The organism is Kitasatospora sp. NPDC029367 (assembly GCF_055569135.1).
Map to the genome: position 1 here is coordinate 1 of NZ_JBVHYH010000073.1, position 49799 is coordinate 49799.

Consider the following 49799-nt stretch of genomic DNA (forward strand, 5'->3'; position numbering starts at 1 on the left):
CCCCCCCCCCCCCCCCCCCCCCCCCCCCCCCCCCCCCCCCCCCCCCCCCCCTCCCGCCCCCCCCCCCCCCCCCCCCCCCCCCCCCCCCCCCCCCCGCGTCGCTCAGCTCCCGCCGAGGATCCGCAGCCCGGGCAGCAGGCCGGGGATCAGCGGAGGCACGTCCACGCCCTGCTGGGCGCCGCTCGGCGTGCTGGGCGCACCGGACGGCGGCTGGGGCGCCTTCGGCGGGGCCGCGTCGGCGCTCGGCGAGGGCCGGTTGCCGGTGAGCCCGCTGGTGAGGTCGCCGACCAGACCGTTGACGGCGTCCGGGGCGCTGCTGGGCAGGGTGCTCGGCAGTCCGCCGCCCTTGGCCCCGCCGCCGGCCGTGCTGCCGTTGCCGGTGGTGTCCGGGGCGCGGTCGGTGCCGGGGCGGCTGCCCGTGCCGCCCTGGGGCTGCGCGGAGCCGGGTGCGGCGCCGGAGCCGTCGGGACCGGTGCCGGCCGGGGAGCCGGTCGAGGAGGAGTCGTCGCCCGCTCCGGTGCCGCCCGGTCCACCGCTCTTGGCGGGGGGCTGGGCCAGGCGCAGGGGCGCGACGTCCTCGGTTATGTCGTCGAAGAGCTGGTTCACCAGGTGGGCCTGCTCGGTGAGTTGGACCGGCAGCCGGCCCTGCAGCTCGCTCCAGCGGCCGTCCTCGTCGTGGGCGAAGCCGGCCAGCGCGCGCATCGGGCCCAGCGAGCCGTTGCTGCGGTAGACCGAACGCAGCAGTTCGCGGCCCTTGAGGGCGTCGGCGTGCATGTCGTCCAGCGCGCGGCGGACCCGGTCGACCGTGCCGGGGCTGAGCCCGGTGGTCGATCCGGCCTGCCCGACCAGGGCGTTGGCCTCGCCGAGCCGGGTGGCGGCGTTGCCGAGCAGCAGTTCGCCGCGCTCCGAGTCGGAGTCCGCGAGGTCGAGCCGGAGCCCTTCGAGACCGCGCTTCATGCCGTACAGCGTGTCCCCGGGGAGGGCGTTGGTGCTTGCGGCGGCCGCGCCGGCCAGGCTGCCGACGGCGAGCCCGGCGACCAGTCCGCCGATCGCGAAGCGGCGGCTCCACCGGCCGCGCGGCGCCGTCCGGATCGCCCGGTGGCGGCGCTGGCGGGGCACCGCGGCGCCCGGCCCGCCCGCGAAGGCCTGCTCGAACGCGGCCATCAGCTGAGCGCGTTGGACCGTCCGGACCTCCCGGTCCAGGGCTGGTCCGGGCAGTGCCCCCAGCGCGTCGGCCAGACCCACCAGTTCGGCCATCGCCACCGAACCGGACTCGGCGGCAGTGGTGTTGGCCGATTCGGCGGTGGCCGCGCGGCGTTGCTCCGCCTGGTGGGCCTCCAGCGCCTCGGCGAAGGCCTTCGCCCGTCGGTGCTCCAGCACGTTTGCCGTCACGGGCCACACCTCCCTTCGTCGTTGTCGACACCCCGGCCTGCCGGACGGTTGCCCCGGCGGGCCAAAGCCACTCCATCGGGTGATAGGTCACAATTCGGCTTGACCGTATGCCTGGTGGGGGCTTGCACGCTGGCCAACGAGCGGTACGGGCGGTCGGTTACGCACGGCTGATCATCGGACCGACCGTTCACCCGGACGTGTCGGCCGGGTGGCAGTGGTGACGGGCCCTCGGACCGGTGCCGGGCTGGGCCCCGCCGGGGCCCTATCGCTCCCTCGGTCACCGCCGCCTCACCGCGCGTCGGGCGGCAGGAGCCGGGCGAGGGTGCGCACGGCGCGGTACTGGAGGGTCTTGATCGCGCCCTCGTTCTTGCCCATGATCCGCGCCGTCTCGGCCACCGACAGCCCCTGGAGGAAGCGCAGCGTCACGCACTCCTGCTGCTGGGGGTTGAGCCGGCGCACCGCGTCCAGCAGGGCGGCGTTGGAGAGCGACTCCAGCACCGACTCCTCCGGGCTGCGCTCGCACTCGTTGGAGTCGAGCATCTCGCCGGTGGTGACCTCCAGCCGGAAGCGGCTGGACTTGAAGTGGTCGGCGACCAGGTTGCGGGCGATGGTGACCAACCAGGCGCCGAAGTCGCGGCCCTGCCAGGTGAAGGTGCCGATCCGGCGCAGCGCGCGCAGGAAGGTCTCGCTGGTGAGGTCCTCGGCGGTGGCCCGGCTGCCGACCCGGTAGTAGATGTAGCGGTAGACGGTGTCCGCGTAGTGGTCGTAGAGCCGGCCGAAGGCCTCGCTCTCGCCGGCCTGGGCCCGCTCGACCAGCTCCATGATCGGGTTGTGCTCGGTCTCGTAGCCGGGGCTCGGCGCGGTGCGGGTACGGCTGCGGCCGACGCCGGTGCTGCCGGTGCGGCCGCGCGAGCCGGTGCCGGTGGAGCCGGCGGCGGTGGTGCGCAGCGCGATGCCGGGGCCGTGCTGGTGGCCGAACGGCGCGCCGGCGGGCACGAGTTGGGGCGAGGCGGCGAGCTGGCTGCGGAGCAGGGTGCGCAGCAGGTCCAGGCCGGTGGAGATCTGCCGCTCGGCCGGGCGGCCGCGGAGGCCGGTGCGGGGGCGCAGGGGCGCGGACGACGGGCGGGAGGGTGCAGGCGCGTCGTTCCGGACGGGTGGGTACACGGGACTCCCAGAGGCAGAACTGTGGACGGATCACCTCCGCCTGCGCGGAGAGCACTCCCCATGGCATCCGTTCGAGCGGGACGCATGGGTGACGTGCATCCAGGAGAGAATAACGCTTTGTGCAATGACAGCTACACCGTGTGGTCGAAGTGGTCGTTTGGGATCCATTTGTTGCGCATATTCGGCTGACACTGACCGGAGGTGTCGGCGTTCATCCGGCTCAACGTGACCGTTCGGGCGCCCAGGGTGACCAATTCGGCGGTACTGCGGGCGGTTTCCCAGCCTTGGGGCTCCGCAACCCCTGACTTTCCCGGCCTGGCGAACGATCAGAACCGGTCGCCGGGTGACAAGTTCGCACGGGGTGGCCCGGACGGCCGTGTCGGAGCCGGGAGTTCGCCCGTACGAGGGGCCAGGTCAGGCCGCTGATTGACGCCCTCTCACCCGCACGGGGGAGGGGCAGAAACGGTTCCGTGGGCGGCCGTCCGAGGCCGAACGGCGGGACGTTCAGCCGTAGTTCGGCCCGGGGCGGGAGAGGGGATGGGCGGAGTTCAGCCGCGCCGACGACGGCGCCGCAGCGCCACCCCGGCCGCCGCCGCGCCGGCCAGCACCCCGAGCGCGGCCGCCGCCGGCAGGCCCACCCGGGCCGCCTTGCGCCCGGTCCGGAAGTCGCGCACCCGCCACCCCTGCGCCCGGGCGTGCCGCCGCAGCGCGCCGTCCGGGTTCACCACGTAGGGGTGGCCGACCAGCGAGAGCATCGGGATGTCGTTGGCCGAGTCGCTGTAGGCCGCGCAGCGGTCCAGGTCCAGCCGCTCGCGCCGGGCCAGCGCGTTCACCGCGGCGGCCTTGGCCGGGCCGTGCAGCAGGTCGCCGACCAGCCGGCCGGTGTAGTGGCCGTCCCGGGCCTCCGCGACGGTCCCCAGCGCGCCGGTCATGCCGAGCCGCCGGGCGATGATCCGGGCCACCTCCAGCGGGGCGGCGGTCACCAGCCAGACCCGCTGGCCGGCGTCCAGGTGCATCTGGACCAGGGCGCGGGTGCCCGGCCAGATCTTGTCGGCGACGACCTGCTCGAAGACCTCCTCGCAGATCACCTCCAGGTCGGCGGTGCGCTTGCCGGCCACGAGGCCCAGGGCGGTGTTGCGGGCGTCCGAGATGTGGTCCGGGTCCTCGGTGCCGTGCAGCCGGAAGAGCGCCTGCTGCCAGGCGAAGCGGGCGATGTCGCGGCGGGTGAGGAAGCCGTGGCGGTAGAGGCCGACGCCGAGGTAGAAGATCGCGGCGCCGCGCAGGATGGTGTTGTCGCAGTCGAAGAAGGCGGCGGCGCGCGGGTCGTCCCGGTCCGGGGTGTGGTTCCCGGCCGGGGCCTTGGGGGTCTTCCCCGGCCGGCCGGGTGCCTGGCTCCCCGCGGTGGCGTGGGCCGCCCCGGGTTCCTGCGCCCCAGGTTCCTGCGCCACCGGGGCGTCGGCCGCCGGGGCGTCCGTCGCGGGGGCGAGCAGCGGTTCGGCGAGCAGCGGTTCGGCGCGCAGCGCGGCCTCGGCCGCCGCTGCCGCGGCCTCGCCCGCCAGGGCGCTCCGCTCGGTGGTGGAGCGTCTCGCCTTGGTGAGCCTTCGGAGCACGGCCATGCCACCGAGCATAGCCAGCCGGGCGGGGAGCGGCCGTGACGGAGCCGTGCCCGTGCGGTGAACAGCTGCCGGGCGGCCACCGCCCCGGAGGCGGGCGGGCGGGTGGACGACAATGAGCAGGTGAGCCCACTGCTGCGACGCAAGAGCCCCGAGCCGGCGGCCCGTACCGTGACCCTGGTCGGCAAGCCCGGCTGCCACCTGTGCGACGAGGCCCGGGAGGTGATCGTCCGGGTGGCGGCGGAGCTGGGTGCGGCCTTCGAGGAGCAGGACATCACCCGGGACGAGGAGCTGTACCGCCGCTACTGGGAGCAGATCCCGGTCACCCTGGTCGACGGCCGCCAGCACGACTTCTGGCGGGTCGACGAGAAGCGCCTGCGCAAGGCCCTGGGCGGCTGAGGAAGGGTCCGTGCGTGCACCACCTCCCCCGCCGACCGGCGGGGGAGCTTCGCCGAATCGTTGCCGAAGACACTCCGTTCCGGCGTGGGGCCGGGCGCCTCGGTCGGCTTACGATCGAACGCGTTTGCGCCCGTGGGGGGCTGAGCACACGAGGAGTGCCGCCATGCTTCCCCGTCCGACCCCCGCGCTGCCCGCAGCCCCGGGCTTCGCCGTGGTGGACGTGGAGGCGACCGGCCGCAGTCCGTGGCGGCACCGGGTGGTCGAGGTCGCGGTGGTGCTGCTGGACGAGCGGCTCCGCCCCGAGGGCGAGTTCGCCACCCTGCTGGACCCGCTGGGCCCGGTCGGCCCGACCCATGTACACCGGATACGCCAGGCCGACGTCGAGGGTGCGCCCCGCTTCCGGGAGATCGCCCCCCGGCTGCTGGAGCTGCTGGCCGGCCGGGTGCTGGTCGGTCACCACGTCAGCTGCGACCACGCCTTCCTGGAGCGCGAGTTCGCCCGGATCGGGGTGCCGCTGCCGCCCGTCCCCCTGCTGTGCACGATGCGGCTGGCCGGCGCCCACCTGCCGGAGGCCCGCGGTCAGGGCCTGGCGGCCTGCGCGGAGGCGGCCGGGCTGGGCTGGTTCCCGGCGCACACCGCGTTGGGCGACGCCCGGGTGACGGCGGAACTGCTGCGGCACTGCGCGGGCGTCCCGTCCTGCCCGCCGGACGACTGGACCGGGCCGCTGCGCGAGGCCGCCCGGGTGCCCTGGCCGCGGCTGGGCCGGGCCCGTTCCCGGCCGTCCGGCGGTACCGTGCCACTACTGCGCCGGGAGGCGCCGTACGGCCCCTGGCTGCCCGGCGCCCAGGCCCCGGAAGTGGTCCTGACGCAGGCCGGTGCTATGAGCTCATCGGCGTGATGCGTGTCACTGTGCCGGGACAAATCGGACACCATCTTTGTGCACACGTTCACAAACGCTTAGCCTGGCTGCCAAAGCCCAGCTTCACCCACAGGAGCACCGTGGCAATCGGCCGATCACCACAGAGCAGTTCGCAGACGCCCGACCAGGGCGCCGCGCGCCGACCCGCGCGTGCCCGGGGCATCCCGGAGGCGACCGTCGCCCGCCTCCCCCTCTACCTGCGGGCCCTCACCGCGCTCTCCGAGCGCTCGGTGCCGACCGTCTCCTCGGAGGAACTGGCCGCCGCGGCCGGCGTGAACTCGGCCAAGCTGCGCAAGGACTTCTCCTACCTCGGCTCCTACGGCACCCGGGGCGTCGGCTACGACGTCGAGTACCTCGTCTACCAGATCTCCCGCGAGCTGGGCCTGACCCAGGACTGGCCGGTCGTCATCGTCGGCATCGGGAACCTCGGCCACGCCCTCGCCAACTACGGCGGGTTCGCCTCCCGCGGCTTCCGGGTCGCCGCCCTGTTGGACGCCGACCCGAACGTGGTCGGTTCCACCGCGGCCGGACTGCCGGTGCGCCACATGGACGAGCTGGAGTCGATCGTCGAGAGCCAGCACGTCTCGATCGGTGTGATCACCACCCCGCCCGGCGCCGCCCAGCAGGTCTGCGACCGACTGGTCGAGGCGGGCGTCACCAGCATCCTGAACTTCGCCCCGACCGTGCTGACCGTCCCGGACGGCGTGGACGTGCGCAAGGTGGACCTCTCCATCGAGCTGCAGATCCTCGCCTTCCACGAGCAGCGCAAGGCCGGCGAGGAGCCCGACCGGACCGAGTCGGTGCTGGACCGTGCCCCCGGCCCGGTCCGCGCGGCCGCGGCCAAGCTGCGCCGGGCGGCCGGCGGCAGCGGCAAGGGCCGCACCGGCACCGAGCCGGCGGCCAAGGAGCCGGCCGAGCCGTCGGCCAAGGGCAAGCCCGCCAAGGGCGGCGAGGGCGAGCTGTCCGCGGTGATGCCGGCGTGAACACCGAGAGCTGTGGGGGGCGGGCATGAGTCTTCTCGTCGTCGGACTGAGCCACCGGACGGCACCGGTCGGCGTGCTGGAGCGCGCCGCGCTGACCGGCGAGGTCCCGACCCGGCTGCTGCACGACGCGGCCGCGTCCTCGACCGTCGCCGAGGCCGCCCTGCTCAACACCTGCAACCGGATCGAGCTGTACGCGGACGTGGACAAGTTCCACGGCGGCGTCGCCGAGCTGTCGCTGCTGCTGGCCCACCACAGCGGGGTGGACCTGGAGGAGCTGACCTCCCACCTGTACGTCCACTACGAGGACCGCGCCGTCCACCACCTGTTCTCGGTGGCCTGCGGCCTGGACTCGATGGTGGTCGGCGAGGGCCAGATCCTCGGCCAGCTGCGCGACGCGCTGGCCAAGGCCCAGGAGGAGCACACCGCCGGGCGCGGCCTGAACGAGCTGTTCCAGCAGGCCCTGCGGGTCGGCAAGCGGGCGCACAGCGAGACCGGGATCGACAAGGCCGGGCAGTCGCTGGTCACCTTCGGCCTGGAGCAGGTCGCCGCGGGCGCGGGCGAGATCGCCGGCAAGCGCGCGCTGGTGGTCGGGGCCGGCTCGATGAGCTCGCTGGCCGCCGCCACCCTGGTCCGCTCCGGGGTCACCGACCTGCTGATCGCCAACCGCACGCCGGCCCGCGCCGAGCGCCTGGTGGAGATCCTCGGCCCGGACGTGGCCCGCACCGTGGACCTCGACAAGGTGCCGCAGGCGCTGGCCGACGTCGACTTGGTGATCTCCTGCACCGGCGCGGCCGGCGTGGTGGTCCGGGCCGAGGACGTCGCCGCCGCGGTCGCCGTGCGCACCGCTCCCGAGCCGCTGGCGCTGCTCGACCTCGCCATGCCGCGCGACGTCGACCACGCCGTGCACGAGCTGGACGGCGCCCTGCTGGTCGACCTGGAGAGCCTCTCCCACGCGCACGCCGCCAGCCCCGGCGCCGGCGACGTCGACGAGGTCACCCGGATCGTCTCCGACGAGGTGACGGCCTTCGGCGCCGCCCAGCGGGCCGCCCGGATCGCGCCGACCGTGGTCGCACTGCGGGCGATGGCCTCCGACGTGGTCGCCGCCGAGCTGGGCCGGCTGGACTCCCGGCTGCCCGACCTGGACGAGCGCTCCCGCGCCGAGATCACCCAGACCGTCCGCCGCGTCGTCGACAAGCTGCTGCACGCCCCGACCGTCCGGGTGAAGCAGCTGGCCGCCGAGCCCGGCGGCGCGTCCTACGCGGACGCCCTGCGCGAGCTGTTCGACCTCGACCCGGCGGCCGTGCACGCCGTTTCGGGTACGCCCGTCGGCGGCCGTTCCCAGCCTTCGGCCGGGGGCACCAGATGAACCGTCAGCCATCCCACGAGTACCACCGGGACGATCACCTCATGAATGGTCAACCGCTCACCGAGCAGGCTCCGGACGCCGCCCTGCGGCTCGGCACCCGGCGCAGCCCGCTCGCCATGGCCCAGTCGGGCATGGTCGCCCGCGAGGTGACCAGGCTCACCGGCCGCCCCGTCGAGCTGGTCGAGATCACCACCTACGGCGACACCTCGCGGGAGGCGCTCGCCCAGATCGGCGGCACCGGCGTGTTCGTCTCCGCACTGCGGGACGCCCTGCTGGAGGGCCGGATCGACTTCGCCGTGCACTCGCTCAAGGACCTGCCCACCGCCGCGCCCGAGGGCCTGGCGCTGGCCGCCGTCCCCGCCCGCGAGGACGTCCGGGACGCCCTGGTCGCGGCCGAGGGCCTGGCCCTGGACGAGCTGGTGGAGAAGCTGGCCGGAGCCGGCCGCCCGGCCCGGATCGGCACCGGCTCGCCGCGCCGGATGGCCCAGCTGAACGCCTGGGCCCGGGCCCGCGGCGCCCAGCTGGAGACCGTCCCGATCCGCGGCAACGTGGACACCCGGATCGGTTACGTGACCGCCGGCGAGCTGGACGCCGTGGTGCTGGCCACGGCCGGCCTCAACCGGCTCGGCCGCAGCGCCGAGATCTCCCAGCACCTCGACCCCGAGCTGATGATCCCGGCCCCCGGCCAGGGCGCGCTCGCGATCGAGTGCGCCGCCGCCGACACGGAGCTGACCGCCGCGCTCGCCGCGCTGGACCACGCCCCCACCAGGGTCGCCGTGGCCGCCGAGCGCGCCCTGCTGGCCACCCTGGAGGCCGGCTGCTCGGCTCCGGTGGCCGCACTGGCCACCTGGGGCCGGGAGTACGAACTGCGGCTGGACGGCGTGGTCGGCGATCCCGACGGCACCGCCCTGCTGAAGATGTCCGCCAACGGTCCGATCGTCCTCGACGAGACCGCCGAGCAGCAGGCGCGGGCCCTCGGCCACGCCCTGGCCGCCCGGCTGCTCGACGCGGGCGCGGCCACCCTGATGGGGGAGCGAGCCCGATGAGCCCCACCGCCGCCACCGACGCCCTCTTCCCGGCCGGCCGGCCCACCGGACGGTGCACCTTCCTGGGAGCCGGTCCCGGGGACCCGGGGCTGCTGACCCTGCGCGCGGTCGAGGTGCTGTCCTCGGCCGACGTCCTGGTCGCCGACCCGCTGACCGCGGCCGCCGTGCGCACCCACTGTCCGGCCGGCGTGCAGGTGCACGCCCCGGCCGCCGAGGGCGCCGACTTCGACCTGGCCAAGCTGGTCGCGGAGGCCGTCCGGGCCGGCAAGCACGTGGTCCGCACCGTCGACGGCGACCCGGGCCTGGACGGCTGCGCCGCCGAGGAGATGCTCAGCTGCGCGGGCGACGGGATCCCCTTCGAGGTGATCCCGGGCGTCGCCCAGTCGGTCGGCGTCCCGGCCTACGCGGGCGTCCCGCTGCGCGGCGCGGCCGGCACCGACGTCCGGTTCGTGGACGGCGGCCAGCTGCTGTCCGGCGCCCCGGTCGACCTGGGCGCGCCGGAGACCACCCTGGTGGTCCGCACCACCCTGGGCCAGCTGCCGGCCACCGCGAGCGCGCTGGTCTCCAACGGTCGCAAGCCGGACTCGGCGCTGAGCGCCACGCTGTCCGGCACCACCACCCGCCAGCGGACCTTCACCTCCACGCTGGCCACCATCGCGGCCGACCTCAAGGTCGCCCGGGTGCTGCCCTCGCCGGTCTCCGCCCCGGTGGACCCGGCGACCTCGGTGATAGCCGTGGTGGGCGAGCAGGTCGCCCACCGGGCCTCGCACTCCTGGTTCGAGACCAAGCCGCTGTTCGGCTGGAACGTCCTGGTGCCGCGCACCAAGGAGCAGGCCCACGGCCTGTCCGAGCAGCTGCGCTCGTACGGCGCGGTGCCGCAGGAGGTGCCGACCATCGCGGTCGAGCCGCCGCGCACCCCGCAGCAGATGGAGCGGGCCATCAAGGGCCTGGTCACCGGACGCTACGAGTGGATCGCCTTCACCTCGGTGAACGCCGTCCGCGCCGTCCGGGAGAAGTTCGAGGAGTACGGCCTGGACGCCCGGGCGTTCGCCGGGATCAAGGTCGCGGCGGTCGGCGAGACCACCGCCCAGGCCCTGGTGGACTTCGGCGTGAAGCCGGACCTGGTGCCCTCCGGGGAGCAGTCCGCGGCCGGGCTGCTGGAGGACTGGCCGCCGTACGACCCGGTCTTCGACCCGATCGACCGGGTGCTGCTGCCGCGCGCCGACATCGCCACCGAGACCCTGGTCGCCGGCCTGGTCGAGCTCGGCTGGGAGGTCGACGACGTGACGGCGTACCGGACGGTGCGCGCCTCGCCGCCGCCGGCCGAGACCCGCGAGGCGATCAAGGGCGGCGGTTTCGACGCGGTGCTGTTCACCTCGTCCTCGACCGTGCGGAACCTGGTCGGCATCGCCGGCAAGCCGCACAACGTCACGGTCATCGCCTGCATCGGCCCGGCCACCGCCAAGACCGCCGAGGAGCACGGCCTGCGGGTCGACGTGATGGCCCCGGCGCCGTCGGCGGCCGCGCTGGCCCAGGCGCTGGCAGACTTCGGGGCCAAGCGCCGGGACACCGCGACGGCCGCGGGCGAGCCGGTCTACCGGCCCAGCGAGCGCCGTCCGGGATCCCGCCGCAAGGCCCGCTGAGCCCTCAACCATGCTGCTGGGGGCGGTGGTTGGTCGCCCCCGGCACTGCACAACCGTTCGGAGAGAGAAGCCGTGTCCGCTGAATTCCCGTACGTTCGCCCCCGTCGACTGCGGCAGAGCCCGGCGATGCGCCGGCTGGTCGCCGAGACCCGGCTGCACCCGGCGGAGCTGATCCTGCCGCTGTTCGTCCGCGAGGGCGTCAGCGAGCCCGTCCCGGTCACCTCGATGCCGGGCGTGGTCCAGCACACCCGCGACACCCTGCGCAAGGCCGTCGTCGAGGCGGCCGAGGCCGGGCTGGGCGGCGTCATGCTGTTCGGCGTCCCGCTCGTGCAGGACGCGACCGGCAGCGAGGGCACCAACCCGGACGGCATCCTCCAGCAGGCGATCCGGGACGTGGTCGCCGAGGTCGGCGACTCCCTGGTGGTCATGTCGGACCTCTGCCTGGACGAGTACACCGACCACGGCCACTGCGGCGTGCTGGCCGCCGACGGCAGCGTGGACAACGACGCCACCCTGGAGCGCTACGCCGAGATGGCCCGGGTGCAGGCCGACGCTGGCGTCCACCTGGTCGGCCCGTCCGGCATGATGGACGGTCAGATCGCCGTGGTCCGGCGGGCGTTGGACGAGGCCGGGCACCACGACACCGGCATCCTCGCCTATACCGCCAAGTACGCCTCGGCCTTCTACGGCCCGTTCCGCGAGGCGGTCGGCTCCTCGCTCAAGGGTGACCGCAAGGCCTACCAGCAGGACCCGGCCAACGCCCGCGAGGCGCTGCGCGAGCTGGAGTTGGACCTCGCCGAGGGCGCGGACATGGTGATGGTCAAGCCGGCCATGGCCTACCTGGACATCCTGCGCCAGGTCGCCGACGCCTCCCCGGTGCCGGTCTCCGCGTACCAGGTGTCCGGCGAGTACGCGATGGTCGAGGCGGCCGCCGCGAACGGCTGGATCGACCGGGAGCGGATGATCATGGAGACGCTGACCTCGCTGCGCCGGGCCGGTGCCGAGCAGATCCTCACCTACTGGGCGGTCGAGGCCGCCGCGATGCTCAAGCAGGGCTGAGCCCGTACGGCGGAAGGCCGGGCCGTTCCCCCGCGGGGAGCGGCCCGGCCTTCCTCGTCACTACTTCCAGCCGTTGATGTGCGCGAAGCCCTCGCCGCCGCCGACCAGGTCGGTCGCGGTGGCGGCACCGCCGACGAAGCCGCCGGCGACGACGTTGCTGGTGTGGCCGACGCCGAAGCCCCCACCGGCCACGAACGGGTGGTCACCGGAGGCGACGATGCCGCCGCCGCCCACCAGGCCGACGTGGGCGAACGCCGGGGTGGCGGCACCGGCGAGCGCGAGCGCGGCGGTGGCGGTCAGGGCGGCCTTGGCCAGCGTGCTCTTCATGGATCTGCCCTCTCTGTGGGGGCGCCCCCGCGGGCGCCCGTCCTCTGACTGGTGCTGCGACTCTTGTCGATGAAGCCCGGAGGGCCCGGGGAGCTCTTCCTCCCCGGGCCCTCCGCCGTGCCGTGCCCCTTGATCAGCCGATCAGGTGCGAGACACCCGCGTCGCCCGAGGACTGGGTGTTCTGGCCGACGTTGCAGATCTGCTTCGGGGTGCTGTTCAGGACGGGCACCTCGACCGGAACCGCGACGCCGATGACGGCGACGGCGATGTTGTGGACCTCCGGCAGGCAGACGTTCGCGTTGTCCAGGGTGTGGAAGTTCGGGCTGCCGTTGCCGTGGGTGCCGGTCTGGTTGGTGCCGCCGTTGCCCTGGACGGAGGTGGCGGCGCCGTCCGAGTCGACGATGGCGGAAGCCGAGCCGGCGGACATCGCGATGGCGGCGGCGGCCAGGCCGGCGGCGGCGAGGGACTTCTTGATCATTTCCGGTTTTCCTCTCAAGGGTGAATCGGGGAGCGATTCGAGGGTGGTTCAGGGGGGGTGGTGCGGAGGTGGGCTGGGGGAGCGTCAGCCGACCAGGTGGGACACGCCCGCGTCGCCGTGGCTCTGGGTGCCCTGGCCCTGGGTGCAGTACTGCTTGCCACCGCTGTTGGCGATCGGGACCTCGACCGGGACGGCCACACCGAGAACACCGACGGCGATGTTGTGGACCTCGGGGAGGCAGATGTTCGCGTTGTCCAGGAAGTGGAAGTTCGGGCTGTTGTTCCCGACCGTCCCGGTGAAGTTGGTGCCGCCGTTGCCCTCGATGGAGGCGGCCGCGCCGTCCGCGTCACCGATGGCCGAAGCGGGAGCGGCGGCACCGGCGAGCGCGGCGACGGCCAGGCCGGCGGCGGCGAAGGACTTCTGGATCATGGGGCGATCCCTCTCTGAAATGCTTTCGGTTTCCGTGCGTAGCAACGCGTCGAACGCTCAGACCCGGTCTGCAGTCACTGACGTCCAGATCAAAGAATGACGGCACGGAAGGTTACGGGGATTTTTGAAAAGAGTCCGGGAGGCGCGTCCGGGGGTGGTTTCCGGTCGGATTATTAGGCCGAATCGGCTAACGCCCGCAATCCGAACTCCTGGTCACTCGTTGCGCAGATTGCTTTCCGGCTGCGGCCCCGCAGCCCTCCTCGAAGGAACGGTGAAAAGCATGAAGTTCTCCAAGCGGGCCGGCGCCATGCTGCTGGCGGTCGGTGCGGGCGTGCTCGCCTCCCAGGGAGCGGCCTCCGCCGCCCCGGTAAGCCCCGACCAGGTCGGAGCCCTGGAGGACAAGCTGGCCACCCAGCAGGTCCCGGCGGACGTGCCGCTCACCCCGCTGGGCAGCCACGTCACGGCCGGCATTCCCACCTCGCTGGTCATGCCGCCGGTGGCCGGCCGGACCACCGACAACGGGCTGCTCCCGGACCACCTGGTGCCCCAGCTGGCCACCGGCAAGGTGGGCCCGAGCGCCAAGGCCCAGCTGCCGCTGCCGCTGGTCGACCAGGGCGCCGACCTCGGCCAGGTGCTGCTGGAGGCCCCGGCCGCGCCGCTCCAGGCCAGGACCCCCGGCCTGGACGTGGGCAAGCCGCTCTCCCTGGTGCACGACGGCACCGGCCAGCTGGCCGACGGCCGGATCCGGGTGGACGAGGTGGACCCGCGGCTGGTGCCCGGCGCCGTGCAGACCGTCCCCGGGGCCACCGCGAGCCTGGGCGGCGACGAGCGCCGGCTCTCCGTCACCGACGAGGTGAACGACCTGGCCAACACCACCACGGCCACCGCCACCGGCGTCCTGCGGCAGACCGACGCGACCGGCACGGCGACCTCGACCGCCACCGGCCTCGTCCAGCAGAGCGGCCTGGCCGACCTCACCCAGCTCTGAGCCCGGTCCCGAGCCCGGCTCCGAGCCCAGCGCTGAGCAGGGCTCCGAGCTCCCGCCCGACGCGCCGGAGCCCGGCACCCCTCCTGGTGGCCAGGGGTGCCGGGCTCCGGCGCGTCCGCGGTCAGCCCGGCAGGACGCCGGAGAGCCCGCCGACCAGTGGGAGGTCCTGGACCCCGCCGCCCGCGCTCAGCGGTCCGGTCAGCGTGCCGGTGCCCACCGGGGCCAGGCCCTGGTCCGGCTGGACGGTCGCACCGTTGTTGAGCACGTCGGCCGAGGAGTTGGCCCACGGGTCCAGGCGCAGGCTCTTGATCGGCGCGACGCCGTAGCCGAGGCCGGCCGTCGTCCCGTTCAGTGCCTGCCCGACGTCGGTCTTCGCCAGCGTGGCCGGGCCGGCGGCGGGCTGCTGCCCCGCGGCGGGAGCGGCCTGCGCAGAACCGGCGCCGAGCAGCACCGCGGCGCCCACGGCGGCGGCCAGCCCGGCCCCGCCCTTCTTCGAAACCATGCGGTTCACCCTTCGGTGGAGTGGGGCCCGGCCCGGCGAAACCCGAGGGACGGGCCCTGAGCTTCCGGACGTCCCGTCCGGAGAAAGCGAACTGCCCCCCGGCCGGCTGGTCGGGGGGCAGTACGGCCGAAACGCGTGCCGATCGGGGATCAGCAGTCGTCCGCGGGCTTCGGGTGCATGTCCACGTTGGCGCAGCTGTTGCCGAAGGCCGGGTTCAGCAGGCCGACAACGTTGATGGTGTTGCCGCACAGGTTGATCGGCACGTGCACCGGGACCTGGATCTGGTTGCCGGAGACGACACCGGGGGAACCGGCGGCCACGCCCTCGGCGCCCGAGCTGGCGGCGGCGGAGCCAGCCGCGCCGAGCACCAGGCCGGCAGCGGCGGCGGAGAGGACGGCGACCTTCTTGACGTTCTGCATGGGGGTTGATCTCCTCGATCACACACGGGTGGAGCGTGCCGTGCCCCGGCGCTGCGGGGCGCGGCACGGGCTCGGGTGAATCAGCTGTCGCCGGGTCGGCGACCGCGGGTTCAGCCGACGTTGGCGCAGGAGTTGCCGAACGCCGGGTTCAGCAGGCCGATCACGTTGATGCTGTTGCCGCAGACGTTGACCGGGATGTGCACCGGGATCTGGATCTGGTTGCCGGAGAGCACGCCGGGGGAGCCGGCGGCCACGCCCTCGGCGCCCGAGCTGGCGAACGCGCCGCCCGCGGCACCGAGCACCAGGCCGGTGGCGGCCAGCGACAGGGCGGCGGCCTTCTTGAGGTTACGCATGTCTGTTCCTCCGATTTCTGCCCCGACGGAAGGGAAATGTCGGGAAACGGGCGAGCACGAATACTCACCCGAAGGGTTCAGGGATTGCCGTGAATGTCACTCCGGCGGCGCACACCGGCGTGTTGCGCCCGTGGCTCGGGCGTCGACGCAGCCGCCGCGTTCTTCCGGCACCTCGCGAACATTTCCCGCACGGCCGGGAACGGTCCGGACAGAGGTGCGACCAGGAATTCCCGGTCAGGCGTTCAGGCGGTGTCGCCGAACGCCGGGCTCTGGGGGGCCCGCCACGTCGACCGGCCCGCCGTGGGCCGCGGTGCCGACGTGGCCGTGGGCGAGCTGTGCATGGGCGGTACTCGATTCGTTGAGCAGGGCCTGATGGATCGTCTTCGTGAGGGAGAACGAGGCAACGCGCGCGGGGAAACGGTCCGGTCCGGTGATCACCCGAATGCCGCTCGGCGGCCGGATTGGGCCGGACGGGTGACAGTGCGGGCACCCTCGCAACCGGTCCGGACGGGTCTCGTTCTAGATGTCGCACTCCCCGTGCATCTCTGTATGAACAGTCAGGAGGCTCACATGAGCATCAAGAAGACCGCCGCCGTCGGCGCGGCCGTGGTGGGCATCGTGGCCGCCGGCGCCGGCACCGCCATGGCCAGCTCCGGCGCCGAGGGTGTTGCCGCCGGTTCCCCCGGTGTCATCTCGGGCAACCAGATCCAGGTTCCGGTTCACATCCCGGTCAACCTGTGCGGCAACAGCGTCGACGTGATCGGCCTGCTGAACCCGGCGTTCGGCAACCACTGCGCCAACCTGGGCTGAACCCACCCCCGGTTCGGCCGGTGAGAGCCGCCGTTCCGCGCTTCCCTCCTGGGGCGCGGAACGGCGGCTCTTTTCGCGCGTCCGCTCGTGTTCTGCCGCGTCCGCGCGGGCCCGCCCGTGGGGCCGCCGTTCCGGGGCCGGGTTCCCGGTGCTGTCACGAGCCTTGTTGCACTACTTGTCAGTACCTAGAATGTGAGACCTGCTCACCTTTTCGGCACCTCTCTTGCCCCGCACCGCCCGGCACCCCAGGCCCGGCGGCCCCCACCCCCGCAAGGAGTCGCGTGTGATCAGGTTCCGCACGTCCGCTGCGCGGCGAGCGCGAACGGGCTCGTCCCGGTCCGCCGCGCTGCTCGCCACCGGCGTCCTCGTCGCCGCCCTCGGCCTGGCCGGCGCCCCCGCCGCGCTCGCCGACAGCGCCCCGGCCCCCGCCCCGGCTCCCACCCGCCCGGCCGCCATCGTCGCCCTCGGCGACAGCGCCATCTCCGGGGAGGGCGCCGGCACCGACACCGGCGACGGCTACTTCCCGGAGACCGACACCCCCACCAACTACTGCCACCGGCACCCCAAGTCGGAGATCTTCGTCACCGACATCCCCGGGGTCACCCCGATCGACCTGGCCTGCTCCGGCGCCCAGACCGGCGACCTGGTCAGCGACCCCGAACTGGCCAAGATCACCGGTGGCGGCAGCGGCGACTACGGCGAGCCCAAACAGGACGTCAAACTCGCCGACACAGCGGCCAAGTACGACGTCAAGATGGTCGTCGTCACCATCGGCGCCAACGACGACTTCGACTTCAGCGGCATCATGATGCACTGCCTCGCGCAGTACTTCCCGATCCCCAAGGACCAGGGCTGCCGGGACACCATCGGCAGCGACGAGATCCGCCGCCGGGCCAAGGCGGTCCAGCCCAAGGTGGTCGCGGCGCTGCAGAACATCCGGCAGACCATGCGCCGGGCCGGCTACGCCGACTCCTCGTACCAGCTGGTCTACCAGTCGTACTTCAACCCGATCACCCCGGACATCCGGCGCAACGACTACCTCGGCAAGATCGCCGACGGCTGCCCGGCCTTCCCCGAGGACCTCGCCTGGGGCCACGACTGGGTGGTCCCCACGTTCAGCGACGCGCTCCGCGGCGCGGCCGAACAGGTGCCCGGCGTACGGTACTTGGACCAGCGGAGGGTCGCCTTCGGGCACGAGGTGTGCGCGGAGTGGACGAGTTCGCCGTACGAGTACAGCAACGGGGACGTCATCAACCTCTCCGAGTGGACCCGCAACGGCTGTGACTCGCAGATCGGCATCCCCGGGCTGTGCATGAACATGGTCCGCCAGTCGTACCACCTGAGGGTGGCCGGCTACCGCGGTGAGGGCGTCTGCCTCGGCCAGTTCTTCGCCCGGCCCGACCAGGCGGAGGCGTACTGCACGCTCAACCAGCAGAACACCACCTCGATCCAGCCGCTCACCCCCGGCAAGCCCTTCGGCGACACCCCCGAGGACGGCTCCTGGTACCAGCTCACCAACGCGGCCACCGGCAACGCCCTCGACCTCAGCGGCGGCGGCAGCTACGGCGACTCCACCAACGGCCGGGCCGCCATCAGCTACCCGGCGACCGGCGGGCTGAACCAGTCCTTCGTCCTGGAGGCGAAGGCCGGCGGCAGCTACGAGCTGGACTTCAGCGGCAACCGCGGCATGTGCCTGGACGCCAACGCGGCCTCCACCGCGCCAGGCACCCGGATCCAGCAGTGGGGCTGCAACGGCGGCGCCAACCAGCACTGGGTGTTCACGCCGGCCGGCAACGGCAACTACAAGATCGCCGACTCGGCGGACCCGACCAAGGTCCTGGCGGCCGGCACCACCCTCGACGCCAAGGGCAACCCCTACGTCGAACTCGCCACCGACACCGGCGCCCCCGCCCAGCTCTGGCAGCTCACCAAGCTCGGCATCGTCTACCTCCACAGCTGAGCCCAGGCCCTCGCCCACCCTGACCTCAGGCCGTCGCCGCCCCCAACCGGGCGGCGACGGCCGGGCGCCACGGGTTTTCCGGGCCGGGCGGGGGCGGGGCGGGGCGTGGGGGCGTGCCGTAGGCTCTCCGGAACGTCGTTGCGCCGGAGCCGCGCGCACCATGAGCGGGGCGGGGAGTACCCAGAGCAGATGAGCACGGCATCGAGCACCGAGTCGTCCAGCACCGAACCGTCCAGCGCCGAGCCGGTGGCCGGGCCGGGGGAGCCGGTCGAGGAGCGGACGGGCCGCGCGCCCGGGCGGTTCATGGCGCTGGTGGACCGCTTCGCGCCCGCGCTGGGCGCGTACGCGGTGGTCAAGGCGATCGGCCTGACCGTCTTCCTGATGCTGCTGGAGCACACCGGCGACTACCTGAAGAAGCAGCCCGGCCGGGGTGGCGGCGCCCACGCCTGGGACGTGCTGGGCACCTGGGACGGCATCTGGTACCAGCGGATCGCCGAGAACGGCTACGACCCGCAGCTGATCGAGCTGCACGGGTTCCCGCTGGCCACCTACTACGAGAACTCCGCCGCCTTCTTCCCGCTCTACCCGTGGCTGATGCGGCTGGTCGGCGCGGTCACCGGCCTCGGTCCGTACGGCTCCGGGATAGCGGTCTCGGTGCTCGCCTCGCTGGTCGCCGCGGCCGGGATCTTCGCGATCGCGGAGCGGCTCGGGGGCTTCCGGGCGGGTGTGATCGCCGCGGTGATCTGGGGCCTGTTCCCGGGCTCGGGCGTGGAGTGGGCGGTCTACTCGGACTCGCTGTTCGTCGCGCTGTCGGCCTGGGCCTGCTACTGCGTGATGACCCGCCGCTGGATCGCGGCCGGGCTGCTGGCCCTGGTCGCGGGCCTGAACCGGCCGACCGCGGCCGCGCTGATCGCCGCGGTGTCGATCGCCGCGCTGGTCGCCCTGGTGCGCCGCACCGACGGGGTGGCCCGCCCGCTGACCGCGATGCTGATCACCCCGTGGGGCCTGTTCGGCTTCGTCGCCTGGGTGGGCTGGCGGATGGGCGACTGGGGTGGCTACTTCAAGCTCCAGCGCGGCGCCTGGAACCGCTACTTCGACTTCGGCGCCTCCACGGTGCGCACGGTGATGGACGTGATCACCGGCCACTGGGACTTCTGGCAGTCCAATCCGGTGCCGGACCTGATCGCGATCGCCCTGCTGATCGCCCTGCCCGGCCTGCTGGTGCTGCTGGCGCGGGCCCGGCCGCCGCTGGTGCTGTGGGTCTTCACCGCGCTGACCGTCTTCACCGCGCTGAGCAGCAACCAGATCTTCGGCAACATCTCCCGCTACCTGCTGCCGGCCTTCCCGCTGTTCATCGGCCTGGCGGTGGCGCTGCGCAAGGTGCGGACCTCCTCGCTGATCGGGCTGTTCGCGATGCCGGCCATCGCGGCGGGCTGGTACGCGGGCTATGCGCTGTTCGAGTTGGGTATCCCGTAAGCCCAGCGTTGGTTGGCTACGGGATCATCCGGCAGCAGACGGGCCGTTGCTAATCTCGGACGTATGACGACGACCCCGCCCGTGCGCCGGATCCGCGACATCTCGGGCCTGCTGGACCACGCGAGCCACGTGCTGGCCACCCGGATGGCGGCCGCCTTCACCGAGCTCGGGATCACCCCGCGCGCGTACTGCGTGCTGTTCCACGCGCAGCAGGCCGAGCGCACCCAGATCCAGCTGGCCGAGCTCGCGGACCTGGACAAGACCACCATGGTGGTCACCGTCGACGAGCTGGAGAAGGCGGGCCTGGCCGAGCGCCGCCCGTCCGCCACCGACCGGCGGGCCCGGATCATCTCGGTGACCGAGGCGGGCGAGCGCGCCGTCGAGCGGGGCACCGCGATCGCCGACCGGGTCCACCGGGAGCTGCTGGAGGCGCTGCCGCAGCCCGAGCAGGAGGTCTTCGTCGCGGCCCTGGCCCGGCTGGTGGACGGGCACCTGGCGGAGCCGGTCGAGAGCGAACGCACCGTCCGCCGGGCCCGCCGCTCCCGCGGCTGACCCGCCCCGGGAGCCGGTCCCGGGCCGGACCGGATTGACGAACCGTCAACCACCGTCGCCCCGAACGGCGTTCAGCGACCGGCGTTCAGCGGCCAGTGGTCAGCGACCGGCGGTCAGCGGCGCACTCAGGGCCAGACCAGGCAGTACAGCTGGTGCCCGGCGTCGTGCAGGCGGTTGGCGAAGTCCTGCCACTCGTGCAGCATGCTGTAGATCACGAAGGCGTCCCGCGGCCCGCGGCGGTCCGGGACGGTGGACCAGATGAAGGCGGCCGCGCCGAGTTCGGTCTCGTCCGCCTTGCGCAGCGGTTCGACCACGTTGTGGGGGAGTTGGACGACGGCGTAGTCGGGGTGCAGGACGACGAGCTCCAGCGGCGGCACCTGGTGCAGCGGCACGCCCTGGATGCCGGTGAGGACCATCGCGCTCATGGTCTCCGGCTTGATCTTGGTGGAGAGGTGGCCGGTGGGGGAGCCGCTGGTCTCCATCAGGTCGCCGAGCCGCCCCAGCGCACCGAGTTCGCCGGCGTCCAGGCCCAGTCCGCCCGGGCCGAGGGCGGTGGGGACTCTGGCGGCGGTGGCGCGGTCCGGTGCGCCGAAGTACTTGTACGTCACCCCCACGCGTCCCTCACCCCGCCTCTCGCCACCGCGACGACCACGACCCGTACCCGCTCCCGTACCCCCGCGTGCGGTCTCGGCGGGCCTGCGGGGGCCACCCGCTGCCTCGTCGAACCCGTCCTGCGCCTCGGACACTCGGACCATCCTCACCGGAATTCGCCGGAATCGACAGACCCCCGCACGACCGGCGTCCCGCCGGCCGTGCTCCTTACCGTCATTCGCCGCCGTGCCTACTCGCGGGCCGTACCCACCAGCGGCACACAGCAGTCCTCTCCACACCCCTGTACACAACCGGAGCGCTCGCGCACTCTGTGCACACAGTCTGACTGGTCCGTGTGACGGAACAACCAGCGGCCCCGCCCGTACACCACCGCCACGGGCGACCGTCAGGGACAACCGTACAGACAACGGTGCCCGGATCATCGTTCCAGATGATCGGGCCGGACATGCAGAGCTCAAGGACACGATTTGAGACCATGTCTCCCGTGAGCTACCCCTACGAAGCCCCCCAGTCCCAGTCGCTGTTCGATCGCGCCTCCGTGGTCACGCCCGGCGGCGTCAACTCCCCGGTGCGCGCCTTCCGCGCGGTCGGCGGCACGCCGCGCTTCATGGTGTCCGGCACCGGCCCCTACCTCACCGACGCCGACGGCCGCGAGTACGTCGACCTGGTGTGCTCGTGGGGTCCGATGATCCTCGGCCACGCGAACCCGGCCGTGGTCGACGCCGTCCAGCGGGCGGTCTCCCGCGGCACCTCCTTCGGCACGCCCGGTGAGGGCGAGGTCGAGCTGGCCGAGGAGATCGTCTCCCGGGTCGCCCCGGTCGAGCAGGTCCGCCTGGTCTCCTCCGGCACCGAGGCCACCATGTCCGCGATCCGGCTCGCCCGCGGCTTCACCGGCCGGGCGAAGGTGGTCAAGTTCGCCGGCTGCTACCACGGTCACGTGGACGCGCTGCTGGCCGCCGCCGGTTCCGGCGTGGCCACCTTCGGCCTGCCGGACACCCCGGGCGTCACCGGCGCCCAGGCCGGCGACACCATCGTGCTGCCCTACAACGACCTGGCCGCCGTCGAGCAGGCCTTCGCCGCCCACCCGGGCGAGATCGCCTGTGTGATCACCGAGGCCTCGCCCGGAAACATGGGCGTCGTCCCGCCGCTGCCCGGCTTCAACGCCGGCCTGGCCCGGCTCTGCCGGGACAACGGCGCGCTGTTCGTCTCCGACGAGGTGATGACCGGCTTCCGCGTCTCCAAGGCGGGCTGGTACGGCCTGGAGGCGGCGCACGAGGGCTGGGCGCCGGACCTGCTGACCTTCGGCAAGGTCATGGGCGGCGGCTTCCCGGCCGCGGCCTTCGGCGGCCGGGCCGACGTGATGGCCCACCTGGCCCCGGCCGGCCCGGTCTACCAGGCGGGCACCCTGTCCGGGAACCCGGTCGCCACCGCGGCCGGCCTGGCCCAGCTGCGCGGCTGCACCGACGAGGTGTACGCGACGGTGGACAAGGTCTCCGCCGAGATCTCCGGCCTGGTCTCCGAGGCGCTCACCAAGGAGGGTGTGGCGCACCGGCTGCAGACCGCCGGGAACATGTTCTCGGTGTTCTTCACCGAGGCCGCCGTCACCAACTACGACGAGGCGAAGACCCAGGAGGCGTTCCGCTTCACCGCCTTCTTCCACGCGATGCTGGCCGAGGGCGTCTACCTGCCGCCGTCCGCCTTCGAGTCCTGGTTCGTCTCGTCGACCCACGACGCCCGGGCGATCGAGCGGATCGCCGCCGCGCTGCCGGCCGCGGCCCGCGCCGCTGCCGCCGCCACGGCCTGAGCCCCCTCCCGACCACAGGAGCAGTTGAGAAGTGAGCGCCAAAGAGATCACCGTCGTCCACGTGATGCGCCACGGTGAGGTGCACAACCCGGAGGGCGTGCTGTACGGCCGCCTGCCGGGCTACCACCTGTCCGAGCTGGGCCGTCAGATGGCCGACCGGGTCGCCGAGGACCTCGCCGGGCGGGACGTCACCCACGTGGTGGCCTCCCCGCTGGAGCGGGCCCAGGAGACCGCCGAGCCGATCGCCAAGGCGCACGGTCTGGAGGTCGCGGCGGACCCGCGGCTGATCGAGGCGGAGAACGTCTTCGAGGGCAAGACCTTCGGCGTCGGCGACGGCTCGCTGCGCAACCCGGGCTACTGGAAGTACCTGACCAACCCGTTCAAGCCCTCCTGGGGCGAGCCGTACCTCGACCAGGTGGTGCGGATGATGGGTGCGCTCGGCGCCGCCCGGGACGCGGCCCGCGGGCACGAGGCGGTCTGCGTCAGCCACCAGCTGCCGATCTGGATCCTCCGCTCCTTCGTGGAGCGCCGCCGGCTCTGGCACGACCCGCGCAACCGGCAGTGCTCGCTGGCCTCGCTGACCAGCTTCACCTTCGAGGGCGACAGCATCGTCTCGGTCGGGTACCGCGAGCCGGCCCGTGACCTGCTGCCCGCGCACCTGGTCGGCAAGGGCCGCAAGGGCGACAAGCCGGTGGGCAAGAGCTTCGGCGCCTGAGGCCCGTAAGCGGTGCGTAAGTATGACTTCGGGTCACCCGGCGAGCGTCGGGTGGCCCGAAGTCTTCGCAGGTCAGAGGGTGTGCGACGCGCAAGGTAGGACCCCGGCGAACCCGCCCGGAACTCCATGCGAAACTTTTCACATGTCTGCCATGACGCGCCCCCGTCCCCGTGTCGCCGCAGCCGCCGCCACAGTCGCCGCCGCTGCGCTCGTCCTCACCGGCTGTTCCTCCTCGGGCTCGTCGAGCAGCAGCGAGGGGCAGGTCGGGTTCGTGACCGTCAAGGGGACCAACCTGTCGAAGGCGGACACCGGCAAGCGCGGGGACGCGCCCGACGTCTCCGGGGAGACCCTGGAGGGCAACCAGGTCAAGCTCTCCGACTACCGCGGCAAGGTCGTGGTGCTGAACGTCTGGGGCTCCTGGTGCGGGCCGTGCCGGGCCGAGGCGAAGAACCTCCAGGCCGTCGCGGACGAGTACAAGGACAAGGGCGTCCAGTTCCTGGGCATCAACACCCGGGACACCGACAGGACCAACGCCGTCCGCTTCGAGCAGGAGCAGGGCGTCTCCTTCCCGAGCATCTTCGACCCGGCCGGCACCCAGCTGCTCAAGTTCCCCAAGGGCAGCCTCAACCCGCAGTCCATCCCGACCACCCTGGTCGTCGACCGCGACGGCAAGCTGGCCGCCCGCGCCGTCGGCGGGACGACCCAGGAGGCGCTGGAGTCGATCGTCCAGCCGGTGGTCGCGGAGCAGCAGCAGTGAGTGCGCCGCCGAACGCCGCCGCACTCCCGCTGGCCGACACCTTCACCACGGTCCAGAGCGGGGCGCTGCTCGCCGCCGCGCCGGTCGCGCTCGCGGCCGGGCTGGTCTCGTTCTTCTCGCCCTGCGTGCTGCCGCTGGTGCCCGGCTACCTGTCGTACGTGACGGGCTTCTCCGCCGCCGACCTCGCGGACGCCCGCGGCGCCAGGCGCGGCCGGATGCTGCTCGGGGCGACCCTGTTCATCCTCGGCTTCACCGTGGTCTTCGTCTCCGGCGGGGCGCTGTTCGGCCAGTTCGGCAACACCCTGCTGGAGCACAAGCGGGCCATCTCGATCGTGCTCGGCTCGCTGACCGTGGTGATGGGCCTGGCCTTCATGGGCCTGGTCCCCGGCCTGAGCATGCGCGAGGTGCGCTCGCACCGCCGCCCGGCCGTCGGCCTGCTCGGCGCGCCGCTGCTGGGCATGGTGTTCGGCGTCGGCTGGACGCCCTGCATCGGCCCGACCCTGGCGGCCGTCCAGACGCTGTCGCTGAACCAGGCGGACGCGGCGCGCGGGGCCCTGCTGATGACCTTCTACTGCCTGGGCCTCGGCGTACCGTTCATCGTGGCCGCGCTGGCCTTCCGCCGGGCGCTGGGCGCCTTCGGGTGGGTCAAGCGGCACTACCCGCTCGTGATGCGGATCGGTGGCGGCATGCTCGTCGCGGTCGGTCTGCTGCTCGTCACCGGGATCTGGGATTCCTGGATGAGCGAACTGCAGTCCTGGACCGCCGACTCCCAGATCGGAATCTGACCGTGAGCAAGACCACGACCGATACCGAGCTGCCCCCGGCGCCGGACGACGACGCCGCAGCCGAACGGCTGAGCAGCGCGCCGGTCGAGTCCGAGGGGCCGACCGGCATAGGGGTGCTCGGCTGGGCGCGCTGGATGTGGCGCCAGCTGACCTCGATGCGGGTCGCCCTGATCCTGCTGTTCCTGCTGTCGCTGGCCGCCATCCCGGGCTCGCTGATCCCGCAGAACGGCCAGAACCAGTTCAAGGTGCAGACCTGGAAGGCGCAGCACACCACGGTCGCGCCGATCTACGAGAAGCTCCAGCTGTTCGACGTCTACAGCTCGGTCTGGTTCTCCGCGATCTACATCCTGCTGTTCGTCTCGCTGGCCGGCTGCATCATCCCGCGCACCTGGCAGTTCGTCGGCGTGCTGCGCTCCCAGCCCCCGGCCGCCCCGCGCAACCTGACCAGGATGCCGGTGCACGCGGTCTGGCGCACCGGGGCGGCGCCGGAGCAGGTGAACGCGGCCGCCCACCGGCTGCTGCGCAAGCGCGGCTTCCGGGCGAACCTGTCCGGCGACTCGGTGGCCGCCGAGAAGGGCTACCTGCGCGAGGTCGGCAACCTGCTGTTCCACCTGTCGCTGTTCGCGCTGCTCGGCGGCTTCGCCTGGGCCAGCCTGGCCTCCGGCACCGGCGGCAAGCTGATGGTCGAGGGCCAGGGCTACTCCAACACGATCACCCAGCTCGACGACTTCACCGGCACCCGGTTCTACGGCAACCAGGACCTCGACCCCTTCTACCTCAAGCTCGACGACTTCACCTCGAAGTTCCAGAACACCGGTGACCAGATGGGCGCCGCCCGTCAGTTCACCGCGAACGTGGAGTACTACGAGGGCAGTGACGAGTCGAAGACGAAGAAGGGCACGATCGAGGTCAACCACCCGCTGGAGATCGGCGGCAGCAAGGTCTACCTGATCGGCCACGGCTACGCCCCGGTGATCACCGTGAAGAACGGCAAGGGCGACGTGGTCTACCACGACGTCGTGCCGTTCCTGCCGCAGGACGCCAACCTGACCTCGACCGGCGTGGTGAAGGTCTCCGACTACGGCGCCGGCCCGGACGGCAACCGGACCCAGCTGGGCTTCTCCGGCTTCTTCCTGCCGACCGCCCCGCTGAGCTTCGCGGGCACCGGCCCGATCTCGTTGTTCCCCGGCGACGCCGCCCCCGAGCTGGTGCTGAACGCCTTCTCCGGCGACCTCGGCACCGACTCCGGCCTGCCGCAGAACATCTACCAGCTGAACACCTCCAAGCTCACCCAGCTGCAGCAGGACGGCCAGCCGGCCAAGGCGCTGCTCAAGCCCGGACAGGGCTGGACCCTGCCGGACGGCTACGGCACCGTCACCTTCGAGGGCTACAAGCAGTGGGCGAGCTTCAACGTCTCGCACCGCCCCGGCAACGAGATCGCGCTCACCGGCGCGGTGCTGGCGATCCTCGGCCTGATCGGCTCGCTGTTCATCCAGCGCCGCCGGATCTGGGTGCGGGCGGTGGCCCTGCCGGGCGGCGGCACCCAGGTGGAGCTGGCCGGCCTGGCCCGCAGCGAGTCGGCGAAGATCGCCGAGGAGCTGGCCGAACTCGCGGTGGACCTCCAGGACGACGCCCCGGCGTCGGAGGAGGACGACCCCGTGGCACCGGACGACCCCGCGGCGGTACCGGAAGACCCCGCAGCAGAAGACCCCACAGCCCCTGCCGACCAGAACTCCAAGGAGTAGACGGTGCACCTCGCCTCGGGAGTCGACCCACAGCTGGCCGACCTCTCCAACAAGCTGATCTATTCGGCGATGGCGGTCTACACGCTCGCCATGTTCGCCCACATGATCGAGTGGACCTTCGGCAGCAAGGGTGCCGTCGCCGTCCGCTCGAAGGAGCAGGCGGGCAGTCTGGCCGAGACCGTCGCCGCGGCCGAGCAGACGGCCGCGAGCAAGGCGGTGAAGAAGGTCACCGTCACCGTGGCGGGCGCCGCCGGCGGTACCACCACGCTCACCCGCACCGCGGTGGCGGGCGAGGGCGCGACGGTGGTCACCAGCGGGCGCAGCGCGGACGAGGAGGACGGCCCGGGCGCGGCCGGCACCAGCGAGAAGGCCGACCTGGCGGGCCGGATCGCCGTCTCGCTCACCGTCCTGGCGGTGCTGCTGCACGGTGGCGGCATCGTCGCCCGCGGCCTGTCGGTGTCCCGCTGGCCGTGGGGCAACATGTACGAGTTCTCGTGCGCCTTCGCGTTCGCCATGACGGCGGCGTACCTGGTCCTGCTGGCCGCGCGGAAGAACGTCCGCTGGCTCGGCCTGCCGGTCGTCGTCGCGGTGCTGCTGACCCTCGGCATCGCCACCCAGGTGCTGTACACCGACTCGGAGCAGCTCGTCCCGGCGCTGCACTCGTACTGGCTGGCGATCCACGTCTCCACCGCGATCTTCTGCGGCGGCTCCTTCTACGCGGCGTTCATCGCCACGCTGCTGTACCTGTTCCAGGACTCGTTCCGGAAGAAGGCCGACGCCGGCTTCTACGAGTTCCTGCGGCCCGGCGCGGCGCGGTCGGCCGAGGCGAAGTACGGCAAGGCCCGGATCGCGCTGGCCCGGGTCCGGGTGTCGGTCTGCAACCGCCTGCCCGCCCCGGCCACCTTCGACAAGCTGTCGTACCGGATCAACGCCCTGATCTTCCCGCTGTGGACGTTCACCATCATCGCGGGCGCGATCTGGGCCGAGGCCGCCTGGGGCAAGTACTGGGAGTGGGACCCGAAGGAGACCTGGTCGTTCATCACCTGGGTCGCCTACGCCTGCTACCTGCACGCCCGCGCCACGGCCGGCTGGAAGGGCCGCAAGGCCGCGTACCTGGCGCTGGCCGCCTTCGGCTGCTGGCTCTTCAACTACTACGGCGTCAACATCTTCGTCACCGGCAAGCACTCGTACGCGGGGATCTGACCGGAGGCACGCACCCACCGGCCCGGCTTTCCGCACGAGATCGCCGGGCCGAGGTGCACCAGGGGTAAGACGTGCCGGCCGTCCGTGCCGGTACGGGGAGGAACGAGGAGGAGATCGCGCAATGGAGTGCGACGAGGTCATGCTGACCGTCCGAATCACCGCCGCCGAGCGCATGTTGCTCCGACGGCTCGCCCAGGGACACCGGAGCGACGTGTCCGAAGTGGTGGCCGACGCTCTGCTGGACATCATCCCCACGCTCAGCGCACCGGGGGACGCCTACCGGCTGCTGGGCGCCCTCGCGACGCCGGCGCCGTGCGCGCTGACGGTCTGGCTGCCGACCGCACTGGCCGATCTGCTGGTGCCCGGCGCGGCCCGGATCGCCCAGATCACCGAGGTCCGGATCGAGTCGGCCAGCGCGGCCCTGGGCGCGGCGCTGCGGCTCTGGCTGGCCCAGGACCCGGTCCGGCTGGCGGCCAACCTCAGCGTGATGCACGCCGGGCGCCGGCCCGCCGCACTGGTGGCCGCCTGAACCAGGACCCCGGCCCGCCGCGGCACCGGCCCGCCGGGCCTCAACTCGCCAGCGGCAGCAGGCCGGTCGCGGTGGGGCGCCCCTCGAAGGCGTCCCGCCGGACCGGCACCCGCGGACCGTCGACCGGCTCGGTGAGCAGCCGGCACTCGGCCGCCGTCCGCCCGTCCTGGAGCAGCCGCACCAGGACGGGGGTGCGGCGGCCGTCCGGTGCCCGCTCGCGGACGGCCCGTACGAAGCACGGCCGGTCCAGCTCGATGTAGTGGTCGAAGGCGGTCACCAGCTCGACCGGCACCACCGGCTCGGGGTGGTGCAGCCGCTGGGCGGCCTGCCGGGCGGCCTCCAGCACCAGCATCCCGGGCACGTGGTCGAGCTCGTGGTCGAACAGCACCGGGTGCCCGGCGTCGGCGCGCAGCAGCCAGGTGTCCGGCCGCAGGGTCGGGCTGAGCACCACGTCCGCGGCCTGGGCCCGGCCGACCAGCTCGGGTGCGGCCGGCTCCGGCGGGCGCGGCGGGGTGACGGCGCCGCGGCCGGGGCCGCGCAGCCGCCGGTACGAGGCAGGGGTGACCACCCGCAGCTGGCCGGCGCCGTGGCCGATCCGCAGGCCGTCCCGGGCGACCTCGGCGTGCACCCGCAGCGAGGCCAGCCGGCCGTGCCGCATCCGGACGTCCTGGCAGCCGACGGTGAGCATCAGCGAGGCCGGGTCGGCGGTCACCGCGAGGCCGGGCAGGCCGGGCTCGCCGAGGGCGTAGCCGAGCTCCTCCATGACGAAGTGGTGGTCGCGCGGCACCCCGAAGCCCGCGTGGCCGATCAGCAGCCCGGCCTGCCGGACGGTCTCGGCCATCAGCACCGGGTCGTGGTAGCGGTCCCCGGGCAGCCGGTAGAAGCCGTGCAGCCGGGGCCACTGGGCGCCGAGCAGGAAGTCGTACGGGCCGGTGGCCTGCCAGCCGGTGAGGAAGACCTCGGAGACCGAGGCGCGGTGCACCAGGTGCCGGGAGACGGTCCGGTCGTGGAAGTCGTAGCCGGTGCCGGGGTGGGTGCCGGAGGGGGTGCCGTAGCCGGTGCCGGGGTGGGCGTACGGGCCGTGGGCGTCCGGCTCTACGATCAATGGCATGACTGGCCCCAGCTCCAGGGTGTCGGTCGAGCGTCCGCCACGGACGCCCCACAGCAAAACATACATACCACCCGGTTTGTCTTCTGCGGCCGGGGGTGGCCCGTCGCAAGACCCGGACTGACCACGCTACCCGGCCTCTGGTCTGCGGGAATGCCCGATGCGGGGACGGCAGACCTTGGGCGGGGGTGGTCCCCGCTGGACGGCGGGGTCGACACAGGCGCTAGATTAGATACCAACCATGCGGTTTCGGCCAGTGCCCTCCGCATGCGAGGCGTCGCCTCCGACCGAGGGCGCGCCGACAGCGGCCGGTGGGGCGGGGAACGCGTCCGGCGGAGTCCGGGGGGATCAGTGGTCAAGCAGGAACGCGCGGGGCGGACCAGGCAGGCCGTGCTGCTCGCCGCCGCGGACACCTTCGCGGGGGCCGGGTTCGAGGCCGCCAGCCTGGTCGACATCAGTCGCCGGGCCGGGGTGAGCAAGGGCGCCCTCTACTTCCACTTCGTCTCCAAGCAGGCCCTGGCCGACGGCGTGCGGGCCGCCGCCGGGCGGGAGATCGGTGCGGCCGCGCTGCGCGCCCTGCGCACCGAGGACCGGGCCGTCCAGGGGCTGATCGACTTCTCGTACGAACTGGCCCGGCTGTTGCGCGAGGACGTGGTGGTGCGGGCCGGCGTCCGGCTCGGCCGCCAGGGCCTGCGGCCGGCGGACGGCTGCGTCGGACCGGGCGCCGCCTGGCGCAGCCTCGCCGCCGTCGTCCAGCGGCTGCTGGAGCGCGCCGAACGGGCCGGGGAGCTGCGCCCCGGGGCGGACCGGCGGGCCTGCGCCGAACTGCTCACCGCGGTGGCGGCCGGCCAGGTGCTGCTGGCCGCCGAGGAGCCGGGCCGACCGGCGCCGGAGGCCGTCCGGCGACTCTGGGAGGCCGCCCTGCCGGCCCTGGTGGGGCCGGACGACTGCGCGGGCTACCGGGTCTGACCTGGATTCGACCAGGGCCCCGCACCCCGGCCGCGCTCAGCCGCGCCCCGGCCGCGCTCAGCGGCGTTCGGCGACGCTCAGCCGGGCCAGGGCGTGCGGCTGGACGAGGCCCGGGAGCAGCAGCGTCCACAGGTCGGCCATCCGCTTGATCAGGTCCTGCCGGTCGGCCAGCACCTGGGAGCTCAGCTGGATCCCGGTCACGGCGCCGGTGATCACGCCGGAGGCCGCCACCAGGTCGACCCCCGGGTGGAGGTCGCCGGCCTCCCGGGCGCGCTCCAACAGCGCGCCCACCAGGTCCATCCAGCCCTGGTAGGCGGCGATCTGCGGCTGGGTGAAGCTGCCGTGCTCGATCGTCAGCCGGATGCTGCCGCGTACCAGCGGGTCCTCCTGGAGCGCGCGGGCGAACGCGTACCCGAGGTCGATCAGGGTCTGCACCGGGCTGTCCGAGGAGGGCTCCCAGGTGGCGATCCAGGCGCCCTGGCCCTCGATCACGGCGAGCGCCAGCTCCTCCTTGGAGTGGAAGTGGAAGTACAGCGCGCCCTTGGTGACACCGGCCCGCTCCAGGATCTCGGCCATCGTGGCGGCGGCGTAGCCCCGCTCGTCGAACACCTCGGCCGCCGCGAGGAGTACCGCCTGGCGGGTTGCCAGCGCGCGGGCCTGCCTGGCCATCGCAGCCTCCCTGGAAAGTTCTGTACCTCGGCAGCGGCCGATCCTATGGGGGCCGACGGGGCGACGGGCGTGAACCGTCCGGTAGGTATCCTACCGAGCCGCTCCGGGCCCGGTCGGACGGGAACGAACGGTGCCGGGGCGCCCGGGTGCCGGTGCCGCGGCGGCCGGCGGAGCACGCGCCGGACAGCCCGACGGCCGGTCACCCGATGGGGGTGACCGGCCGTCGAGGTCGGACTCGGGGCCCGGGGCCCGGAAGCGTCAGGCGGCCTGCTGCCAGCTGACCGGCGAGTAGTAGGCCGGGCGGCGCTCCAGGCGCTGCCAGTTGGCGATCGGCTCCACCTGCGCGGCGGCCGAGGCCTGCTGCGCGACGGCGGCGCGGGCCATCAGGACGGCGGTCAGGGCGGCGAGCTCCTCGTCGGAGAGGCTGCCGCGGACGACGCGGACGAGTGGTTCGGCGGAAGCGGTCATGTCCTTGGTTTCTCCCCCGGTTGCTGTGGTGTGTGGCGGTGCTCGGTACGGCCTGCTGCTGCGAACCGCGCCGCTGCTACATCGGCGGGTTGCCGTGCTTGCGGCTGGGCAGGTCGGCGTGCTTGGTACGGAGCATCGCCAGGGCGGAGGCGATCACCTGGCGGGTCTCCGCCGGGTCGATGACGTCGTCCACGAGGCCGCGCTCGGCCGCGTAGTACGGGTGCATCAGCTCGCTCTTGTATTCCTTGATCTTCTCGGCGCGCATGGCGTCCGGGTCGTCGGCGCCGTTGATCTCGCGGCGGAAGATGACGTTGGCGGCGCCCTCGGCACCCATCACCGCGATCTCGTTGGTCGGCCAGGCGTAGGACAGGTCCGCACCGATGGAGCGGGAGTCCATGACGATGTAGGCGCCGCCGTAGGCCTTGCGCAGGATCAGCGAGATGCGCGGCACGGTGGCGTTGCAGTAGGCGTACAGCAGCTTGGCGCCGTGCCGGATGATGCCGCCGTGCTCCTGGTCGACGCCGGGCAGGAAGCCGGGCACGTCCAGCAGGGTGACCAGCGGGATGTTGAAGGCATCGCACATCTGGACGAAGCGAGCGGCCTTCTCGCTGGCGTTGATGTCGAGCACGCCGGCCAGCGACTGCGGCTGGTTGGCGATGATGCCGGTGACGTGGCCGTCGACCCGGGCCAGCACGCAGAGCACGTTGGTGGCCCAGCGCTCGTGGACCTCCAGGAACTCGCCGTGGTCGACGATCTCCTCGATCACCTTGCGCATGTCGTACGGGCGGTTGCCGTCGACGGGCACCAGGTCCAGCAGGCTGTCGTTGCGGCGCTCGACCGGGTCCTCGCTGACCACGGACGGCGGCATCTCGCGGTTGTTCTGCGGCAGCAGCGACAGGAGGTAGCGGACCTCCTCGATGCAGGACTGCTCGTCGTCGTAGACGAAGTGCGAGACGCCCGAGACGCCGGCGTGCACGTCGGCGCCGCCCAGGCCGTTCTGGCTGATCTTCTCGCCGGTCACGGCCTGGACCACGTCCGGGCCGGTGATGAACATCTGGGAGGTCTCGCGGACCATGAAGACGAAGTCGGTCAGCGCGGGGGAGTACGCGGCGCCGCCGGCGCACGGGCCGAGCATCACCGAGATCTGCGGGATGACGCCGGAGGCCTTGGTGTTGCGCTGGAAGATGCCGCCGTAACCGGCCAGGGCGGTGACGCCCTCCTGGATGCGGGCGCCGGCTCCGTCGTTCAGCGAGACCAGCGGGGCGCCGGCCGCGATGGCCATGTCCATGATCTTGTGGATCTTCTGCGCGTGGGCCTCACCCAGGGCGCCGCCGAAGATCCGGAAGTCGTGCGCGTAGGTGAACACGGTGCGCCCGTGCACGGTGCCCCAGCCGACGACCACGCCGTCGGTGTGCGGCTTCTTGGCCTCCAGGCCGAAGCCCTGGGCACGGTGCCGGCGCAGCGGCTCGACCTCGCGGAAGGAGCCCTCGTCCAGCAGCAGGTCGATGCGCTCGCGGGCGGTCAGCTTGCCCTTCGCGTGCTGGGCCTCGGTGGCCTTGTCGCTCGGGCCGCGGCGCACCTGCTCGCGGAGCTCGTGGAGCTCGGCGACCCGCCCCTTGGCATCGGCCGGGACCTCGGGGACCTCGCCGCCGACCGGCGCCTCATGCACAACCGTCATCTCGAACCACTCCAAGGGTGAGGGAACTGTCCGACAGCCAGCGTCTGCTGTACCCCCAGCTGCGAATCAACTTCTTCACTTATGACTCTACGAGGGGCCGTGCGCAGGTTTCGGCGTCGATTCCGTACAAGGTCGAGTTCGTTTAGCTGTCAGGCCTGTACAGAAGCGGTCGACCCGAGGACTGTGCGCTCGGTGGCCGTTCGAATACCGGGGGTTGTCGGGCGGATGATGGTCCGATGACCTGAGCATGAAGGAAAGCGCAGGTCAGGACCGTCCTCCAGCAGTGTGGGACGGCCGTCCGGAGTACCGCTCGAGGACGGCTGGACCGCGCCGCCGGGAGCGGGGCGATCAGGGCCGGGGGCCTCCCGGTCGTAGGGAAGCGCCAAAAAGGCCGCAGCCCACCCGCAGCTGCCCGGGTGGGCTGTCCGGGGGAGCGGCGGAACCGCTCCGATCAGCTCTTTCGCCCGTCCTCGGGCTCTTCCCCGCCGCGCAGTTCCTGCTCCCGGCGGCGCAGATCGGCCTCCCAGCGGCGGAGCATCTCCTCGTGGTCCTTGTCGTTCCCCTGCAAGGACCCACTCCTCGGGGACTCGTCCTTCTTCGCGGACTCGTTCCCGAGGGAGGCCAGGAACTCCGGGTCGTCGTCCGGGGCCACCGGCCGTCCGCGGCGCGGGGCGGCGGAACCGCTCCGGCCGTCGGCCGCCGTCCGCCCGTCCGGCGCGCCCGTGCGCAGGAAGCCGCGCTGCTTCCCGGCCACCAGCCAGGCGATCGGGCCGAGCGGCGGGAAGAGCAGCACGATGATCAGCCAGATCGGCTTGGGCAGGTGCCTGACCTCCCCCTCGGGCGTGACCAGGCAGTCGATGAACGCCCACACCCACAGCGCGAGCGGCAGGACGATGGTCAGAAGAATCCTCAGCACGGCTGCGATCTCCCCCGTCGAGGGCGGTAGCGGCGGGCGCCTTCCCGGGCCCTTGACGCAAGCCAGGCTATCGGGTGGCGGATACTGACAGGCATGGCATACGACGATCTCCGCTCGTTTCTCCGGGCCCTCGACCGCGAGGGCGACCTCAAGCGCATCAAGGCGGAGGTGGACCCCCACCTGGAGATCGGCGAGATCGTCGATCGCGTGCAGAAGGCCAAGGGCCCGGCGCTGTTGTTCGAGAACGTCAAGGGTTCGTCGATGCCGCTCGCGATGAACGTCTTCGGCACCGAACGGCGCCTCGCCAAGTCGCTCGGCCTCAAGGGCCCGGAGGACATCGCCGAGAAGATCGCCGGCCTGCTCAAGCCCGAACTGCCGCAGGGCTTCACCGGGTTCCGGGACGCCTTCGGCAAGCTCGCCTCGATGGCGCACGTCCCGCCGCGGCACGTGAAGGCAGGCGACGCCCCGGTCCAGGAGGTCGTGCTCACCGGCGACGACGTCAACCTGGACGAGCTGCCCGCGCTGTTCACCTGGCCGCTGGACGGCGGCTCCTTCTTCAACCTGGGCCTGACCCACACCAAGGACCCGGACACCGGCGTCCGCAACCTCGGCCTCTACCGGCTCCAGCGGCACGACCGCCGCACCATCGGGATGCACTGGCAGATCCACAAGGACAGCCGCAACCACTACGCCGTCGCGGCCAAGCGCGGCGAGCGCCTCCCGGTCGCGATCGCCTTCGGCTGCCCGCCGGCCGTCACCTACGCGGCCACCGCACCGCTGCCCGGCGACATCGACGAGTACCTGTTCGCCGGCTTCGTCGCGGGCGAGCGGGTCCGGATGGTCGACTGCAAGACCGTCCCGCTGCAGGTCCCGGCCGACGCCGAGGTGGTCCTGGAGGGCTGGCTGGAGCCCGGCGAGATGCTCCCCGAGGGCCCGTTCGGCGACCACACCGGCTTCTACACCCCGCAGGAGCCGTTCCCGGCGCTGACGATCGACTGCGTGACCATGCGCCGCCGGCCGATCCTGCAGTCGATCGTGGTCGGCCGCCCGCCGACCGAGGACGGCCCGCTGGGCAAGTTCACCGAGCGGTTCTTCCTGCCACTGCTCAAGATCATCATCCCGGACATCGTCGACTACGACCTGCCCGAGGCCGGCGGCTTCCACAACTGCGTGATCGTCTCGATCGACAAGAAGTACCCCAAGCACGCCCAGAAGACGATGCACGCGATCTGGGGCGCCCACATGATGTCGCTCACCAAGCTGATCATCGTGGTGGACTCCGACTGCGACGTCCACGACTACCAGGAAGTCGCCTGGCGGGCCTTCGGGAACGTCGACTACAGCCGCGACCTCACCGTGGTCGAGGGCCCGGTCGACCACCTCGACCATGCCTCCTACCAGCAGTTCTGGGGCGGCAAGGCGGGCATCGACGCGACCCGCAAGCTCCCCGAGGAGGGCTACACCCGGGACGGCGGCTGGCCGGAGATGGTCTCCTCGGACCCGGCCACGGCCGCACTGGTGACCCGTCGCTGGAAGGAGTACGGACTGTGAGTACGGCTGCGGTCGAGACCCCGGGGCGCACGCGGGCCTTCCTGCGCCTGGTGATGATCGAGCACTCGGTCTTCGCCCTGCCCTTCGCCTACATCGCCGCGCTGACCGCCATGTTCCTGGCGGACAAGCGGGTGCACTGGGGCGAACTGTTCATCGTCACCGTCTGCATGGTCGGCCTGCGCACCTTCGCGATGGCCGCCAACCGGATCATCGACCGCGAGATCGACGCCCGGAACCCGCGCACCGCCGGGCGCGAACTGGTCACCGGCGCCGTCTCGTTGAGGACCGCGTACGTCGGCTCGGCGGTCGCCCTGGTGGTGTTCCTCGGCGCGGCGGCCCTGCTCAACCCGCTCTGCCTGGCCCTCGCGCCGGTGGCCGTGGTGCCGATGGTCGTCTACCCGTACGGCAAGCGGTTCACCGACTTCCCGCAGGCGATCCTCGGCCTGGCCCAGGCGATGGGCCCGGTCGGCGCCTGGCTCGCGGTGACCGGCAGCTGGTCCTGGGAGGCCGTGGTCCTCGGGGTCGCGGTCGGCATCTGGATCGGCGGCTTCGACCTGATCTACGCCTGCCAGGACGTCGAGTCCGACCGGGAGCACGGCGTCGGTTCGCCGCCGGCCCGCTTCGGCGTCCCGGCCGCCATCCGCGGCGCCCGGGTCTGCCACGTCCTGACCACCCTGCTGCTGGGCTGGTTCGCGGTGCTCACCGACGCCGGCCCGGCGTTCTGGATCGGCCTGGCCGTCGTCGCGGGCGCCTTCGTCTACGAGCACACCATCGTGAAGCCGAACGACCTGTCGAGGCTCAACCGGGCCTTCTTCCAGACGAACAGCTTCGTCGGCATCTCGCTGTTCTTCTTCGCCCTGGTCGACCTGGTCATCCGCGGCCTCGGCATCTGACCCCTGCGGCCGGGGCCCTCCCGAACGGGTCGGCCCCGCCGCTCGGCTCAGTTGTGCAGGAAGGCCTCCATCGAGGTCGCCAGTGCCACCGGCGCCTCGTACATCGGGTAGTGCCCGCTGCCGCCGAGCTCCTCCAACTCGGCGTTGGGGTAGTGCTCCAGCCAGGTGCCGCGCATCACGTCGGCGGTCAGCGCGAGGTCGTGCTCGCCGACGATGACCTTGACCGGGACGGGGTTCCCGCTGATCCGGTGCTCCAGGTCGGCGGTGGTCCAGTCCTGGACGTAGCCGTCGAAGGCCTCGACGGTCGACAGCCGCAGCGACTGGTCGACCATCCGGTCCAGCCAGACCCGGCCCGCCCGCTGCCCGGTGACCAGGTCGAGGATCGCGTACCGCTTCTCGCGGTCCTCGGCGGCGCCGTAGAACAGCGCCTCACCCGCCTCGTCCAGCGGGTACGCCCCGGCCGGCACCGGCGACAGGCCGACCAGCTTGCGCACCCGCAGCGGGGCCTCGGCCAGGACCTGCTGGGCCGCCTTGCCGCCCATCGAGTGGCCGACCAACGAGAAGCGGTCCCATCCGAGTTGGTCGGCGAGAGCGAGCGCGTCGGCGGCGATCTCGGCCAGGGTGTAGGCGCCGGTCACGTCCTTGCGCTCGCCGTAGCCGCGGTAGTCGAGGAAGGCGTAGCTGAACGCCCTGCCGTCGAGGTAGTCGAGGAAGGGGCCCCAGCCCGCGCTGGTGCCGAACCAGTCGTGCAGGACGAGGACGGGGTGGGCGCCCGTGCCGGTCAGGCGGTGAGGGATCGTCATGCCGAGGGTCGTTCCCCGGAAACCGCCCGCCCGAACGGCCGGTCCGGGGCGGGCTGTTCGGGCGGGCCTGGACCGGCCGGTGCACGAGCCGGTGGACGGGCCGGTGCACGGGCCGGTGGTCGGGCGCCCGGTCAGGCGGACGGCCGGCGGGCGAAGGCCGGGGCGTGTTCGGGGCGCGGCCCGATGGCGATCAGCCGGGACAGGCCGGTCCGGAGGACGGGCACCCGGCGGGCGAGCGCGGCGAAGGCGGTCGGCGGCCCGGCGCGCCGGCCGGTGAGCACCGGGACGAACATGACGGCGTGCAGGACCCGCTGGAGGCGCTGCATGAGCACGGTCGGCCACCAGCGGCGCCGCTGGACCCGGGCCAGTGCGGCCACGGTCGGTCGGCCGCGGCGCAGCGGTTCGGCGAGCAGGGTGGCGGCCGCGACGGCGTCCTGGATGGCGAGGTTGATGCCGACGCCGCCGGCCGGGGACATCGCGTGGGCGGCGTCGCCGATCAGCAGCAGCCCGTCGACGTACCAGCGGTCCAGCCGGTTGAGCTTGACGTCGAGCAGGTGGACCTCGTCCAGGCCGGCCAACTGGTCGACCCGGTCGGCGAACTGCGGCAGGAGCCGGGCGATCCGGGCGCGGAAGTGGTCGATGCCCTCGGCGCGCAGCCGGGGGTCGGAGCCCTTGGACTTGAAGTAGGCGATCTGGAAGTAGTCGTCGCGGGTCAGGCTGATGACCATCTCGCGCTCGCCGAAGCCGGGGGTGAGGCTGGGCGGCGCGGCCTGCTCGTCGGTGTGCCGGGGGAGCCGGAACCACCAGACGTCGAAGGGCACCGGGTACTCCTCGGGCACCAGGCCGGCCTCCCGGCGCAGGGTGGAGTGCCGGCCGTCGGCGGCGACGGTGAGGTCGGCGCGGAGCTCGCCCTCCTCGCCGTCCCGGGTGCGGTAGCGGACGCCGACCACCCGGCCGTGCTCCCGGAGCAGTCCGGTGGCCTCGGTGTTCATCCGCACGGTGAAGGCGGGTTCCCGCTTCGCCTCCTCGACCAGGAAGTTGAGCAGGTCCCACTGCGGCATCATGGCGATGTAGTTGTACGGCGCGGGCAGCCGGTCGAAGGCGCTCAGCGCGACCTCGCCGACGCCGGGCACCGGTACCACCATGTTGCCGAGCCGGCTCTGCGGCAGGGCGGCGAACTTCCGGCCGAGGCCCAGTTCGTCCATGAGGCGCACGGTGGACGCGTGGACGGTGTCGCCGCGGAAGTCCCGCAGGAAGTCGGCGTGCTTCTCCAGCACGGTCACCTCGACGCCCGCCCGGGCCAGCATCAGGCCCAGCACCATTCCGGCCGGTCCGCCTCCGGAGATGACGACGCTCATGGCTCTCCCCCTTCGATCCCTTGCCGCTCCTGGGTGGAACTTGCATATAGAGCATCTCTGGAACCGTCTCAGGTGTCAAGTAGTACGATGTCTCACATGAACGATCTGGTGGCGGCCGCCCTGGCGGCGGCGAAGGAACGGGGGCAGGACGTCGCGGACGTCCCGCTGACGGCGATCGCCTCGGCGGCCGGGATGTCGCGCAGCACCCTGCTGCGCCGGCTCGGCGGCTCCCGGGCCCCGTTGGACGAGGCGGTCCGGCAGGCCGGCGTCGACCCGGGCGGACGGCCGCCGGTGCGGGAGCGGGCGATCGAGGCGGCGGGCCGGCTGGTCGCCGAACGCGGCCTCGCCGGGGTGACCCTGGACGCCGTGGCCGACCGGGCCGGCTGCTCGCTGCCCAGCCTGCACACCGTCTTCGAGGGGCGGGACGGCCTGTTCGCCGCCGTCTTCCTCCAGTACGGCCCGCTGCCGGACCTGGAGACGCTGGCCGCGGACCCGCCGGAGAGCCTGGAGGACACCGTCCGGGCGATCCACCGCACCTTCGCCGCGGCCTTCGACGGCGAGCCGCGGGTCGTCCCGGCGGTCTTCGCCGACCTGTTCGGCCGCCCGGACGGCCCCGCCGCCCGGATGATGGCGGCCCACCTGCCGCGGCTGTTCGACGGCCTCTCCCGCCTGCTGCTGCCGCACGTCGAGGCGGGGCGGCTGCGCCCGCTGCCGCTCCCGGTGCTGGTCCAGCTGCTGCTCGGCCCGCTGGTCAACCACGTCCTGCTGAGACCGGTGCTGGAGCCCGCGCTCGGCGCCGGACTGCCGCCGCTGGACGAGGCGCTGGACCTGTTCGTCGAGGCCTACCTCCGGGCGGTCGCCCTGCCCGGGCCGGGCCACCGGACCGACCCCGAGGAGAACCCGTGATCGGCTCCCTCCAGTGCCTGGTGCTCGACTGCCCGGCCCCGGGCCCGCTCGCCCGCTTCTACGCCGGACTGCTCGGCGGCGAGGTCGACCGCCCGGACCGCCGCTGGTCGCTCGGCGACGGCTGGTCCACCCTGCACCTGGACGACGGCAGGGTGCTCTGCTTCCAGGCCGTCGCCGACCACCGCCCGCCCCGCTGGGGCAGCGCCGAACACCCGCAGCAGGCGCACCTGGACGTCGACGTGCCGGACCTCGACGCCGCCGAGCCCGCGGTGCTCGCCCTGGGTGCGGTGCGGCTGCACGACGCCGGCGGCTGGCGGGTCTACGCCGACCCGGCCGGCCACCCGTTCTGCCTGGTCCGCGGCTGAGGGCGGTCGGAACGGCCGAGCCCCGGCCCCCGGACGGTGCCGGGAGCCGGGGCTCGGGTGCTGCGCGGAGCGGGGATCAGGCGTTGCGGCGGCGACGCGAGAAGAAGATCGCGCCGATGCCGCTGGCCAGCAGGCCGGCGGCGGCCGCGGCGGCGGCCAGCATGCCGTCCGAGCCGGTGTGGGCGAGCGAGCCGCCGGCCAGCTGGGTGTCGGTGGTGGCGGTGCCGCCGGTGCCGCCGGTGCTGTCGGCCGTGCTGCCGGTGTCGGTGGTGCCGGTGTCGGTGGTGCTGGTGAGACCGGCCTTGACGGCGGTGCCGGTGCCCTGGTCGGTGCCCTTGCCCGTGTACTCGGCCGGGGTGGCGGTCAGGTCGAGGGAGAAGCCCTGGGCGCTGGCCCACGCGTCCGCGTACTGGCTGCCGGCCGGCTGCTCGGCGAGGATGACCGCCGGGGTGACGTAGACCCGGCCGATCGGGGCGTCGGCGGTGAAGGCCAGGCGCACGTGCTTGGTGAAGGAGGACTTGGCCGCGAGGTTCTTGTCCGCGGTGAGGTGGTACACCAGCGGACCGCCGGCCTGGCCGTTCGGCGTGCCGGTGATGTCCGCCCAGCTGCCGTCGGCCTGCTGCACCTGGAGCTTGCTGTTCCGGTCGGCGACCACCACGGGGGAGAGGTTGTCGTAGTCCGAGGCGCTCTGGTTGTCCACGGTGAAGTCGAACTCGACCGGGGCGCCGCCGATCGCGGCGGTGCTCGGCGCGTTCTTGACCGTCAGGCCGAGGCTCTTCATCTCGACGTCCTTGGTGCTCTCCGACACGACCGTGTTCGCGCCGTCCACGATCGCGGAGTGGAGCGTGACGGTCCCGTGCGCGTTGGGCCAGTCGTTGTTGACCGGGGCGGAGAGGCGCAGCTGGAGGGTCTTGGCGGTGCCGGCGGCGACCGACACGCCCGGGATCTCACCGCTGAAGTTGAAGGTCTTCTCGCCCTGGCTGAAGTTCAGCGTGACGGGCTTCCAGGTGCCGTCGGCGTCACGGTAGTCGACGGCGAAGCGGCCGGTGCTGCGCGCGGCCGGGTTGCTGACGTTCAGCTTCAGCGTGTACGTGGCGTCGGTGCTGCCCGGGTTGGTGACGGTCTCGGTGAACTCGACCGGCTTGCCGGAGTTGCCGATGGACGACGGCGGCTGCACCGACAGGGTCGGGCCGGAGGTGAGGTTGATCGCGACGAACTGCGGGCCGCAGACGACGGGCATGAACGCCCCGCCCTCGCCGAGCATGGCCCACGGGTGGATGTAGGTGGTGCCGGTCGGGGCGTCGGCGGTGAAGGAGAGGCGGACGTGCCGGGTGAAGGAGGCACCGGGGGCGAGGGTCTTGTCCGCGGTGAGGTGGTAGAGGACCCGGCCCGACTGGTCGGGGGCCGCGGTGACGGTCTCCCAGCTGCCGTCCGCGTTCTGCACCTGGAGCTTGCTGCGCTTGTCGGCCTCGATGACCTTGGCGACGTCGGTGTAGCGCGCGGCGCTGGGGTTGGTCACCGTGACGTCGAACTCGACCGGGGCGCCGCCGGCGACGGCGGTGGTCGGCGCGTTCCCGACCTGCACCGTGAGGGCCTTGGCCGTCACGGTCTTGGTGCTCTCGGCGAGAGCGGTGTGGCCGGAGGCGTCGAGGACGGTGGAGTCGAGCTTGATGGGCAGGTCGTGGTTGCCCCAGTTGTTGCTGATCGGGAGGCCGAGACGCAGCTGGACCGTCTTGGTGGCGCCGCCGGCGACGGTCAGAGCGGTCGGGATCCCGCCGGTGAAGTGGCCGCCGGAGTTGGTGAAGGCCAGGTCGACCGGCTTCCAGGCGCCGTCCGCGTCGCGGTAGTCGACGGTGAGCTGGTTCCCGGACTGGGCCTCCGGGTTGCTCGCGTCGAACCACAGCTTGTACGAGGCGTCGGCGGTGCCGGGGTTGGTGACGGTCTCGGAGAACTCGACCGGCTCCCCGCCGTTGCCGAACGACTCAGGGGTGTTGACCGTCAGCGACGGCTGGCCGGCCTCGGCCGCGGCCTTCGGGGCGGTCGGCGCGGCGGAGGCGGTGGCGGCGGCCGGGGCGTCGGCGGCGTAGGCGGCCGGGGAGGAGACCACGGCGCCGGTGGCGAGCAGCACGCCGAGGGTGGCGGCGGTGACGACGGCGGAGCGGGAACGGCGTGCGCGCACGACGGACATTCGGGATACCCCCCAGGGTGTTTCACCGGCAGCTTTCCGCTGCTGGTCGATCAGCACGGTACGGATCGGACCTGAGGTCCGGGGTGGTGTCCCCGGTGTCGCCTGCGGTCCGCTCGGGCGGGTTCCCCCGCCGCTCACTCACATAGACGTGCAAGGGCCCGGGGGGTTGCAGGTGAGTTCAGAACTTTTTCGGAGAATCTTTGAAACCGCTCTGACCTGCAGTTTCACCGGCGCCCTGGCCAGGACTCAGTCCAGCACCAGCCGGTCGCCGAGCCGCAGCCGCCCGGGGGCGGCGACCTCGGCGAGGGCGTCGAGCCGGCCGTCGTGGGCGTGCACGATCGTCTTGAGGATCTCCGGAGCGTGCGGCAGGCCGGGCTGCGGGGCGCCGCTCATCGCGCAGCGCTCGCTGGAGGAGACGAAGGCGAGCCGGGCGCTGTCCGGGGCCCCGCCGCGGGCCTGCCGGCCGAGCCAGGCGTCCTCGACGAAGGGCGGGGTGCCCGGCGGGGTGCGCAGCACGATGTTGGGGCGGAACCGGCGTTCGTCGACCGCGGCGAAGGGGACGGCCTCGCGGACCCAGTCCAGGGTGGCGGTGCTGAGCACGCTGACGGGCAGTCGGTCGAAGTGCGGGACGCCGTCCTCGCGGGCGAGTTCGACGTCCTCGCGCTGGAGGTAGGCGCGCAGGAAGGCGGTCGGGTGGTCGACCGGGCGGCCGAGCGGGTCGAACAGTTCGGGGCCGTCGATCCGGCGGCCGAGCCGGGCGGAGAGCCGCAGCAGCCCGTCCATCCGGCGGAAGCGGCGGGTGGTCTTGCCCGAGCCGAGCTTCCCGGAGGCGTCGCGGACGGCGTAGAGGCGGTCCCCGGCCAGGCCGCGCACGTCCACGTCGACGGAGTCGAGCCGCTCGCCGCCGGTGGACTTCACGGGGTAGCGCCAGAGTCGCTCGATCACTCCGATGATCTCAGCCATGGCCGGAAAGCCTAGTGGCGCCATCGGAGTTGGTCTAGACCAAGTGCGGCCCCGGTCGGGCCGGTCAGCCCAGCCGGGCCACCGCCCGCACCGGGGCCCCGTCCGCGGCCACCAGGCGCAGCGGGAACAGCGACACCTCCACCGGCAGACCGGCCTCCTGCGCTGCCAGCAGCGCCCGCAGGTCGGTCAGGTTCTCGGCGATCACCCCGCCGCCGTCCGCGCCCAGCAGCACCCGGTGGGCGGCCAGCGTCGGCTCCTCCACCGGGTCGGGCCCGTCGTGCTCGTCGGTGAGGTCGGCGAGCAGCGCGGCGACCGCCGGGTGCTCCGGCCCCGGGTCGGGGGTGGGGTCCACGCTCAGCGCGTCCACGCCGACCGTCCGCACCCCGGCGGCCACGATCGCCTCGGCGGCGGCCGCGGTCAGGCTGGGGTGGGCCAGGTAGGCGTCGGTGCCCCAGTGCCGGGCCCAGCCGGTGGCCAGCAGCAGGACGGTGCCCTCGGCGCAGCGCGCCAGCGCCGGCGCCAGCAGGTCGGGGGTGACGGCCGTCCGGGGCTCCAGCCCGCGCAGGTCGGCGACCACGGCCGGGCCGGTGAACCGCTCCAGCGGCAGCCCGTCCAGGGTCGGCCAGGTGACGTCCACGTGGTACGGCGCGTCCACGTGCGTCCCGGACTGCGAGCCGAGGTGCAGGGCCAGCACGTTCACCCCCGCCGTGGCGGTGGTGAGCGCGGGCTCCAGCAGGACGGCCGGGTCGCCGGGGTAGACCGGCATCGCGGTGGTCACCTGATGGGTGAGGTCGACGAGGGTCGCTGCCATGCGCCCATCCTCCCAGGGGGAGCGCCCGCGCGGGCCCGCTCCGCCGTGCCCGGGGCGGAGCCGCAGGTGGGGGCGGGACAGAATTGTCTCCATGGGAACTGCGAAGCGTCAGCCGTGGGTGGTCGGGGTCTCGGGAGCGTCGGGGACGCCGTACGCGGCCTCGGTGATCCGGGCGCTGCTCGCCGCCGGTGAGGCGGTGGACCTGATCGTCAGTCGGGCCGCCCGGCTCACCATCCTGGACGAGACCGGGATCTCCTTCCGGGACGCCCACTGGCGCGCCGACCTCGCCCGGTGGCTGGGGACGGACGAGGGCCTGGACGACGTCCGCTACTGGCCGGCCGGGGACTTCGCGGCCGGCCCGTCCAGCGGCTCGTACCCGGCCAAGGGGATGCTGGTGGTCCCGGCGACCACCGGCGCGGTGGCCGGGATCGCGCTCGGCCTGAGCAAGGACCTGCTCCAGCGGGTGGCCAGCGTCACCCTCAAGGAGCGCCGTCCGCTCGTCGTCTGCGTGCGCGAGGCGCCACTCAACGGGGTGACGTTGAAGCACCTGGTGGAGCTGGACGCGCAGGGCGCCGTCGTGCTCCCCGCCTCGCCCGGTTTCTACGCCGGCGGCTCCACCGTGCGCGAACTGGTGGATTTCGTGGCCGGCCGGGTGCTGGACGCCGTCGGCGTGCCGCACTCCCTGTACCTGCGCTGGGAGGGCGAGTTGGGCGCGGCCGCCCGCAAGCCGGGCGACGGGGACGCCGCTCGACCTGAGGGGGAGTAAGGAGAGCGAGGGCGGGAGAGTATCTTCTCTGCGATATCCGGGTCGTTCAGCGCACGGCGCCTTTGAATCCGGATAATGATCTGTGGGTCTGGTGAGGTTCGGAAGGACGCGGACGGTATATGGACACGGTGGACAGACAGCTCATCCAGGCGCTCCGGGAGAACGGCCGTGCGTCCTACGCCGAGCTGGGCCGACTGGTCGGACTCTCCGGCCCGAGCGTCACGGACCGCATCAACCGCCTGGAGCAGGCCGGTGTGATCACCGGCTACCGGGCGACGGTCAACCCGGCCTCGCTCGGCTTCGGCGTCACGGCCCTGATCGGTCTCCAACTGACCGACGCAGCCGACCACGAGGACGTCGCGTTCCGGCTCAAGGACCTCAACGAGGTCGAGGACTGCTGGTTCATCGCGGGTGACGACTCCTACATGCTCAAGGTCCGGGTGGCCGACGTGGCCGGCCTGGAGTCGGTGGTCAAGCGGATCTCGGGCACAAAGGGCGTGGCCCGCACCCGCACCACCGTCGTACTCTCCACGAAGTGGGAGAACCGGGTGAGCGAGCTCCCCCCCGAAGGAGAGTGACGGCATGGCACTGGTCGGTCTGGAGGAGCTGCACGCCGCTCGGGAGCGGATCGCCGGGGTCGCGGTGCGCACCCCGCTGGTCCCCGCCCCCTGGGCGTCCGAGGACGGGCGGCGGCTCTGGCTCAAGCCCGAGAACCTCCAGCCGACCGGGGCCTTCAAGACCCGCGGCGCCTACAACCGGCTGGCCGCGCTCACCCCGGAGGAGCGCGCCCGCGGGGTGGTCGCCCAGTCCAGCGGCAACCACGCGCAGGCGGTGGCCTACGCGGCGCAGCTGCTCGGCCTCAAGGCCGTGATCGTGATGCCGGACACCTCGCCCGCCGTGAAGGTCGAGGCCACCCGGGCGTTCGGCGCCGAGGTGATCCTCGTCCCACCGGGGGAGCGGGACGCCCTGCCCGGCGAGCTGGCCGAGCGGCACGGCTTCGTCTGGGTGCCGCCGTACGACGACCCGTTCATCATCGCGGGCCAGGGCACGGTGGGCCTGGAGATCGCCGAGGACGCCCCGGCCGGGCTGGACACCGTGCTGGTGCCGGTCAGCGGCGGCGGCCTGATCAGCGGGACGGCCGCCGCGCTCAAGCTCACCCGCCCGGGCGTCCGGGTGATCGGGGTGGAGCCGGAGCTGGCCGCCGACGCCCGGGAGAGCCTGCGCTCCGGGCGCCGGGTGGAGTGGCCGGTCGCCGACACCTACCGGACGGTCGCGGACGGGCTGCGCACCCCCTCGGTGGGCGTGCTGCCGTACGAGCACCTCACCGCCTACGTCGACGACATCGTCACCGTCACCGAGGACGAGATCCGCGCCACCGTCGCCCTGCTGGCCCGCCGCGGCCGGCTGGTCGCCGAGCCCTCCGGCGCGGTCGCCCCGGCCGCGTACTTCCACCGCGCCGCCGAGACCGGCGGCCGGACGGTGGCCGCCGTGGTCAGCGGCGGCAACATCGACCCGGGCCTGCTCGCCGAGCTGCTCGCGGCCTAGGCGTAACCTCGTCTCCGGTAAGGAATCGAATGTCTGAGGAGGCGGGGCACCGCATGGACGCAGGGCTCAAGCGCGAGCTGGAGGCGAAGGTCTACGCGGGTGAGCGGCTGACCCGCGAGGACGGGATCGCGCTCTACGAGAGCGACGACCTGGCCTGGCTGGGCGGGCTGGCCCACCACGTGCGGACGCGGAAGAACGGCGACGTCGTCCACTTCAACGTCAACCGCCACCTCAACATGACGAACGTCTGCAGCGCGTCCTGCGCGTACTGCTCGTTCCAGCGCAAGCCGGGCGAGAAGGACGCCTACACGATGCGCATCGAGGAGGCCGTCCGCCTCGCCAAGGCGATGGAGAGCGAGTCCCTCACCGAGCTGCACATCGTCAACGGCCTGCACCCCACCCTGCCGTGGCGCTACTACCCGCGCTCGCTGCGGGAGCTCAAGGCGGCGCTGCCGAACGTCTCGTTGAAGGCCTTCACCGCCACCGAGATCCACTGGTTCGAGAAGATCAGCGGCCTGCCCGCCGACGAGATCCTGGACGAGCTGATCGACGCCGGTCTGGAGTCGCTGACCGGCGGCGGCGCGGAGATCTTCGACTGGGAGGTCCGCCAGCACATCGTCGACCACGACACCCACTGGGAGGACTGGTCGCGGATCCACCGCCTGGCGCACGGCAAGGGCCTCAAGACCCCGGCCACCATGCTGTACGGCCACATCGAGGAGCCCCGACACCGGGTCGACCACGTGCTGCGGCTGCGCGAGCTCCAGGACGAGACCGGAGGCTTCCAGGTCTTCATCCCGCTGCGCTACCAGCACGACTTCCACGACTCCAAGGACGGCGTCGTGCGCAACAGGCTGATGGCCCGTACCGAGATGGCCACCGGCGCCGAGGCGTTGAAGACCTTCGCGGTCTCCCGGCTGCTCTTCGACAACGTCCCGCACGTCAAGGTCTTCTGGGTGATGCACGGCGTCACCACCGCCCAGCTGGCGCTCAGCCACGGCGCGGACGACATGGACGGCTCGGTGGTCGAGTACAAGATCACCCACGACGCGGACAACTTTGGCACCCCGAACAAGCTCGGCCGCGAGGACCTGCTCGGCCTGATCCGGGACGCCGGCTTCCGCCCGGTGGAGCGCAACACCCGCTACGAGGTCATCCGCGAGTACGACGGCCCCGACCTGACGCGTCGCGAGACCCCGCAGGCGATGCGCCTCTGACCTGCGCACTTCCGCCGCCCGGACCGCACCCGCGGCCCGGGCGGCGGCGTCTTCACCGCTCTCGCACGCGACCCGGGTTTACCAACGGGTACGGCGTTTGGCAGGATCGACGGCATGTCCGGTTCCCATCGCGCCACCGAGTACCCGCCGTACGAGCCGATGCCGGAGCCGGGGTACGGGGTGCCGCAGCAGTCGCACGGGGCGCCGTACCAGGCGTACGAGCCGTACCCGCAGGCCGTCCCGCAGCCCGCTCCGCAGGAGTACTACGGCGAGTACCACCAGCCGGCCGACGGGTACTCCGGGGCGTACGAGCAGCCGTTCGAGCCCTTCCAGCCCTTCCAGCCGTACGTCGTCGAGCCGGAGCCCGCCCACCAGGAGCCGGCGTACCAGGAGCCGCTGTACGAGCAGCCGGTGTACGAGCAGCCGGTGTACGAGGAGCCGGCGTATCAGGAGCCGCTGTACGAGCAGCCGGTGTACGAGCAGCAGCCCGAACCGGTCGCGCCCCTCGCGCCCCTCGCCTCCGTCACGCCCATCGTCGCCGCGGCCCCCGAGTCCGGTGGCCGGGCCGCCGCCCGGGGCCGGCGGCGCAAGGCGAAGCAGAAACGACACGGCAAGGCCGTGATGGCCGGCACCGCGCTGCTGGTCGCGGCCGCCGCCGGCTGGTACACCGTCGGCCAGGACGGCGCCAAGTCCGTCGCCGCGGCCGCCGACGGCCCCGGACCGGAGGGCGTCAGCAAGCCCGACCAGCCCGTCACGCCCGCCCCCGCGGCCGTCCAGGCCGCCGCCGACCGGCAGGCCGCCCCCGCGGCCGCCGGCCGCAGCGAGACCCGCCCGGACGGCTCGCTGGCCGCGATACCCGGCCTCGGGGCCGCCTTCACCGCGAAGATCCCCGCCGCGACCACCCAGGTCGTGGTCGCCACCGGCCAGGGCAAGGACACCGACAAGAACAGCGTCACCCTGTGGACCCGCACCCCCGAGGGCCGCTGGCTGGCCGGTGAGACCTGGCAGGGCCACAACGGCAAGAACGGCTGGACCACCGACCACAACGAGGGCGACCTGCGCAGCCCGATCGGCGTCTTCGACCTCACCGACGCCGGCGGCAAGAAGGACAACCCCGGCAGCAAGCTCCCGTACGACAAGGACGCGAGCTTCGTGGTCTCCGGGACGGGCTTCTTCGGCGACCAGCTGGCCGGCTCCTTCGACTACGTGGTCGCGATCAACTACAACCGGGTCGCCGGCAGCTCCCCGCTCGACATGCGCCGTCCGATGGGCAGCAAGAAGGGCGGCGGCATCTGGCTGCACGTCGACCACGACGGCCCGACCCACGGCTGCGTGTCGATACCCGAGGACAAGATGGCCCAGCTCATCCGCACCCTGGACCCGGCCGCCCACCCGGTGATCGTGATGGGCGACGCCACTTCGCTGGCCGCCTGACCTCGGCGTACACCCGGGCCCAGGCGCCCCAAGGGTCTTGTGGACCCCCTACAGTTCCCCGGTGTGGATCCTGTAGCCGGTCGTGCCCGGCTGACCAGCGGGTAACCCGGTTCCATGGCAGCATGAGCGGTTCGCGCATTGTGGCACTCGGGCACTACCAGCCTCCCAAGGTGCTCTCCAACGACGATCTGGCGGCATTCGTCGACACCGACGACGAGTGGATCCGCACCCGGGTGGGGATCCGCACCCGGCACATCGCCGAGGGCGAGACCCTGGTCGACCTCGCCACCGAGGCCGCGCAGAAGGCGCTGGCCAACAGCGGCCGGACGGCGGCGGAGATCGACCTGGTCGTGGTCGCCACCTGCACCGCGATCGAGCGCAGCCCCAACACCGCCGCCGCGGTGGCTGCCCGGCTGGGCGTCCGCGCGCCCGCCGCGTACGACATCAACACGGTCTGCTCCGGCTTCTCCTACGCGCTGGCCACCGCCGACCACGCGATCCGGGCCGGTGCGGCGCGGCGCGCGCTGGTGATCGGCGCCGAACGGATGTCCGACACGCTCGACTGGACCGACCGCTCCACCTGCGTGATCTTCGGCGACGGTGCGGGCGCCGCGGTGGTCGAGGCCCAGGAGGAGGGCGCCGAGCCGGGCATCGGACCGGTGGTCTGGGGCTCCGAGCCGGAACGGGGCGACGCCGTGGTGATCACCGGGTGGGACCCGGTGATCAGCCAGCAGGGCCAGTCGGTGTTCCGCTGGGCCACCACCCAGCTCGCCCCGCTGGCCCGGCAGGCCTGCGAGCGGGCCGGGATCGACCCGTCGGAGCTCAAGGGCTTCGTCCCGCACCAGGCCAACCTGCGGATCATCGACGCGATCGCCGCCAAGCTGGGCCTCGCCGACGCGGTGGTGGCCCGGGACGTGGTCGACTCCGGCAACACCTCGGCCGCCTCGATCCCGCTCGCCTTCTCCAAGCTGGTCGAGCGCGGCGAGCTCTCCCCGGGCGACCCGGTCCTGCTCTTCGGCTTCGGCGGCGGCCTCGCCTACGCCGGCCAGGTGGTGCTCTGTCCTTGATTCGCCCGCTCGCCTCCGGGGCGCTCTGACCCGGTGCCGACGGTCGGCGCTCCCTCGCTCCTTCGTCGCTCCCTCGCTTCTCCCTTTCGGCACCGG

At 72.9% G+C, this 49799-nt stretch carries 50 protein-coding genes; 30 read left to right on the plus strand and 20 right to left on the minus strand.

The genetic code is table 11. The features are described 5' to 3' along the window. Window positions 1–102: 102 nt before the first annotated feature. The 3 genes from ACZ4W5_RS30230 to ACZ4W5_RS30240 form a co-directional block, all read right to left on the minus strand. Window positions 103–1392: a DUF5667 domain-containing protein gene (locus ACZ4W5_RS30230; protein ID WP_465658095.1), complete on the minus strand. Its 1290-nt coding sequence runs from the start codon at window positions 1390–1392 to the stop codon at window positions 103–105. A 288-nt stretch (window positions 1393–1680) separates the two neighbouring features. Continuing rightward, window positions 1681–2499, minus strand: coding sequence for an ECF subfamily RNA polymerase sigma factor, BldN family (locus ACZ4W5_RS30235; RefSeq protein ID WP_402482440.1), 819 nt, complete (start codon window positions 2497–2499; stop codon window positions 1681–1683). A 605-nt stretch (window positions 2500–3104) separates the two neighbouring features. Beyond that, window positions 3105–4172 carry an HAD family hydrolase gene (locus tag ACZ4W5_RS30240; protein ID WP_465658097.1) on the minus strand — a complete coding sequence of 356 codons (1068 nt, stop codon included), beginning with the start codon at window positions 4170–4172 and terminating at the stop codon, window positions 3105–3107. A 120-nt stretch (window positions 4173–4292) separates the two neighbouring features. Between ACZ4W5_RS30240 and ACZ4W5_RS30245 the strand changes: the two genes are divergently transcribed. The 7 genes from ACZ4W5_RS30245 (at window position 4293) to hemB (ending at window position 11584) form a co-directional block, all read left to right on the plus strand. Then, window positions 4293–4568, plus strand: a complete 276-nt coding sequence (locus tag ACZ4W5_RS30245) for a glutaredoxin family protein (RefSeq protein WP_360225881.1) — start codon at window positions 4293–4295, stop codon at window positions 4566–4568. A 163-nt stretch (window positions 4569–4731) separates the two neighbouring features. Further along, window positions 4732–5466: a 3'-5' exonuclease gene (locus ACZ4W5_RS30250; RefSeq protein WP_465658099.1), complete on the plus strand. Its 735-nt coding sequence runs from the start codon at window positions 4732–4734 to the stop codon at window positions 5464–5466. Between the two features lie 107 nt (window positions 5467–5573). Next, window positions 5574–6470 carry a redox-sensing transcriptional repressor Rex gene (locus tag ACZ4W5_RS30255; RefSeq protein ID WP_360227631.1) on the plus strand — a complete coding sequence of 299 codons (897 nt, stop codon included), beginning with the start codon at window positions 5574–5576 and terminating at the stop codon, window positions 6468–6470. Between the two features lie 25 nt (window positions 6471–6495). Beyond that, on the plus strand, window positions 6496–7836 hold the full coding sequence (locus tag ACZ4W5_RS30260) for a glutamyl-tRNA reductase (RefSeq protein WP_465658101.1): 1341 nt from the start codon (window positions 6496–6498) through the stop codon (window positions 7834–7836). Window positions 7837–7877: 41 nt separating this feature from the next. Beyond that, complete coding sequence (gene hemC, locus ACZ4W5_RS30265; protein ID WP_360225890.1) at window positions 7878–8882, plus strand: hydroxymethylbilane synthase; 1005 nt, start codon at window positions 7878–7880, stop codon at window positions 8880–8882. Then, window positions 8879–10525 carry a bifunctional uroporphyrinogen-III C-methyltransferase/uroporphyrinogen-III synthase gene (locus ACZ4W5_RS30270; RefSeq protein WP_360225893.1) on the plus strand — a complete coding sequence of 549 codons (1647 nt, stop codon included), beginning with the start codon at window positions 8879–8881 and terminating at the stop codon, window positions 10523–10525. The genes hemC and ACZ4W5_RS30270 overlap by 4 nt, the downstream gene beginning before the upstream one ends. A gap of 72 nt (window positions 10526–10597) precedes the next feature. Then, on the plus strand, window positions 10598–11584 hold the full coding sequence (gene hemB, locus ACZ4W5_RS30275) for a porphobilinogen synthase (RefSeq protein ID WP_465658103.1): 987 nt from the start codon (window positions 10598–10600) through the stop codon (window positions 11582–11584). Window positions 11585–11644: 60 nt separating this feature from the next. Here the strand turns inward: hemB and ACZ4W5_RS30280 are convergent, their stop codons facing one another. From ACZ4W5_RS30280 to ACZ4W5_RS30290, 3 genes are all read right to left on the minus strand, one after another. After that, the gene (locus ACZ4W5_RS30280; RefSeq protein WP_465658105.1) at window positions 11645–11911 is read right to left on the minus strand and encodes a hypothetical protein; all 267 of its coding nucleotides are present in this window, start codon (window positions 11909–11911) and stop codon (window positions 11645–11647) included. 133 nt (window positions 11912–12044) lie between these two features. Continuing rightward, window positions 12045–12389, minus strand: coding sequence for a rodlet layer protein (locus tag ACZ4W5_RS30285; protein ID WP_329929037.1), 345 nt, complete (start codon window positions 12387–12389; stop codon window positions 12045–12047). A gap of 84 nt (window positions 12390–12473) precedes the next feature. Further along, complete coding sequence (locus ACZ4W5_RS30290) at window positions 12474–12818, minus strand: rodlet layer protein (RefSeq protein ID WP_360225902.1); 345 nt, start codon at window positions 12816–12818, stop codon at window positions 12474–12476. Window positions 12819–13098: 280 nt separating this feature from the next. On the opposite strand from ACZ4W5_RS30290, the gene ACZ4W5_RS30295 reads away from it, so the two are divergent. Next, complete coding sequence (locus ACZ4W5_RS30295) at window positions 13099–13806, plus strand: hypothetical protein (RefSeq protein WP_360225905.1); 708 nt, start codon at window positions 13099–13101, stop codon at window positions 13804–13806. A 121-nt stretch (window positions 13807–13927) separates the two neighbouring features. Here the strand turns inward: ACZ4W5_RS30295 and ACZ4W5_RS30300 are convergent, their stop codons facing one another. From ACZ4W5_RS30300 to ACZ4W5_RS30310, 3 genes are all read right to left on the minus strand, one after another. Then, a complete protein-coding gene (locus ACZ4W5_RS30300) occupies window positions 13928–14308 on the minus strand; it encodes a hypothetical protein (protein ID WP_465658107.1) in 381 nt (126 codons plus the stop codon). Between the two features lie 149 nt (window positions 14309–14457). After that, complete coding sequence (locus ACZ4W5_RS30305; protein ID WP_465658108.1) at window positions 14458–14727, minus strand: chaplin; 270 nt, start codon at window positions 14725–14727, stop codon at window positions 14458–14460. 110 nt (window positions 14728–14837) lie between these two features. Next, window positions 14838–15080: a chaplin gene (locus ACZ4W5_RS30310; RefSeq protein ID WP_360225914.1), complete on the minus strand. Its 243-nt coding sequence runs from the start codon at window positions 15078–15080 to the stop codon at window positions 14838–14840. Between the two features lie 570 nt (window positions 15081–15650). On the opposite strand from ACZ4W5_RS30310, the gene ACZ4W5_RS30315 reads away from it, so the two are divergent. From ACZ4W5_RS30315 to ACZ4W5_RS30330, 4 genes are all read left to right on the plus strand, one after another. Then, on the plus strand, window positions 15651–15890 hold the full coding sequence (locus ACZ4W5_RS30315) for a chaplin (protein ID WP_360225917.1): 240 nt from the start codon (window positions 15651–15653) through the stop codon (window positions 15888–15890). A 283-nt stretch (window positions 15891–16173) separates the two neighbouring features. Next, window positions 16174–17850, plus strand: coding sequence for an RICIN domain-containing protein (locus tag ACZ4W5_RS30320; protein WP_465658110.1), 1677 nt, complete (start codon window positions 16174–16176; stop codon window positions 17848–17850). Between the two features lie 189 nt (window positions 17851–18039). Further along, window positions 18040–19326 carry a hypothetical protein gene (locus ACZ4W5_RS30325; protein WP_465658112.1) on the plus strand — a complete coding sequence of 429 codons (1287 nt, stop codon included), beginning with the start codon at window positions 18040–18042 and terminating at the stop codon, window positions 19324–19326. A gap of 63 nt (window positions 19327–19389) precedes the next feature. Then, on the plus strand, window positions 19390–19878 hold the full coding sequence (locus ACZ4W5_RS30330) for a MarR family winged helix-turn-helix transcriptional regulator (RefSeq protein ID WP_360225926.1): 489 nt from the start codon (window positions 19390–19392) through the stop codon (window positions 19876–19878). Window positions 19879–20003: 125 nt separating this feature from the next. Here ACZ4W5_RS30330 and ACZ4W5_RS30335 read toward each other — a convergent pair whose 3' ends face one another. After that, window positions 20004–20486: a hypothetical protein gene (locus tag ACZ4W5_RS30335; RefSeq protein ID WP_350507657.1), complete on the minus strand. Its 483-nt coding sequence runs from the start codon at window positions 20484–20486 to the stop codon at window positions 20004–20006. A 479-nt stretch (window positions 20487–20965) separates the two neighbouring features. On the opposite strand from ACZ4W5_RS30335, the gene hemL reads away from it, so the two are divergent. The 7 genes from hemL to ACZ4W5_RS30370 all read left to right on the plus strand — a co-directional run bounded on the left by hemL (window position 20966) and on the right by ACZ4W5_RS30370 (window position 28028). Further along, a complete protein-coding gene (hemL, locus tag ACZ4W5_RS30340; protein ID WP_402482123.1) occupies window positions 20966–22294 on the plus strand; it encodes a glutamate-1-semialdehyde 2,1-aminomutase in 1329 nt (442 codons plus the stop codon). 64 nt (window positions 22295–22358) lie between these two features. Beyond that, window positions 22359–23009 (plus strand): histidine phosphatase family protein, encoded by a 651-nt coding sequence (locus ACZ4W5_RS30345; protein WP_360227634.1) that lies wholly within the window; start codon window positions 22359–22361, stop codon window positions 23007–23009. Between the two features lie 151 nt (window positions 23010–23160). Beyond that, on the plus strand, window positions 23161–23766 hold the full coding sequence (locus ACZ4W5_RS30350; protein WP_360225932.1) for a TlpA family protein disulfide reductase: 606 nt from the start codon (window positions 23161–23163) through the stop codon (window positions 23764–23766). After that, entirely contained in the window at window positions 23763–24551 is a 789-nt protein-coding gene (locus ACZ4W5_RS30355) for a cytochrome c biogenesis CcdA family protein (RefSeq protein ID WP_360225935.1), read from the plus strand. Before ACZ4W5_RS30350 ends, ACZ4W5_RS30355 begins: the two co-directional genes overlap by 4 nt. 2 nt (window positions 24552–24553) lie before the next feature. Further along, on the plus strand, window positions 24554–26296 hold the full coding sequence (resB, locus tag ACZ4W5_RS30360; protein ID WP_465658115.1) for a cytochrome c biogenesis protein ResB: 1743 nt from the start codon (window positions 24554–24556) through the stop codon (window positions 26294–26296). A 3-nt stretch (window positions 26297–26299) separates the two neighbouring features. Further along, the gene (gene ccsB, locus ACZ4W5_RS30365; RefSeq protein WP_360225941.1) at window positions 26300–27499 is read left to right on the plus strand and encodes a c-type cytochrome biogenesis protein CcsB; all 1200 of its coding nucleotides are present in this window, start codon (window positions 26300–26302) and stop codon (window positions 27497–27499) included. Between the two features lie 121 nt (window positions 27500–27620). Continuing rightward, window positions 27621–28028 carry a hypothetical protein gene (locus ACZ4W5_RS30370; protein WP_360225944.1) on the plus strand — a complete coding sequence of 136 codons (408 nt, stop codon included), beginning with the start codon at window positions 27621–27623 and terminating at the stop codon, window positions 28026–28028. Between the two features lie 40 nt (window positions 28029–28068). Here the strand turns inward: ACZ4W5_RS30370 and ACZ4W5_RS30375 are convergent, their stop codons facing one another. Further along, window positions 28069–29139: a ScbA/BarX family gamma-butyrolactone biosynthesis protein gene (locus ACZ4W5_RS30375; RefSeq protein ID WP_465658116.1), complete on the minus strand. Its 1071-nt coding sequence runs from the start codon at window positions 29137–29139 to the stop codon at window positions 28069–28071. A gap of 348 nt (window positions 29140–29487) precedes the next feature. Here ACZ4W5_RS30375 and ACZ4W5_RS30380 point away from each other — a divergent pair, with 348 nt between their 5' ends. Continuing rightward, the gene (locus ACZ4W5_RS30380; RefSeq protein ID WP_465658118.1) at window positions 29488–30105 is read left to right on the plus strand and encodes a ScbR family autoregulator-binding transcription factor; all 618 of its coding nucleotides are present in this window, start codon (window positions 29488–29490) and stop codon (window positions 30103–30105) included. Between the two features lie 57 nt (window positions 30106–30162). Here the strand turns inward: ACZ4W5_RS30380 and ACZ4W5_RS30385 are convergent, their stop codons facing one another. The 4 genes from ACZ4W5_RS30385 to ACZ4W5_RS30400 all read right to left on the minus strand — a co-directional run bounded on the left by ACZ4W5_RS30385 (window position 30163) and on the right by ACZ4W5_RS30400 (window position 33836). Then, a complete protein-coding gene (locus ACZ4W5_RS30385) occupies window positions 30163–30774 on the minus strand; it encodes a ScbR family autoregulator-binding transcription factor (RefSeq protein ID WP_360225953.1) in 612 nt (203 codons plus the stop codon). A 258-nt stretch (window positions 30775–31032) separates the two neighbouring features. Continuing rightward, window positions 31033–31242, minus strand: a complete 210-nt coding sequence (locus ACZ4W5_RS30390; RefSeq protein ID WP_360225956.1) for an acyl-CoA carboxylase subunit epsilon — start codon at window positions 31240–31242, stop codon at window positions 31033–31035. A 76-nt stretch (window positions 31243–31318) separates the two neighbouring features. Further along, entirely contained in the window at window positions 31319–32920 is a 1602-nt protein-coding gene (locus tag ACZ4W5_RS30395; RefSeq protein ID WP_360225959.1) for an acyl-CoA carboxylase subunit beta, read from the minus strand. Between the two features lie 451 nt (window positions 32921–33371). Next, entirely contained in the window at window positions 33372–33836 is a 465-nt protein-coding gene (locus ACZ4W5_RS30400) for a PLD nuclease N-terminal domain-containing protein (protein ID WP_465658120.1), read from the minus strand. Window positions 33837–33929: 93 nt separating this feature from the next. On the opposite strand from ACZ4W5_RS30400, the gene ACZ4W5_RS30405 reads away from it, so the two are divergent. Continuing rightward, the gene (locus ACZ4W5_RS30405) at window positions 33930–35387 is read left to right on the plus strand and encodes a menaquinone biosynthesis decarboxylase (RefSeq protein WP_360225965.1); all 1458 of its coding nucleotides are present in this window, start codon (window positions 33930–33932) and stop codon (window positions 35385–35387) included. After that, window positions 35384–36280 carry a menaquinone biosynthesis prenyltransferase MqnP gene (mqnP, locus tag ACZ4W5_RS30410; protein WP_465658122.1) on the plus strand — a complete coding sequence of 299 codons (897 nt, stop codon included), beginning with the start codon at window positions 35384–35386 and terminating at the stop codon, window positions 36278–36280. The genes ACZ4W5_RS30405 and mqnP overlap by 4 nt, the downstream gene beginning before the upstream one ends. Window positions 36281–36327: 47 nt before the next feature. Here the strand turns inward: mqnP and ACZ4W5_RS30415 are convergent, their stop codons facing one another. Together ACZ4W5_RS30415 and ACZ4W5_RS30420 are read right to left on the minus strand one after the other, a co-directional pair. Beyond that, window positions 36328–37083 carry an alpha/beta fold hydrolase gene (locus tag ACZ4W5_RS30415; protein ID WP_360225971.1) on the minus strand — a complete coding sequence of 252 codons (756 nt, stop codon included), beginning with the start codon at window positions 37081–37083 and terminating at the stop codon, window positions 36328–36330. 131 nt (window positions 37084–37214) lie between these two features. After that, window positions 37215–38441, minus strand: coding sequence for an FAD-dependent oxidoreductase (locus ACZ4W5_RS30420; RefSeq protein ID WP_465658124.1), 1227 nt, complete (start codon window positions 38439–38441; stop codon window positions 37215–37217). 96 nt (window positions 38442–38537) lie between these two features. On the opposite strand from ACZ4W5_RS30420, the gene ACZ4W5_RS30425 reads away from it, so the two are divergent. Continuing rightward, a complete protein-coding gene (locus ACZ4W5_RS30425) occupies window positions 38538–39347 on the plus strand; it encodes a TetR/AcrR family transcriptional regulator (protein ID WP_465658126.1) in 810 nt (269 codons plus the stop codon). Further along, window positions 39344–39712: a VOC family protein gene (locus ACZ4W5_RS30430; protein WP_465658128.1), complete on the plus strand. Its 369-nt coding sequence runs from the start codon at window positions 39344–39346 to the stop codon at window positions 39710–39712. The genes ACZ4W5_RS30425 and ACZ4W5_RS30430 overlap by 4 nt, the downstream gene beginning before the upstream one ends. 76 nt (window positions 39713–39788) lie before the next feature. On the opposite strand, the gene ACZ4W5_RS30435 is transcribed toward ACZ4W5_RS30430, so the two are convergent. From ACZ4W5_RS30435 to ACZ4W5_RS30445, 3 genes are all read right to left on the minus strand, one after another. Then, on the minus strand, window positions 39789–41891 hold the full coding sequence (locus tag ACZ4W5_RS30435; protein ID WP_465658130.1) for a COG1470 family protein: 2103 nt from the start codon (window positions 41889–41891) through the stop codon (window positions 39789–39791). Window positions 41892–42146: 255 nt separating this feature from the next. Beyond that, the gene (locus ACZ4W5_RS30440; protein ID WP_465658132.1) at window positions 42147–42863 is read right to left on the minus strand and encodes an MOSC domain-containing protein; all 717 of its coding nucleotides are present in this window, start codon (window positions 42861–42863) and stop codon (window positions 42147–42149) included. A gap of 64 nt (window positions 42864–42927) precedes the next feature. Next, window positions 42928–43674, minus strand: a complete 747-nt coding sequence (locus ACZ4W5_RS30445; RefSeq protein ID WP_465658134.1) for a cyclase family protein — start codon at window positions 43672–43674, stop codon at window positions 42928–42930. 91 nt (window positions 43675–43765) lie between these two features. Here ACZ4W5_RS30445 and ACZ4W5_RS30450 point away from each other — a divergent pair, with 91 nt between their 5' ends. The 6 genes from ACZ4W5_RS30450 (at window position 43766) to ACZ4W5_RS30475 (ending at window position 49703) form a co-directional block, all read left to right on the plus strand. After that, entirely contained in the window at window positions 43766–44440 is a 675-nt protein-coding gene (locus ACZ4W5_RS30450) for a UbiX family flavin prenyltransferase (protein ID WP_360225992.1), read from the plus strand. Between the two features lie 119 nt (window positions 44441–44559). Next, on the plus strand, window positions 44560–45018 hold the full coding sequence (locus tag ACZ4W5_RS30455) for an Lrp/AsnC family transcriptional regulator (RefSeq protein WP_030232219.1): 459 nt from the start codon (window positions 44560–44562) through the stop codon (window positions 45016–45018). A gap of 4 nt (window positions 45019–45022) precedes the next feature. Further along, the gene (locus tag ACZ4W5_RS30460) at window positions 45023–45985 is read left to right on the plus strand and encodes a threonine ammonia-lyase (RefSeq protein WP_360225995.1); all 963 of its coding nucleotides are present in this window, start codon (window positions 45023–45025) and stop codon (window positions 45983–45985) included. Window positions 45986–46038: 53 nt separating this feature from the next. After that, complete coding sequence (gene mqnE, locus ACZ4W5_RS30465; RefSeq protein ID WP_465658136.1) at window positions 46039–47202, plus strand: aminofutalosine synthase MqnE; 1164 nt, start codon at window positions 46039–46041, stop codon at window positions 47200–47202. 114 nt (window positions 47203–47316) lie between these two features. After that, window positions 47317–48636, plus strand: coding sequence for a L,D-transpeptidase family protein (locus ACZ4W5_RS30470; protein WP_465658137.1), 1320 nt, complete (start codon window positions 47317–47319; stop codon window positions 48634–48636). A 122-nt stretch (window positions 48637–48758) separates the two neighbouring features. Beyond that, window positions 48759–49703 carry a beta-ketoacyl-ACP synthase III gene (locus tag ACZ4W5_RS30475; protein ID WP_402482170.1) on the plus strand — a complete coding sequence of 315 codons (945 nt, stop codon included), beginning with the start codon at window positions 48759–48761 and terminating at the stop codon, window positions 49701–49703. The last annotated feature ends 96 nt before the right edge of the window (window positions 49704–49799 follow it).

Excerpts from the sequence above, each read along its gene's own strand:
- ACZ4W5_RS30240 (WP_465658097.1), bottom strand. The coding sequence starts at position 4,172 with ATGGCCGTGCTCCGAAGGCTCACCAAGGCGAGACGCTCCACCACCGAG.
- ACZ4W5_RS30250 (WP_465658099.1), top strand. The coding sequence starts at position 4,732 with ATGCTTCCCCGTCCGACCCCCGCGCTGCCCGCAGCCCCGGGCTTCGCC.
- ACZ4W5_RS30260 (WP_465658101.1), top strand. The coding sequence starts at position 6,496 with ATGAGTCTTCTCGTCGTCGGACTGAGCCACCGGACGGCACCGGTCGGC.
- hemC (WP_360225890.1), top strand. The coding sequence starts at position 7,878 with ATGAATGGTCAACCGCTCACCGAGCAGGCTCCGGACGCCGCCCTGCGG.
- ACZ4W5_RS30270 (WP_360225893.1), top strand. The coding sequence starts at position 8,879 with ATGAGCCCCACCGCCGCCACCGACGCCCTCTTCCCGGCCGGCCGGCCC.
- ACZ4W5_RS30280 (WP_465658105.1), bottom strand. The coding sequence starts at position 11,911 with ATGAAGAGCACGCTGGCCAAGGCCGCCCTGACCGCCACCGCCGCGCTC.
- ACZ4W5_RS30285 (WP_329929037.1), bottom strand. The coding sequence starts at position 12,389 with ATGATCAAGAAGTCCCTCGCCGCCGCCGGCCTGGCCGCCGCCGCCATC.
- ACZ4W5_RS30290 (WP_360225902.1), bottom strand. The coding sequence starts at position 12,818 with ATGATCCAGAAGTCCTTCGCCGCCGCCGGCCTGGCCGTCGCCGCGCTC.
- ACZ4W5_RS30295 (WP_360225905.1), top strand. The coding sequence starts at position 13,099 with ATGAAGTTCTCCAAGCGGGCCGGCGCCATGCTGCTGGCGGTCGGTGCG.
- ACZ4W5_RS30300 (WP_465658107.1), bottom strand. The coding sequence starts at position 14,308 with ATGGTTTCGAAGAAGGGCGGGGCCGGGCTGGCCGCCGCCGTGGGCGCC.
- ACZ4W5_RS30305 (WP_465658108.1), bottom strand. The coding sequence starts at position 14,727 with ATGCAGAACGTCAAGAAGGTCGCCGTCCTCTCCGCCGCCGCTGCCGGC.
- ACZ4W5_RS30310 (WP_360225914.1), bottom strand. The coding sequence starts at position 15,080 with ATGCGTAACCTCAAGAAGGCCGCCGCCCTGTCGCTGGCCGCCACCGGC.
- ACZ4W5_RS30315 (WP_360225917.1), top strand. The coding sequence starts at position 15,651 with ATGAGCATCAAGAAGACCGCCGCCGTCGGCGCGGCCGTGGTGGGCATC.
- ACZ4W5_RS30325 (WP_465658112.1), top strand. The coding sequence starts at position 18,040 with ATGAGCACGGCATCGAGCACCGAGTCGTCCAGCACCGAACCGTCCAGC.
- ACZ4W5_RS30330 (WP_360225926.1), top strand. The coding sequence starts at position 19,390 with ATGACGACGACCCCGCCCGTGCGCCGGATCCGCGACATCTCGGGCCTG.
- hemL (WP_402482123.1), top strand. The coding sequence starts at position 20,966 with ATGTCTCCCGTGAGCTACCCCTACGAAGCCCCCCAGTCCCAGTCGCTG.
- ACZ4W5_RS30345 (WP_360227634.1), top strand. The coding sequence starts at position 22,359 with ATGCGCCACGGTGAGGTGCACAACCCGGAGGGCGTGCTGTACGGCCGC.
- ACZ4W5_RS30350 (WP_360225932.1), top strand. The coding sequence starts at position 23,161 with ATGACGCGCCCCCGTCCCCGTGTCGCCGCAGCCGCCGCCACAGTCGCC.
- ACZ4W5_RS30370 (WP_360225944.1), top strand. The coding sequence starts at position 27,621 with ATGGAGTGCGACGAGGTCATGCTGACCGTCCGAATCACCGCCGCCGAG.
- ACZ4W5_RS30375 (WP_465658116.1), bottom strand. The coding sequence starts at position 29,139 with ATGCCATTGATCGTAGAGCCGGACGCCCACGGCCCGTACGCCCACCCC.
- ACZ4W5_RS30385 (WP_360225953.1), bottom strand. The coding sequence starts at position 30,774 with ATGGCCAGGCAGGCCCGCGCGCTGGCAACCCGCCAGGCGGTACTCCTC.
- ACZ4W5_RS30390 (WP_360225956.1), bottom strand. The coding sequence starts at position 31,242 with ATGACCGCTTCCGCCGAACCACTCGTCCGCGTCGTCCGCGGCAGCCTC.
- ACZ4W5_RS30395 (WP_360225959.1), bottom strand. The coding sequence starts at position 32,920 with ATGACGGTTGTGCATGAGGCGCCGGTCGGCGGCGAGGTCCCCGAGGTC.
- ACZ4W5_RS30405 (WP_360225965.1), top strand. The coding sequence starts at position 33,930 with ATGGCATACGACGATCTCCGCTCGTTTCTCCGGGCCCTCGACCGCGAG.
- ACZ4W5_RS30415 (WP_360225971.1), bottom strand. The coding sequence starts at position 37,083 with ATGACGATCCCTCACCGCCTGACCGGCACGGGCGCCCACCCCGTCCTC.
- ACZ4W5_RS30420 (WP_465658124.1), bottom strand. The coding sequence starts at position 38,441 with ATGAGCGTCGTCATCTCCGGAGGCGGACCGGCCGGAATGGTGCTGGGC.
- ACZ4W5_RS30425 (WP_465658126.1), top strand. The coding sequence starts at position 38,538 with ATGAACGATCTGGTGGCGGCCGCCCTGGCGGCGGCGAAGGAACGGGGG.
- ACZ4W5_RS30440 (WP_465658132.1), bottom strand. The coding sequence starts at position 42,863 with ATGGCTGAGATCATCGGAGTGATCGAGCGACTCTGGCGCTACCCCGTG.
- ACZ4W5_RS30445 (WP_465658134.1), bottom strand. The coding sequence starts at position 43,674 with ATGGCAGCGACCCTCGTCGACCTCACCCATCAGGTGACCACCGCGATG.
- ACZ4W5_RS30450 (WP_360225992.1), top strand. The coding sequence starts at position 43,766 with ATGGGAACTGCGAAGCGTCAGCCGTGGGTGGTCGGGGTCTCGGGAGCG.
- ACZ4W5_RS30455 (WP_030232219.1), top strand. The coding sequence starts at position 44,560 with ATGGACACGGTGGACAGACAGCTCATCCAGGCGCTCCGGGAGAACGGC.
- ACZ4W5_RS30460 (WP_360225995.1), top strand. The coding sequence starts at position 45,023 with ATGGCACTGGTCGGTCTGGAGGAGCTGCACGCCGCTCGGGAGCGGATC.
- mqnE (WP_465658136.1), top strand. The coding sequence starts at position 46,039 with ATGGACGCAGGGCTCAAGCGCGAGCTGGAGGCGAAGGTCTACGCGGGT.
- ACZ4W5_RS30470 (WP_465658137.1), top strand. The coding sequence starts at position 47,317 with ATGTCCGGTTCCCATCGCGCCACCGAGTACCCGCCGTACGAGCCGATG.
- ACZ4W5_RS30475 (WP_402482170.1), top strand. The coding sequence starts at position 48,759 with ATGAGCGGTTCGCGCATTGTGGCACTCGGGCACTACCAGCCTCCCAAG.